The sequence below is a fragment of the Rhodomicrobium sp. Az07 genome (assembly GCF_018619475.1).
Taxonomy (GTDB): Bacteria; Pseudomonadota; Alphaproteobacteria; order Rhizobiales; family Rhodomicrobiaceae; genus Rhodomicrobium.
Map to the genome: position 1 here is coordinate 57070 of NZ_JAHFZG010000005.1, position 57671 is coordinate 114740.

A 57671-nucleotide genomic window follows, 5' to 3' on the forward strand; every position below is an offset into this window, starting at 1 on the left:
CGTCGAGATCATCAAGCACGACGTGCGCCGCCTCGACCGCCTCATTACCGACATTTCCGACGCATCGCGGCTCGACGCGGAACTCGCGCGCGAAATGGCGAAGCCCGTCGATCTGGCCAAGCTTCTGCAAATGCTGTGCGAAATTCAACGCGAGGTCCGGCGTGAAAGCGGCATCGGCATCATGCTCAACGTCGAGGGATGCGCCACGGAAGAAGACTTCGCCGAGACCCAGCGGTTTATCGTCAACGGCAATGACAGCCGGTTGAGTCAGGTTATCGCGAATCTTCTCGACAATGCGATTTCCTTCTCGCCGAAGAAAGGCTCGATCTATGTCAGCGCGCGGCGGCTGCCGAAAAAGGACGAGATCGAGATCAGCGTCGAGGACGAGGGCCCCGGCGTCCGCGACGAAAACCTCGACAAGATCTTCGAGCGCTTCTACACGGACCGTCCCGAGTCTTTCGGGCAGAACTCCGGCCTCGGGCTGAACATCTCGCAGCAGATCGTGAAAGCGCATGGCGGGCGCATATGGGCGGAAAACCGGACGTCGCCAAAACCGCTCAACCCGAACAGACCGGCATGGGGCGGCGCGGCGGCGCGGACGCCCGTCCCGACGCGGGAGGAGGCATTCGCCTGCGGGGTCAGGGAACGCTATAGCTGGGGCGCGCGCTTTGTGATCCGCCTGCCCGCCTGTCGGCTCGGGTGACGCGCATGGATGGCCTCGTCGTTCACGGAACATGCGTTGCGCTGGGCGAAGCGGCGGCGCTGTTGCGCGGCCCCTCGGGCGCGGGCAAATCGGACCTCGCGCTTCGTTTCCTGTTCCTGCCCAAGTATGCGCTCGGCGCAGAGCCTCGGCTCGTCGCGGACGATGGCGCGCGCCTTCGCCGTACAGACGCGGGCATCCGCGCGACCTGCCCCGAAACCATCAAAGGGAAGATGGAGGTGCGCTCGCTCGGAATCGCCGATCTCCCGCCGTCCTTGATCGCGGCGGAGGCTCGGCTGACGCTTCTTGTCGACCTTGTGAGCCGCTGCGATCTGCCGCGCTTTCCCGATGCGGTCGAATGGGAGGATATGCTGGGCGTTCCGATACGCCGGATTGCGCTCGACCCGTTCGAATCATCCGCGCCGATGAAGCTCGCGCTTGCCCTGCAAGGACGCTTCGAGAGTGCTAGTGGATAATGCATTTGTCCCAGTTTGGAATGGATATAGAGCTTGAACGTTCAATCGATGCGCTTCAGAATATAGCGACTGGTAGAGACCGCGCGAGCCTCCGGAAAATCGATGATTGGCCTTGTCATTGTAACGCACGGCAATCTGGCAAGGGAATTTGTCGCCGCGCTTGAACACGTGGTCGGACCGCAGCAGCAGATCGCGACCATTTCCATTGCGCCAAACGACGACATGGAAGAACGCCGGAATGCGATTCTCGCCGCCGCCAGGCAGGTCGCGGGCGGTGATGGCGTCATCATCCTCACCGACATGTTCGGCGGTACGCCGTCCAACCTCGCGATCTCGGTGATGGAAGCCGGTTCTGTGGAGGTTATCGCGGGCGTGAACCTTCCGATGCTCGTCAAGCTTGCGCGCATCCGCGAAGAAGTAGCGCTTGCGGAGGCGCTCAAACAGGCGCAGGAAGCCGGTCGAAAGTATATTCACGTCGCGAGCCTTGTGCTCAACGCGCAATAAGCAGCTGGAAATCGGCCTTTCGCATGACACTGCCCAAGACCTCGGCACGGCAAGAACCGCGAACGCTCGGCGCGGACGGCATCTATCAGTGCCTCGCCGAAGTGACCATCGTGAACAAGCGCGGCCTCCACGCGCGCGCGTCTGCCGCCTTCGTAAAGGCCGCTGAGAAGTTCGACGCCGAGGTGACGGTGACGAAGGACGATCAGAGAGTGTGCGGCAGCTCGATCATGGGCCTGATGATGTTGGGGGCAGGGCCGGGTACGATCCTTTCCATCGAGACGGAGGGGTCGGAGGCCGAAGAAGCGCTCGAAGCTCTCACAGCCCTGATCGAGGCGGGCTTCCACGAGACCGACTGATCTGCTGCGAGTTGCCGGTTCCGCCAGACCGCCCGTGCCCGCCTTCAGGCCACGCGCCAGACCTTCCCGCCGTGCAGCATGAACAGGCGCGGCTCGCTTCTGTGCAGCGCGCGCAAGACAGGCGTGGAGCATGACAATCCGCCTGTATAGGTGCCGAAGGCGGGCAGGATCATCAGATCGTCGGAGATGCAGAAGCACGGGCCGGAAAAGCCCGCGCCACCCGCCTTGAGGCGCGCCTTCGGATGGTAATGACCGACAATCTCAGGCATGACCCTCTCCGTGCCGGGCTTTTGGCAGTTGCCCGGCTGATGGCGCAGGACGACGCCGTCGAGGCAGAGTTCATGCAGTCGAGCGCCTTCGCAAAAATCCGGCGCGTCCGGATCGTGGTTGCCGCCGATCCAGACCCATTCCTCAGCCAGCGCGCAAAGCGAGGCCAGCGCCGCGCGATCCGCAGCCGCCATGCGCGTGCCCGCCGCGCCATCGTGGAAGCTGTCGCCAAGGCACACAACGCAACGTGGGCGCCATGCCTCGACCGCCAGCCGGAGACGGGCCAGCGTATCGTGGCTGTCGAGCGCGGGCACGAGGCGGCCACGCGCGGCGGCGCCCGAGCCTTTTTCGAAATGCAGGTCGGAAACGATCAGCGTGGCATGGTCGGGCAGATAGGCCGCGCCGGAGCCATCGAGGATGACGCCAAGCCCCGCGAAGCGGATCGAAAGCGACGAGCGTCCTGCCCCGATCCCGTCGGCGGCCTCGCCCTCGGGGCGCACGGCGACGCCGTTTCCTCGCCTGTTCATCGGTCGGCTTCGCAATGCGGCAGCTCCCCTTGCATGGCGACTGCGCGTTGCGCCCGCGCGAACGCCACGGACTACCCCAGCATCGTCGGCGCGACCCACCAACCCGGTTGAGCGCCGGCCAGCGCCTTCGCCGCCGCCTTGGCCTTCTCCGCCGAGACGAACACGCCGAAGCAGGTCGGCCCGCTGCCGGACAGGCGCGAGAGCACGCAGCCATCGAGGGCGCGCACGGTGTCGAGCACCCGCGCGACCTCCGGCTCAAGCGCGACCGCCGGGCCTTCGAGGTCGTTGCGGCCATAGGCGAGACACTCGGCGGCGGTTTCGGGCGAAGTCCAGTCCGTCGAAACCGAGAACGGCGCGTTTTCCGCCCCCGGCTCCAGCGGCTTGGCCGCGAGCGTGCGGAACACATCGGCTGTGGAAAGCTTGATGCGCGGGTTGACGAGGATCGCGGGAAGCGGCGCGAGGCGCGGCACCGGCGTGATGCGCTCGCCCAGGCCGCACATCCACGCAGCGCGGCCGTAAAGACACACGGGCACGTCCGCGCCAATCTGCTTGCTCGCTTCGATGAACTCATGGGCTTTGCGATTTTCGCCATAGATCGCCACGAGCGCGCGGATGGTCGCGGCTGCATCCGACGACCCGCCGCCGAGGCCTGCCGCGACGGGTATATTCTTGCGCAGCCGGAAATGGCCGTGAATGTCCATTTCGAACCATTCGGCGACGGCGCGCTTGGCCTTCATGATGAGGTTGTCGCCTTCGAGAAGCGGGGCGAAGGCGCCGTCGATTTCGAGGCGGTCGTCGATATCGGGGCTGAATTCCAGCTCATCAGCCACGTCGTTCGCGAATACCACGAGACTTTCAAGCTCGTGGTAGCCGTCCGGGCGCTTGCCCTTGACGTGAAGCGTGAGGTTGACCTTGGCGCGGGCGCGCTCGCGGATCGTCACGGGCCAGGTGTCCTCATGGGCGGTGGCCTGGATGATGTCGGCTTCGGAAGAGTGAGTCATGGCAACCTTGGCTTACTCTGCGGGTGTCGATGTGCCTGAGCGGCTGTGCTCGGCGACATGGCATTTCCATGCGATCCTCGCCGAAGCGCTGACGGTCCATGTCTAGGCGGCCTCGCCGCGATTGTCGACTCCGGCGAGCGCGACGCATCGTGCCGCGTTCAGCCACGGCTCACGGATTTGCCGTGGCCAGAGGCTGCGACTCGGACACCGCTGCCGGAACGGCCTCCGGCTGCGTCCGCAACTCGGCATGAGGGCTTGCTTCGTCGGGAAGCCCGGATTCGATCTTCTTCTTGATCTTGGGAACGTCTTCCGGCTCCGGATTGAGGCTCAAGGCCTGCGTCCACTGGAACTTCGCTTCGAGCTTGCGCCCGAGCCGCCAGTAGACGTCGCCGAGATGATCGTTCAGCGTCGGGTCTTCGGGCCGAAGCTCCACCGCCTTGTCGAGATGCTTCACGGCCTGCTCGTAGTCCTTCTGGATGAAGTAGCCCCAGCCAAGACTGTCGATGATATAGCCGTCGTTCGGCTTCAGGCGCACGGCCTTCTTGATAAGCTCGAATGCCTCGGGAATGTTGATGTTCTGGTCCAGCCATGAATAGCCGAGATAATTGAGCACCGAGCCTTGCTCGGGATCGAGATCGAGCGCCTGCTTGAAATCGGCCTCGGCCTTCGCCCATTGCTTGGTGCGCTCATAGGCGATCCCGCGTTGATAGAACAGCGTCCAGTGCCGCTTTTCCGGCTCGCCGATCATCTCGATCACACGCGTATAATAGGGAATCGCGGCATCGTAGCGCTTGGCGGCGCTGCTGATGGAGGCGAGCGTCTGAAGGACGGACTCCTCCTTCGGGTGTTTTTCAGAAAGCGCCGTGAGCAGCACCGTGGCTTCGTCAGTCTTCTGCAACGCATTGAGGTAGAGCGCCTTGCGCACCTGCGCATTCATCCGAAAGGGCGATGTCTCGCGGATCGCATCGAGCACCGACACTGCCTTGCGATACTGTTCGAGATTGCCGTAGATTTCGGCGAGTTCCAGCTTGGCGATGTCCGACGCGGGGTTCAGGTACAACGCGAGGCGGAGATAGATCTGCGCGGCATCGACGCCATTGTTCGAGGCCAGCACCTGCCCGATGCCGAGGAACGTTTCGGCAAGCCCTTCGCTCACGGTCGAAACCATAAGCTTCGGCTTCTTGCCCGCCTTCAGATCCGCCGCCAGCGCCGAGCCGAGCGGCGTCTCCTCGGCTCCGCTTTCCTTCAGCACGGCGAGGGCCTGCTGCCTGTCGCCCCATACGGCGAGGTGACGCGCGTAACCCTCGGCGATGCGCATGTTTACGGGCTTCTTCTCGTAGACGGCCTTGTAGGCAGCGGCGGCCGCGGCCCTTTTCTTCGCGACATCGGCGATGAAGGCACGCTGTACGGTTTCGAAATGGGTGGCCCATGCCGCCTTGCTCGGCTCGGACAGCGTCGCGATGGCCCGGTCGGCCTGTCCCCGAGCAACCGCGACCCATGCGCGGGCGAGCTTCATCGTCGGCTCTTCGGGCGATGCGCCTTTCGCCGCGAGACGGAAATACTCGTCGGCTTTTGCGTAATTCTTGCGCTTGAACGCATTGAGGCCAAGGAAATCGTAGGCAATGGGGGCCTCGCCCGGACGCTTGATCAGCCGAAGCGCGAGGGCCTTCGCCGATTCGAACTGGCCCGAAGCCAGGTCGAGCTGAAACGCGTCGTCGAGAATATCGGAATTCGACGGGTCTTTTTGCAGCGCGCGGCGGTAATAGAGCGCCGCATTGTCGCTATCGCGGGCCGACCGCGCCACATGCCCAGCGAGATAGCTCCCGAGGAGCGAATTGCCGCCGTAGCTCTCCGAACGGGCCGGGGGCTTGGTCTCGCTCGCGGCCGCGCGCGCATCCGCCTGTCCCAATACAACCGCCACGCAAGCCGCGAGCAGCGCATGGGAGGCATTGCGTGGCGATAATATGCGGCGAACAATATCCGATGTCAGCATGTCAGATGCCTGCAATGTGGTGTCCTGCTGTCTGGGCGATGAGCGGCTGCGTCGGTTCGCGGGGCCCGTCGAACTGGCCGGCTTTGGGAACAAGTTTCTCGCTACGATCAAGACGCGATCCCACCGAGCATTCGCTTGCGATAAGGAGGTTCGCCCTCACGCCCCAAATTCGGTTCATAATGAGACGGAATAACGGCACCGCGGGCGATTCACGGCGCTATTCGTCTTTCGACGGCGGCTTATCCGCACGGGATTTTCGCAATTCCCGCCGCGTCTTGATGAGTTCGTAGACCGCGAAGGCGAGAATTCCGAGGACCAGAAGAAGCTCGGCTTCCACTCCCATGCGTTTTTCTCCCTTAAGAGTGATTCGTCACCTCCGCCATCGCTATTCGGCGGCGGGTTGTGACGCGACTGCAAGATCGCCCTGTGCGAGTATCTCGTATCTTTCAGCTTCGGCAAGGACGATATCGGCCGTTTCCTGCGGCTTTTCCTCATGGGCGAGATGGCCCATGTGGCGCAGAAGGATGACCTTGGAGCCGGGGATCATGTTGTAGACCTTGAACGCGACATGGCTCGGAACGGCCTTGTCTTCGGTGCAGGCGATAAGGGTAAGCTTCGTCTTGAGTTTGGGCAGGTCGCTCGACAGCGATTGCAGATCCCAGTTCGCCATCATGCCGAGCGCAGACGCGATGTGCGTCGAGTTTCCCAGAAGAAGTCCATACTGGACGAGCCCCTCCGCATCGATATGAGAGCCCGTCCCTTCGATCAGCCTGCGTACCGTTATCCGGTCGCGCGCCTTCCAGGCGAAGTAACCGGGCACGAACGGGTTCAGGAACAGAGCGCGCGCGATCATGGGGAAGAGTTGCGAGGCGATGCCGGGGAACGGAAGGAACGCGCCGTTCAGGCTGATGATCGCCCGCGCGCCGAGTTTGCCGTCCAGTGCCATCTGGCACAGAATGGCCGCGCCCGCTGAATGGCCGATGGCGAGGTCGGGCTTGACGTGAAGCACGTTGAGCAGGGTCGCGATCGACTGCGCCATATGCGGCAGCGTGAGCAGCGTCGACGTGCGCGGCGCTTCGGTGAAGCCATGGCCGGGAAGATCGGGCGCGACGACGCGGAAGCGCTTCGCGAGGATGGGCATGAAATGCCGCCACGAATGCGTGGAAGCACCCGTACCGTGGAGCAGAAGCACGGTCGGCCCGCTTCCCATCTCCTGCACGTGCCAGCGCAGCCCGCCGGCGGACACAAATCGACTGGTGGCACGGTTCGGCCAGTCGAGGCCGTCCCGCTCCCATTGCAACGCTGTCATCCCTTAGCAGCCATTTTCGCAGCCTTCGATATCGCGGCCGCGTTGGCGTAAGGCATCGGCACGTAGCGCGCTGCCATTTCCTGCGCAAGCTTCTCAGCCTGCGCCTGCGGCCTCGGAGAGGTATCCACCAAGATTGTGGCGATACCTTCCGCGCGCAAGCGCCGACCGGCTGTGTTCGCGTCATTTTGAGCGCGTTCGCGGCCCGGCTTGCCGTCTGCCGCGATATTGGCTTTCCCGTCGGTTAACACCACGATGAGGGGCGAGATACCCCGGCGGCGGATGTTGATCGCGAGCGCGCCCGCCGCATCGATGCCCGAGGCGAGCGGTGTGCCGCCCCCGCCGGCGAGCGCCGCGAGGCTTCTCTTGGCGCGCGTCAGCGACCGCGTCGGCGGCAGCAGGATCTCCGCGCGCGTGCCGCGAAAGGCGACGAGCGCGACCTGATCGCGGCGGATGTAGCATTCGGCGAGCAGAAGCTCGACCGCGCCCTTCGTCTCGGCGAGGCGCTGCATCGCGGCGGAGCCGGAGGCATCGACGGCGAAGATCGTCGCGGTCTGCGAGCGCGCCTTCAGCCGCTTGATGCGGAAGTCGTCGCTTCGGACCTCGATCCTGTCGATGCGGCCGGTATTGGCCGCCTTCTCAAGCATCGACTTGCGAATTTTCTGCCACGGTGCGGCGGCGCGCAGCGTTTCGAGCAGGCTCAACGGCGATCCGGGCTTGGGCATGCCGCGTCGAACGCCAGCCGGACGCCCGCGCGCGGCATTCGTGCGTTCGGCACCGGCCTTGCCCATGGGCGCGGATGGCGGCACGCGAAACGGCTTCGCGGCGGCCTTCACCAGCATTTCCTTCGGCATGGCGGCAGCGGCCGCCGCGATGATCATGTCGGTAAGCGCCTTGTCGTCGTCGGGCGCGGTCTCGTTCTCGCCGCTCTCGCCGCCGCCCTTGCCGTCTTCTTCCTTGTCGTCCTGCGGCTCCGGCGGAGGCGGCTCGGGCGGCGCCTGATCTTCCATCGGCTCCGGCATGCGCGTCGCACGGGGCGCGAGCACGAGCATCGCGGCAAGTCCTGCGTCTTCCTCATTGGCTTCGTCGCGGCCTGCGAGCGCAGCGGAGGCGCGGGCGGCGCGGACGGCGAACACGGGCGCGCGCAGCGTCTGGATGCCGAACGATACGGCTGCGGACACGAGGCCCGCGATGATCTTGTCAGGCACCGCGACATTCGGAAGGCGCGCCTGCGCCGCCTCGATCTCTTCAAGCGTCGTATCGGACAGGCAGACATCGCGCCATGTCACGTCGGTAAGGTCGATGCGAAGGCCAAGGCGCTCCAGAAGCGCGGCGGGCGGCGTTTCATCGTCGCCGGCTTCGCTTTCGTCGAGCGCGATCACGCCGAAGCGCGCCGGATGCATCATCGAAGCCGCCTCGCGCTCCACATGAACCGCGTGCGCGTCGATCACGAGGCCGAGCCGTGAGGCAAGCCCCGATTCCATGCGCTCTGCCGATGGGATGACGAGGAAGCCGCGATCCATCTCCGCGAGCAACCCGCGCTCGGCGACCGGCTTGCCATGCGCCAGCGTCGCCGCGAGGTCGAGGCCGCCGAACAGCCGCTCGTCCGCCGCGTAGAGCGGCAGCTTCCGGAACGGCGCCCAACCGGGCACGATGCTTCTCAGAAAGTCCATCCAGCTGTCGCGCACCGGCCCGTATTTCGAGGCCACGGCGATGCCGCCAAGGCCCACGGGGTCGACGGCGAACAGGGAAGCCGCCATGACGGCTTCTTCCCACAGCGAGCGTTCTTCCGCCTCGCCGCCGCCGTTCATCATGCGCTGAACGCTTTCTCAAGCGCCATGTCGACGCGCACCGACGAACCCGCCTCGTCGAGCGGATCGCGGCGCAGGCGATGGCGAAGCGCGGAAGGCGCGATGGATTTGAGGTGCTTCTGCGTTACGGTTTCGGCGCCCTCGTAGGCGGCAAGCGCGCGAGCGGCACGCATCAGCGTGAGTTCGCCGCGAAGGCCGTCGGTGCCGAGCGCGAGGCAGAGCTTTGCGGAATCTTCGAGGATCGAATCGGGCACGACGATGAGGTTGACACGCGCGCGGGCTGTGGCGACCTTGCGGCGAAGCTTGCGGTTTTCACCGCGCCACGCGGCGGCGAAGCCATGCGGATCGCGCTCGAAGCCATCACGGCGGCGAACCACCTCGATGCGCGATGCCAGATCCTGCGGCGTACGCACCTCGACCGAGAGGCCGAAGCGGTCGAGAAGCTGCGGGCGAAGCTCGCCCTCTTCCGGGTTGCCGGAACCGATCAGCACGAAGCGCGCGGGATGGCGAAGGCTCATGCCCTCGCGCTCGACGACGTTTTCGCCCGAAGCCGCCACATCAAGCAGCAGGTCCACGAGGAAGTCTTCGAGAAGGTTCACTTCGTCGATATAGAGAAATCCGCGATTGGCGCGGGCCAGAAGCCCCGTCTCGAAGGCCTTCTCGCCGCGCGTGAGCGCCTTTTCGAGGTCGAGCGCGCCAACGACGCGATCTTCCGTCGCGCCGAGCGGAAGGTCGACAACCGGCACGCGGATGAACCGCGCGACGAGCTTCTCGCCTTCGCGCAGCTTCTCGCGGCATTCCTCGCACAGGTTGGACCCGTCGGGATCGCAGTTGAAGCGGCAGTCGCGCACGGCGCGAACCGGGGGAAGCAGCGCGGCAAGTGCCCGAACCGTGGTCGACTTGCCGGTTCCGCGATCGCCGAAAGCGAGGACGCCGCCGATCGACGGATCGATAGCGGAGATGATCAAGGCGAGCTTCAGCTCGTCTTGTCCAACGATGGCGGAGAAGGGATAAACTGGGCGGGTCATTGGCGTTCTTCTAGCGCGGTCTGAATTTGCATGTCCAGTTCTGCTCCCATGAGTGCGGCAAAAGCTGTCAGCCAGAGCCAGTAGAGCAGAATTACGACGGCCCCGAACGAGCCGTAGATCCGGTCGAAGGAATTAAACGCGGACACGTACCATGAAAAGCCCGTTGATGCCGCAAGCCAGAGCGCTGTTGCCGCAAGCGAGCCGAGCGAAACCCATCGCCAATGCGCGTCTTTCCGATCCGGTCCATAGCGATACACCACCGCGAGGCTGAATGCCACGATAATGGCAAGCGCGGGCCATCGGGCGGTATGAAGGATTGCGTTGGTGAATTCCGACAGGCCGAAAAATCGGAAGATGCCCGGCACTGCGGCGACGACAACGATGTTGAAGGCGAGCACCGCAAGCGCGCCCAGCGTGAAGAGGATTGCAAGCGTGTTTGTGTGCGCAAAGCTTCGCGTTTCCGGCCGCCGGTAGACGTTGTTGAGCGCGCTCATGAGCGCATAGGCGCCAAGCCGCGCATTGATGAAGGCAAGGCCGAGCGAAATGAAGGTGGCGACTGAAAGAGACGTCGTGTTCTGTCGAACGAGCAGGCCAACCTGAGCGTTGACCGCCTCCCACGCCTCAGCAGGCAGCACGTCCTTCAGGGTGAGAAGAAAATTCTGGAGTTGTCCCGTCTCGGCAAGCAGGCCGAAAACCGCGACAAAGAACACGAGACCGGGGAAGATGGCGAGCAGCGCGTAAAACGCCACGCCCGCCGCGAGCAGGCTGATGTTGTCCGCCGCGATCGATTTCCATACGCACACGAGCACGTGCAACGGCGTGTGCCGCTTGCGCTGCCTGGCGAACGCGAGTTTGGCGGCTCTGGTCCGGATACTGAACGACACGGCGGCATACCTCAGGGAGTCGCTGAATTTCGCATTCGAGCGGTTACGAAACGATGATGCGCCCAAGCCGTGCCGTCTCGCAATCCGAAGCTTGCGCGCGCGAGCACGGACTTGACCCTGCGCCTGGCTGTTCCCATAGTCCGGCATAGTCCCGCCTCTGCCTGCCGAAAGCGCATCCCGTCGCGCCGCACGAGATGCCCAAAGCCGAAATCGTGGTTGGGCAAGCCGTAATCAGCCCGCCTCAAGCAACGACCCGGGGTCGTGACCTTTCCGCATCGAATCAAATTTCGCTTTCTGGTGACCAGAGTGATAAAGATCTTGACCCGCGCCACTGCTTTCCTCGCGATGGCGGCGTTCTGTGCCCCTTGTGAAGCAGCGGCGCAACCATGCAAGCCCCACGCTTTCGAGGGCAGGGGCTATACGCTGTGCGAGGCCGCGCTCGACCGCTTCGCGATCAGGCTGTTCTGGCAGAAGCCGGACGGCGGTCCCTACACCTATCTGAGCGCCGTGCCCAGGACGGACGAGCACGGCGGGCGGCTCGCCTTTGCGCTGAATGGCGGCATGTTCCACCCGAATTACAAGCCGGTGGGCCTGTATATCGAGAACGGGCGCGAACTCGTGCGCGCGAACACGCGGCCCGGCCCCGGCAATTTTCACCTGAAGCCGAACGGCGTCTTCTACATCGGCGAGGCTGAAGCTGGAGTGATGGAGACCGGCGCCTTCCTCAGGAAGAAACCGAAAGCGAGTTTCGCGACGCAATCCGGGCCGATGCTGGTGATCGACGGCAAGCTGCATCCGCGCATCGCAAAGGCGAAGGCTTCGGCGAAACCGCGCAACGGCGTCTGCGTTCGCAGGAACAGGACGGTCGTTTTCGCGATCTCGGACGGCGGCGTGCCGTTCGACACCTTCATGCGGTTATTCCGCGACGGCCTGAAATGCAGAAGCGCATTGTTTCTGGACGGAGGAACCGCGCCCGCGCTGTTCGTGCCCGGCGCACGCAGCGGCAATGTGTTGTTCGGGCTTGGGCCGATGATCGCGGTGTATGAGAAGGCGCGGCGGTGAATTAGATCAGCCTGCGTTTAATCGAACTCGATTTGACGCAGAAAGCTGGTCGAAAACAGAAACCTAAAGCGTCGTGCCGCGTCTGATTTGCGGCACGATGCTGTAGCCAAGGGGCGGCGACGGAAAAAAATTGGCCCCGAAAGGCCCGGCGCAACTGTCGGCGATATGATGAAAGCCGCGAGGCGTTTCCGCCTTCAAGTCGAGAGAGGGGCGCAAGAAAGGAACGAACGGCCGGCATCCGCGGACGTCGGTGCCCATTGTTGCGAAGAGGCACCGCCCGGCTCCCGAAGCAGCCAGCTTTCGCTTTCAACGCACGAACCCCCGCCTTCGCGGCGCGGGTTACGCGGCGTGCGACGCAGCCTTCTCCGTCAGCACCGCGTAAATCGCGGCACGGTCGCGGCAGGCGCGCAGCTTATCCACCGATTTCTGGTCGCGCAAAAGGCGTGAAACGCGCGCCAGCGCCTTCAGATGATCCGCTCCGGCACTTTCCGGCGCGAGCAGCAGCATGATTATGTCGACAGGTTCCTCGTCGATCGAATCGAAGTCGAGGGGCTCATCGAGGCGGGCGAAGACGCCGACGCTCGCCTTGATGTTGGTAAGCTTTCCATGCGGGATCGCGATGCCCGAGCCGACGCCGGTCGAACCGAGCCGCTCGCGCTGGATCAGGATATTGAAAATCTCGACGCTGTTAAGCCCCGTCAGATCGGCGGCGCGTTCGGACAGAGTTTTGAGCGCCTGCTTCTTGTTCGCTGCCTTAAGGGACGGGATAACGCCGTACGGCGTTATCAGGTCGCTCAGATCCATATCGTGGCCCACGCGTAATCCTCCATATGCTGCCCGCATCAAGCACCATTACGATTTCGCGCTTGTGACGCCGCCAGTGTCGATCCATCCGATATTGCCGTCGGCGCGCCGGTACACGACGTTGATTCCGCCATGCGCAGCGTTGCGAAACACAAGGAATGATCTTTCGGCGAGATCCAGTTGCATCACCGCGTCGCTGACGGAGATCGCCTTGACCTGCACCGGGCTTTCCGCGATCACCGCAGGCGCCCCTTCACCGTCATGCGTATCGTCTGCATCGGCCGCCTCGCGCTCCACATCAATGATGTAGTCGACCCCCGCGCTTTCGAACTGGTGCGCGACCGCATCGCCCTGGCCATGGTCATTAATCCGGCGCTTGTAACGGCGCAACCGTTTTTCCAGGCGCTCCATGGCGGAATCCACACTGGCGTAACCATCCACGCCGGTACCGGTCGACTGAAGGTCAAGACCGCTTTCGAGATGAATCGCGCAGTGGGAAAAGAATCCGTCGGTGTTTTTCTCGACGCTGATCTGCCCTGAAACCGAGCGGCCCGAATATTTATCAAGCGCGGACTCGACCCGATTGAGAGCGTATTCGCGGAGACTTTCTCCGAGATCGATATTTTTGCCGGTTACTTTGATTGTCATTGCAGTATTTTTGTGTTGCACCGTTCTGGATTCAGCCGCCGCTCACCCGCCATCATAATATAGGATCAGGCGAATATTGGGCAACAGGTAAAAAACTATTTCAACACTGGGAGAGCATGCACGCGTTCGCGCATATGATCGACCGGACTGAAAGTCCGGGGACATCCGCGATTTTCCGGCGCATTTTCAGCCGTGCCGTTTCGAATGTTATCGCGGGGCGAGCACCATGATCATCTGACGGCCTTCGAGCCGCGGCTCCAGTTCGACCTTGGCTATGGCCGTCGTTTCCTCTTTAACCTGCTGCAGAAGTTGCATTCCGATGTCCTGGTGCGCCATCTCGCGGCCTCGGAAACGAAGCGTCACTTTGACCTTGTCGCCTTCCTCGAAGAACTTCTTGATCGACCTCATCTTCACGTTGTAGTCGTTCGTGTCGATGTTCGGGCGAAGCTTTATTTCCTTGACCTCGACAGTTTTCTGCTTCTTGCGCGCCTCGGCGGCTTTCTTCTGCGCCTGAAACTTGTACTTGCCGAAATCCATGATCTTGGTGACGGGGATTTCCCCGTTCACTGCGATCTCGACGAGATCGAGACCGGCTTCCTGTGCTTTCGCAAGCGCGTCGCGCTTCGAAATTGTTCCGTGATTCTCACCGGCTTCGTCGATCAACTGGACGTCGCGAGCAATGATGCCTTCGTTAATGCGCGGCCCTTCTTTAACGGGGGCGCCTCTCATGGGACGGCGTATCGGACTCTCCTGTCGTTGTTTATGAAAGCGGCAATTCGGCCGTGCCCGAACCGAGCACGCGCCTATAAAATGAGGATAAAAAACCCCCTACACAAGTCAAGCGCCATATTGATGCAGAAGTATTTTGCGCGGCATTTTGCGACCGTTCAAGGGCGGTTTCAACGTGAACCGGCATTCGCAAAATTCACCGCAAGTTGCGTTCCAATGAGGCGATCGTAAACAGCAAGCGTCTGATGCTGAAGGGCCCGCTTCGAAAAAGACGAGCGTGCGCGGTCCATGGCGTGCTGGCGAAATGCGTCGAGCGTAGTGGCGTCGAGCGCAAGCGCTGTGGAAAGCGAATCGCACAAGGCTTGGGGATTGCCGGGTTCGAAAAGCCACGGTCTTTGACCGGCTGCCGGCACCGTCTCGGAGATCGCGCCCGCCCCCGCGCTGGCGAGAATGCCGGGTTCCGGCGCGATCGTCTCCGGAAGCGCGCCGATGTTCGACGCGATGACGGGGCAGCCCATCGCCTGCGATTCGATCGAAACGCGCCCGAATGCCTCCGCCTCGATCGACGGAACGACCGTCAGCCATGATGCCTTGAAAGCCGCGGGCATGTCGTCGCAATGTCCGGCGATGATCACGCGGTCCGCGAGGCCGTGCGCCTCGACGAGCGCCGCGAGTTCCGCGCGGTATGGGGTGCGGCCCTGATCGTCGCCGACGAGCACGAAAACGAGGTCTCCATCCCGGGCGCCGAGCAGTGCGGCGGCCTCGACGAGAATGCGCTGCCCCTTCCACCGGGTCAGGCGCGCGGGCATCAGCACGATTCGTTTGCCCGCCGGCACGCCCCAGGCATCGCGAAGCGCGCGGACGCGCTCGGCCGATACCCTGGCCGGGTCGAACCGCTCCAGATCGAGGCCGCGATAGATCACGCCGACACGGTTCGTGGCCTTCGGATGGCGCTCGCGCACGATACGCGCGGTGTACTCGGAATTGCAGATCACGGCGTCGCCCCGCCCCATGACGCCATTATAGAACGCCTTGACGCGCCCTTTCTGATTATAGATGCCGTGATAGGTGGTGACGAAGGTGCGCTTCGCCCGCCGCGCCGCGATCCACGCGCTCCACGCGGGCGCGCGGCTGCGGGCATGGACGAGGCTGACACCCCGCTCGCGGATGATCCTTGCGATTCGTATTGAGTTGGCGAGGATGACGGCCGGGTTTTTCGTTGCGGCGGACATGCGGATGAGTTCCCCGCCGACGGCCGCAAGCTCGTCTTCGAGACGCCCGCCTTCGGATATCACGAGCGCCTTGCCGCCGCCAAGCGTCACAGCTTCCGCAATCTCTATGGCGGTACGCTCCGCGCCGCCCGTCGAAAGCTCGGGGACAACCTGGAGAATGACTGGCCAAGGGCTTCGTTTGAGCATCATCGCCCCCAAATTTCACATTATGTGGCGAAGGTCGCGGACGAAGGGCGAACGGACCTCACTGTTTTGCTCGGTCTCATGGGAGAAGCATAAGATGAACAGCCAAAAACTGCAATTGCTCCCCGTTGCGACAGCGGACGGCATTATAAGCTCTATCGCGTGGCGATTTCGGAAAGCTGAAGAAAATAGGACGACATTTGTCTGGTTCTCCGGATTCCGGTCGCAGATGGATGGCGAGAAGGCGACAGCGCTCGACGCTTGGGCCGCCGCAAACGGCGTCGGCTGTCTGCGTTTCGATTATTCCGGTCATGGGCAGTCGGACGGCGCGTTCGAAGACGGCACGATCAGCCGCTGGCTCGACGAGGCCGATGCAATCCTTGGCGCGGCTGCGATTGCCGGACCCGCCGTTTTCGTCGGCTCAAGCATGGGCGGCTGGATTTCGCTGCTGCTCGCGCGGCGCCTCGCTGAGACCGGTCGCGCCACGCCCGCCGCGCTCGTGCTGATCGCGCCCGCCTGGAACATGACGCGGCTCATGCTGGACCGCTTCCCGGCGGAAGCCAAGGCCGCGCTCGAACGCGACGGCGTTTTCCTGCGCCCCTCCACCTACGGAGCCGAGCCCTATTCGATCACGAAGACGCTGGTCGACGATGGCGAGCGCCATCTTTTCGGCGAAACCGTTAGCGTGGCCGCACCCGTGCGCATCGTCCACGGCCAGCGGGATGCGGACATACCGTGGCGGCACTCGCTGACGCTGATCGAGCGCATTTCCGCGTCAGACGTGCGGTTGACCCTCGTAAAGGACGCCGAACACCGCCTTTCGCGCCCGCAGGATCTCGCGCTCCTGTTCGCGACGCTCGCGGAATTCATCTGAGAGGGAGCCGTCATTCCCATGCGAGTGCGCGCAGCCCCTCGCGATACGTCGGATAGCGCAACAGCACGCCAAGCTCGCGCTTGATCTTGGCATTATGCACGCGCTTGTTGCCTTCATAGAAGCTGCGCGCCATCGGCGATAGATCCGCCTCCTCGTAAGGAATGAGCGGTTGCTTCGGCACGTCGATCAGGTCCGCCGCATAGGCCAGCACATCGGGGTTCGGGGCCGGTTCGTCGTCGGTCACGTTGAAAATGTGGACGCCGCCAAGCCGGTCGCGCCTGATCGCGGCGATCACCGTCTGCGCGATGTCTTCGACATGGATGCGGTTGAAAACCTGCCCGGCCTTGTGTATCCAGCGCGCCTCGCCCGAGCGGATGCGGTCGATGGGGCTGCGGCCGGGGCCGTAAATTCCCGCCAGCCGGAAGATGTCGAGCGCGATGCCTTTTTCTTTCGCGAGCGCGGTCCATTCGATTTCGGCCTCTGCGCGCGCCGAACGCCTGCCGCCGGACGCGGCTACGGGCGTCTCCTCGTCCACCCACCTTCCGCCATGATCGCCATAAACGCCGATTGTCGAGAGATAGCCGACCCAGTGAAGGTCTGGCGCCTCCAGCAGCGCATCGCGATAAGCGAGAAGGGCCGGATCGCCCGCCGCTTCCGGCGGCACCGAAACAAGACAGTGGGACGCGGTCTGAAGCCCGGCCGCGACGGCATCGGCGTCGCTGAACAGGATCGGCGTGACCCCCGGTCGTGCTACTTTTTCCAGCTTTTCGAGCGAGCGAACCGTGCCCGTCACCGGCCATCCGCCGTCGGCGAGATGGTCGGCGGTTGCAAGCGCGGAATATCCTAGTCCGAAAACGAAAAGGCTGCTCATGGTATCCGCTCCCATTCCTCGCGCGCGATGATGTCTTTTTCTTCTGAACTATATCTTTCTTTCAGTTTCGATTTAAGCTCAAGCCCGCCTAATTGCGTCACGGCCCAGACGGCCATGCTACGCACGAGCGGCGAGTCGTCGCAGATGAGCCGCAGCGCGTCGTCAAGCAGTGCGGCGTCGCCGGAATTGCCCGTCGCGATGAGCGCGTTCCTCACGAATCGGTCGCGCTTGATGCGCTTGATCGGCGAGCCCGCGAAGCGCGCGCGGAAGGCCGCATCGTCGAGGCGCAGAAGCTCGTGAAGCGGCGGATTGTCAGCCGCGTCGCGTGCGTGGAAGCGCAACTCGCTCGCGGCTTGCGCGAACTTGTTCCACGGGCACGCCGCAAGGCAATCGTCGCAGCCATAGATGCGGTTGCCGATGGCCTCGCGAAATTCCGGCGCGATCTGGCCCTTGTGCTCGATGGTGAGATAGGAAATGCAGCGGCGCGCGTCGATGCGGTGCGGCTCGGGAAAGGCGCGCGTCGGGCAGGCGTCGAGGCACGCGCGGCAGGTGCCGCAGCGGTCGCGCTCGGGTGCGTCGGGCGCAAGCCTGGCGGTCGTGAAGATCGCGCCGAGGAAGAACCAGGAGCCGAGATCGCGCGAGACGAGATTCGTATGCTTGCCTTGCCAGCCGAGACCCGCCGCCTGCGCAAGCGGCTTCTCCATCACGGGTGCGGTATCGACGAATACCTTCACGTCCGCGCCCGCCATGGCCGCGAAATCGCGCGCGACCGCCTTGAGCTTCGCCTTGATGACGTCGTGATAATCCGCGCCCTTTGCATAGACCGAGACGGCGCCACGCGAAGCATCATCGCGCGCAGTGCGCGGATCGGCGTCCGGGCCATAACTCAGTGTCACGAGAATCACGGAGCGCACCTCGGGCCACAGCACGCGCGGATCGGCGCGCTTGTCCGCGTTCGCTTCGAGCCAGCCCATATCGCCGTGAAAATCCGCCGCGAGGAAGCCCATAAGCCCCTCGCCTGCCCGGCCAATAGAGGAAGGGTCCGCGATGCCGACCGTGTCGAACCCCTCCGCCAACGCGCGCGCCTTTACGACGCCGGAGAGATTGTCTCCGGCCACCACCGTTCTCGCGGGTTCAGAAGTCGAGATCCGCATAAGTCTCCGGAGGGCTGAAGCCCGGTATGCGATCGGCGAGGATGGATCGGAACGACGGCCGCGATTTCAGGCGCTGATACCACGCCTTCGCCTCCGGAAACTCCGTCCAGGGGATCTCGGACAGATAGTCCATCACCGAAAGCTGCGCCGCCGCCGCGATATCGGCGAAGCTGACATGATCGCCGCCGAGCCATTTCCGCTGATCGCTCAAAAAGCTGACATAGGAGAGATGATAGCGCAAATTGGAGCGGCAAGCGCGGATGGCCGAAAGATCCGGCGCGAGGCGCCCCCGCGCCATCGGCTTGTAGAGCTTCTCGTCGAGCAGACTCTGGCTCACCTCGGCGTCGAATTTCGTGAGGAACCAGTCGGCCACGCGCCGCGCCTCTGCGCGCTCCGTCGGCAGTCCCGGCCAGATCTGCGCCCGCGCCGCCGCACCGCTTTCGCGCGGGGGCGTCTCCGCAAGATACTCTACCACCGGATACACACCGCAAATTGCCCGCGCATCGAGCATCAGAACGGGTAGCGTGCCCGCCGGATTGATGTTGAGGAAGTCCCGCGCGACCGCCCACGGTTTTATTTCCGAAAGATCGGCCTCGATGCCGCACTCGAACAGCGCCACCCTTATCGCGCGGGAAGCCGGGCAAAGCGGAAAATGCAGCAGCGTCGTCGGCATGGGCGGCGGCGGAGCTAAAACGCGGCGGCGCGGCCGGTGGAGAACTCGCCCCTCGGCCGGTAGCGGTGAAGATAAGGCGGCACGATCACCTCGATGCTTTTCGGCTCGGTGACGCCGAGACCTTCGAGCGTGCGCTGGTCGCGGATCGCCTCGGCTCCGACCACATTATCCTTTTGCAGCAGCCGCACCTGATCCAGCGTGATCGGCGCGCCCGGAAGCGCCTGAACGAAGAAGGCCTGAATCTTCGCCGCCCAGAACGGCACCGGCAGAAGCACGCGGGGACGCTGCGTCCACTCACAGACCTTCTGAAGAATTTCGCGGAAAGTGTAGATCCGCGGCCCGCCAAGCTCGTAAATGGCGCCTTCGGTCGCACGCCCCTCGACGGCCGCCGTCACCGCGCGGGCGACATCGCCGACATAGACCGGCTGGAAGCGCGTGTTGCCGCCGATAAGGGGCAGCACAGGCGACAGGGCCGCGAGTCTGGCAAAGCGATTGAAGAACTGGTCTTCCGGCCCGAACACAAGCGACGGACGCAGGATCACGGTTTGCGGGAACGCGGCAAGCGCGCGCGCCTCGCCCTCCCCTTTCGTGCGGGCATAAGCCGAACGCGAGAGCCGATCCGCTCCGATAGCCGAGACCTGGACGAAGCGCTTTGCGCCCTCCGCGCGCGCCGCCTTCGCGATAAGTTCGGGCGCATCCGCGTGCACCGCCTTGAAGCGCTGGCGGCCGGACGGCGCGAGGATGCCGACAAGGTTGACGACCGCGTCGGCGCCTCTCACGGCCTCGGCGACGGACGTCTCGTCGCGGACGTTGGCGCTGACAAGCGCGATCTGGCCGACCGATCCGAGCGGCTGGAGATACGGCGCGAGTTCCGGGCGTCGCACCGCAACCTTGATGCGGAACCCCGCCTTCGCCAACGCCTGCACCACATATCGGCCGAGAAAGCCGGAGCCGCCGAAAACGGTGACCACGGTCGAATTTCCATTTGCAAGTGCCATGCGAAACCCTGTGGAGATCGAAGCGCGCGTAAGGGGAAGGGAATTTACTATAACGCATAACGCGCCTTCTCCCGAATGAAAAGCTGCGATGGTCAACAGAGCGTTCGGACGCGATTGACAAAGCGGACAACGCCCTCTACGTACTACCCCCACAGCCCAGATGGCGGAATTGGTAGACGCACTAGTTTCAGGTACTAGCGCTGCAAGGCGTGGAGGTTCGAGTCCTCTTCTGGGCACCACTTTGTTCGTAAGTCATTGATTTTTCCCAGATTCTTTATGGTGAGACAGCGGGTGAGACACATTTTCTAACTTCTCTGCCATTGATTTCATCTTCTCCGCGGCGCTTCGGGCCATTCTCTTTTGCTCGGCCATCCGCGTATAGACGCGCGCCATCGCAGGGGACCTGGGTGAACCTGAAGCTTGGCGAACCCTTCGAAGACCGCGAGACAACGCCGCTCATGCCGGAAACATTGCAGGCTCGCGCCGAGGATTGGGGCGAGCTGCTACCCGATGGCGCGGCCATCATCACGGCGGGCGTGGACGTGCAGGACACGTGGCTTGCGGTCGAGATCGTCGCCTGGGGCGCTGGTGAAGAAAGCTGGTCGCTCGCCTATGAGACGATCCACGGCGACACGTCCCGCGCCGAGCCATGGGAAGCCCTCGAGGCGATCCTGTCGCGGCGCTGGCGGCATTGCCGCGCGGTTTCCGATCTGCCGATTGCCGCAACCGCCATCGATTCGGGCGGCCATCGCACCGACTGGGTGATGAACTTTTCCGCGCAACGCCTCAATCGGCGCGTCTGGGCCATCAAAGGGCGCGGCGGCGATGGCGTCAGGCCATGGCCAAAACGCCCGCCGAAGGCAAAACGCGCCTCGATCGCGCCCGTTCACATCGTCGGCGTGAACGCAGTCAAGGCGACGCTCTACTCGCGCCTTCGGATGACGGAGACTGCCGGGCCGGGCGTGTGCCACTTCCCCGAGGCGCGGGACGCGCTGTGGTATCAGGAACTCGTCGCCGAGCGAGCCGTGAGGAAGTGGGTTGGCGGCGCTCCCCCGCATCGAATGGACCAAGGGTGCGCATACGCGCAATGAAGGCCTGGATTGCCGCGTCTACGCTACGGCGGCGCTGCACGGCCTCTATGCGGCAGGCTTCGATCTGAACGAGGCGGCGAGGCGCATGGCGGACGCGCCGATCCGAAAGGCCGCGCCAGAGGAACAGCGCACGGCCGTGCTCACCGCGCCGAAGACGATCCGCTCGAAGTGGATGAACGCATAAAAAAAGCCCCGCCGGGCTGGAATCACCTTTGGCAGGGCCTGCCGCTTTCGCGGTCTTGAGGCTCAACGGTTTCCCGCGAGCAGACGCTGAAATATGTAGCGCTTTCATCGCGATTCTTCAAGCTCGATCCCGAGGCCCGCCAGAATGCCGGGTTTAACCGCCTCAAAAGTGGCCTGTGAAAGCCTCGGCGTCAGGTATTTGCGCTTGCCGTTGGCATCCCGCCCGGTCCTGAACAAATCCAGCCGCTCGAAGGCGACGGTCGCGATCATATCGCACTTTGCCCAGCAAATGGGGAAGTCGAACGGCGCGGGCAACGGTTGCTCAAGCTCGATCTTCACGACATAAGCCACCTCGTGTGCGGGCTGCGTGGTAGACAGCGGCACCACGGCGCAAAGTCCATCGCGGTAGGGAAGGCGCGGAGAAACGACGATTGCGGGCCGCCGCTTGATCATCTCCGGTGCGCAAAATCCACCCTTGGAATAGTCGAAGCCCGAAGTTCAAAGCACATCCCTTTTCGAATTCGCGAAAGGGCGCGGCGGCGAATATCCGGCGGTGTTCGCGTCGCAAGACCCCATGCACCACGCCATTCACGCGGCGTCGCTGGCGCATGTCCTCGGTATGGCGTGCCTCTACGCCCATGGGGACGAAACCAGCACCACGAAAGGCGACATCGAGGGCTTTCCTCTGCACGGCGGCCGTGATCCAAGCCCACGCGCTGGCGAAGGCCATCGCGAGCATCGAGGTGCCGCAATGGCCCGGCGGAAATTGAATGACCCGCAGTTTGCTGCGTTCCGCCTCGCACCTTTTCTGTAAAGCCTCCGTGGGCTATATTGCTGCCAATGAAGAAAGGTCTTGTCCTTCAAAGATTGCGCGATCAGGAGGCCGAGCTGCGCGAGTTCGGCGTAAGAAGCCTGTCCGTGTTCGGATCGGTGGCGCGGGGCGATGAGAACGACGACTCCGACATCGACGTTGCCGTGACGTTCGACCCTGCGCGAACACCGCGTGGGCTGGCGTATTTCGGGCTTCTGGAGCGCTTGCAGGGGCGGCTTGCAGAGACATTGGGGCGCGATGTCGATCTCGTGCCCGAACCGACCACGAGACCATCGCTGCAGAACGAGATCGACCGTGACCGCGTCGTCGCATTCTAAGACAACACGAAACCTCGCTCAGGTCGTCGAGAACATCGACGTCATCGAGGCCTATGTCGCAGGTCTCGAAGAGAGCGCTTTCCTAGCCGACGCAAAAGACGAGAGACGCCGTCGAGCGCTGTCTGCAACGGCTTATCGAAGCCCTTGACCGAATCCGCAAGCGCGGCGACCAAAACATCATCCCCGGCTTGCCATGGCCAGGGATTCAGGGCCTCGGCAACCGCCTGCGTCACGAATATGATGCCATAGACGGTGTCCAGATCTGGGCGACTGTGAGAGACGATCTCCCCGCCCTCAAAGCCTCAGCGCTGAAGGCAATAGAAGAGCTTTCATAGGGTCAGGAAAAACACAGTACAGCGAGCGGGCGCGGCGCGCGCCAGGTGCGCCTTTTGAACGGGTGATGAAGCCGCAACGCACCTGGCCTGACGCGCCCACGTGGAGAGCGGCAAATGGCGATATGTAGCCAAGGTCTTGTTTCGATCCACGCTCCCGCACGGGGAGCGACGACCGCTTCAAGGGCGATCCCGGCCCATCAAGCGTTTCGATCCACGCTCCCGCACGGGGAGCGACCGAGGCGCTCGCGTGGGTTAAGGAAGGCAGAAGTTTCGATCCACGCTCCCGCACGGGGAGCGACTCGCGCAGCTCTATTTCTCCGCCGGCTTCGTCAGCGTTTCGATCCACGCTCCCGCACGGGGAGCGACTGCCCGTCGACCCTAACGGAACCGCGCCCAACCAGTTTCGATCCACGCTCCCGCACGGGGAGCGACCTCGGAAGATAGCTTAACGCTCGCCACTTCCGTTGTTTCGATCCACGCTCCCGCACGGGGAGCGACCGCCTGCGACGAGTCGGTGGCGCTTCGCGCGGGCGGTTTCGATCCACGCTCCCGCACGGGGAGCGACACGGCCTTTCTCAAATCCAAGGGCTGGTATCGGCGTTTCGATCCACGCTCCCGCACGGGGAGCGACGCGACCGCGGCGAAGGCGTGCGCGAGGTGCAGCGGTTTCGATCCACGCTCCCGCACGGGGAGCGACGCGCCCGACCATCTGGTAGCGCTGGACGCTCTCAGTTTCGATCCACGCTCCCGCACGGGGAGCGACGTTCGAGGTCGCACCGCGCGAACCAGTTGCCGAAGTTTCGATCCACGCTCCCGCACGGGGAGCGACGGCAGGGTCTGAGAGGGTCAAGGCACGATCTCCGTTTCGATCCACGCTCCCGCACGGGGAGCGACTAGGGATGTAGCGACCTAGAGGATCAATACCCCTGTTTCGATCCACGCTCCCGCACGGGGAGCGACGCGCGTGTCGCAGCCAACGTCAAAAGCTCGCGCGGTTTCGATCCACGCTCCCGCACGGGGAGCGACGATCGCGGCCCCGAACTTGTCGGACAGGTTCGTGTTTCGATCCACGCTCCCGCACGGGGAGCGACTCCTTGCGTCCCGGCTGTCCGGCATTGGGAGCGAGTTTCGATCCACGCTCCCGCACGGGGAGCGACCGTTCCCTGTTTAACGCATTGACGTCTATTCCAAAAGCCCCCGATCAGCGCGAACCTCGGCTCAAGCAGCACAGGAGTCGAAGGTTTCCCCATCGCCCCGAAGGAATAGCTTACGATTTCAAAGAGCCTTTCTCGCGCGAACCGGCCGGGAAGCGACGATACGCTTGGGGTTCGCGCCCGATTTAAAAAAAAGACCGACGGTTTGAGCCAGCGGAGCCGATACCTCGTCAAACGATCAGCGTACCGCCGAGGTCGGCGGCGGGCTTCGCGCCAACATGCTCAACCTTGTGCTGCCAGTTCGCTCCGAGATGATAATAGCGCAAGCTGTCGTACTTGGGATCGATGATGGCTTCGAGCCGCGCCTTCAGGCGAGTCCATTGTGCTGGATCGACCTCGATCTCGAAGACGGAGAACTGCACGCGCTGTCCGAAATCGCGGCAAGCCTTGGCCACCGATCTGAGGCGCGCCTTGCCGTCGCCTTCGATCGTGTTGACGTCGTAAGTCACAAGCACAAGCAAGCGCGCCTCCTATTTCCAGAACCAGGGCGGATAAGCGTCGATGTCGCCTCTCAGATGGCGGGCGAGCATTTGCGCCTGCAAATAGGGCACAAGACCAAGGGGTGCCTTTTCGTCGAGGAAAGGATGCAGGCGCTCATCCTTCTTACGTTCCTGCCACGCGGTCAGGACAACTTTACGGGCGTCGTCCTTGAGGCGGACTGCGCCGCTCTCCTCGGTCACGAAATCGCTGGCCTGAAGCTGCTGGCGGTTGATCAGCGAAAGCGCCAGCCTGTCGGCCAGCACCGGCCGCAATTCTTCCATGAGGTCGAGAGCGAGCGATGGCCGCCCCGGACGGTCTCGGTGCAGGAAGCCGACGGCCGGATCGAGACCGACTGCTTCGGCCGCAGAGCGGCAGTCATGGGTCAGAAGCGCGTACAGAAACGACAGCAAGGCGTTGATGGCATCGAGTGGCGGCCTGCGAGAGCGGCCGCGCCAACGGAGTTCAGAGGCGGAACTGAGGATCAGATCGTCGAAGACCGAGAAATAGAGATGAGCCGCTTCGCCCTCCGAGCCGCGCATCGCGTCGACGCTGTCGTCTTTCCGCTCAACGCGGGCGACGATATAGGCAAGGCGATCCACCGCGCTTTCGATGGCGGCCGTTCGTCCGACCGCGAACGCCTCCCCATGATCCCGCAGGGCACGCATCAGAACGACTCGCTGGTTGGCGATCTTGCCGACCACCAGCGAACGGACGATCTCCGCTGGCGCATCAGAGACACGATATTGAGCGCGGCGCAGAAGCACGTTGCCGCTCACTGGCCCTTCCACGCGAGCCTGAAAGCGGCCAGCACGGTCGAGAAGGACAATCGTTATCCCGGAAGCCGCGCAGGCACCGATCAGCGCAGGCGAAATGTAGATCGCGCCGAAGAGCACCAACGAAGATAGCATGTGGAAGGGCACCCGCGCCCGTTCCGCGCCGTCCACCTCGGCCACGAGGTTCTCGCCATCCTTGCGAAGGCTTGCCCCCTCAGTGGTGATGTAGACGGTGTTGAGCAGCTTCTTCATCGGCTTTCTCTCCCCAGCATGCGGTCGACCGTGCGACGCCGCCAGTCGCGGACGGCGCGGCCGGCAATTTCCGGCTTGCAGAGGCCAGCGAGCGAGCAGGCGCGGCAGCGGCTTCGTTGCTGCGTCGGCAATGGGGTGAGGCGCGATGCGAACACATCTCGCAACGCCTCGATGGTGGACAGCGTCAGGTTCCTGAGTTCGTTGTCGAAGGCAACCTCCAACCGCCGCTTTGTCTCGGCATAGAAGAGCGCTCCTGCGGGCACTGGGTGCCCCGTCATGTCTTCGAGGCAAAGCGCCTGCGCGCAAAGCTGGACCTCATCGGCGCGATGCGGCTTCGGCTTGCCGCGCTTGTATTCCACCGGAAACGCGATCTCGTGATCGCCCTCCGCGCGATACTCGACGAGATCGGCGACGCCTGCGATACCGAGGCGAGGGGAGCCGATGGCAAGCGCCGTCACGCGCCGCACACCGCGAACGCGTCGACCGCCTGGCTTGTCGGCGGCGACGTGCAGGACGTGGCCTTCGGCTGTGAAGCGGTTCTCTTCCCAAAGACGTTCGAGATGGATCAGCGCCGCCTGACGAAGGCAGTAGACGGCATGCTGCAATGCGGAGAGCGGTATCGGCTCCCGCTCTTCCATCAGCGAACCGGAGCCATCGTTCTCTGTCACAGCCGCTCGATGATTTCGACACCGTCTGGCAGATTGGCGCGATCAATCTCCACCTTATAGTCGGTGAATTTGCGTGCTGGCGGCGCATTGTCGATCCTTCGATCTTCGACGTCGCGAAACTCGCCGTCGATGTTGCGGCCGATGCGGACGCGCTCGAACAAGGAATGAGCGGATGCCTTGCCGAGCGCAGTATCGTGCTTGAACACGATCAGCTTGCGGCTCGCCATCTCTCCGCGTGCTGCGGAGTGGTCATGTTCGAACATTTCGGCGAGCGCGGTGAACAGCAGTTCGAGATCGCCCTCGCCGAAGCCGGTCCGCTCGGCAAGCTTCGCCGAAATGAAGCCGTGGGCTCTATAAAGACCGTAAGGCACGATGTGCTTGCGCCCCATGGTGCGGTTGTCGGTGCGGTCGACGCTGTCGTCGCCCTCGGCCTTTTGCTTCTTTTCGGCTTCGTTCGTGGCGGCCATGCGCGTGATGGAGATTTCCTGCGCGATGATAGGCTCAATGGACTGGGCGAAGGCGATTTGCACCGGGCCGCGCACCTGCCCGCAGTTGATGCCGGTCGACATGACGGCGCCGAAGGTCCGAACGTCGAAGAAGTTGGCGCACATCCACTTCGTGAGCGCGTGCGCCTCATCGTCGGTCCTGGGATTGAGCTTGGCGGCCTTGTCGGTCTTCGGGTCGTCCTTGTATGGAGCCACCGCCTTGTAGGCTTTGCGGTGCTGCTCGTTCAAGATCGAGCTTTCCTGCACATAGATATGTCGACCTTCCTCGCCCCGATGGGCGAGTTCGACATAATTGCGGATCTTGCGCTTCAGGCTGACGTCGGACACGAGCCCGAAATTGGTCTCCGGGTCGATGCGCGGCAGGTTCCCCGCATCGGGGTCGCCATTCGGGTTGCCGCGAGTAACATCGAACAACAGGACGAAATCGTAGCGATTAGCGATGGCGGTCATTGGGCGGTCTCCTCGACGGGCGTACCGTTCTTGGTGGATTTGAAGAATTCGTTGCGCTGGTGGTAGTAGCCGAGGCCGAACAAGGCCTGATCTTCAGCGCTGAAGGCGACAGGAAACGGGTCATTGTCCGGGGACATCTGTTCCTGGATCTCAGAAAGAAGCTTTTCGAGTTGCACCCTCCGGCCCGGAGACTGCTTGCCCAATTTCGATAGGTGATGCTTGGAATTGCTGGCGAGAAGTCCGAAAACCTTACGCGGTTGTGCGGACGCCGAACCATAGAATTTGTCGGTAATGGTGGCGTTCACCTTGCCCCCCAGCGCGTCCGCCTGGATGCGCTCGTAGACGGCGAACAGGCGGCCAAGCTGATAGCCTTTGCTTGGATAATCGGGCGTGAGAGCCACCGGCGTATCCTTCCTGTTGTTATTGCGGATGAGAAGCGCCTTCAGGATAGCGACCCTTTGCGCGTTGACGTCCTTGTCGGCGCGAAGGCGCATCAGCACGGTCGCGAGCAGCGTCTGCGGATAGCGGGTGCCGCCGAGGATCGCGCGCATCCATTCGCCAGCGAGGTTGGGCGGCACGTTCTCGCGCTTCTTGAGCACGGCGGTTTCGGCCAGATATTTCCAGAGCGCCGGATAGCCGTCGCGGGGCGGCGGTTCGATCCGCAGGTCGGCCAGGAAGCGCTGATAGTTCGCTGCGATGGCGCCGAAATCATCCTCGAAGTAGAAGCGGATGGAGAGGCGCGCGGCGTTGGGCGCCAGCGCGAGGATGTAAAAGCGCACGCCTTCGGCCAGTTCCGGCGCGACGTCTCTGAGCGGCTCACCGTTGCGGATCTGCTTCAGCCTCGCGCCGACGATCTTCGCCTGCGTTCCTTCATCGACGCCGAGCGGTTCGTCGCTGTCATCCCAGAAACCGGCAAAAATGTTCTCAGCAGCGGCGGCCTTGTTCGCGTCGGACGCGTCGGCCCAGAAGACGACGGACGCATCGCCGATCTGGATGCGGTGCCCGCTGTCCTTTTCGAGGAAGCGGTTCAGCGCGGTCGTGTAGGCGAATGTAGCTGTTTCGGAGACGGGAGCGTTGTCGCCCTGCTCGTGGCCGTAAGAACTGAAGGCGTCGAGATTGAATGATACGATCGAAGCGCCGGACGACTGAGCGCCCCAGACGTTCTTGATCGCCGGATGCAACCTTGCTACGGGCGCTCGCACGCCGGAAATGAGGCAAACCGCTTCCGGTTTGTTGCCCTCTGATGAAAGCCGCGACCACAAGGCCTTTGCTGCCGGACGGTCGTGCAACCAAATATTCGCCCTGCGGTCGGCTTCAAGACAAAAGACCACATTCTGATCCTTCATCTCCTCTGGCCAGCCGAATTCATCGAACCGGCGCGGGGACCATGTCTTCAAGAAAATGATGAGAGCCTTGAGACCTGCATCGGTCGCACTTTCAAGGTCTCGGAGATGGCGCTCGACAAAGGCGGCATGTTCGCGCGTTGGAGATTTTCCCTCGGCGGCAGTGACGCCCAGCACATAGGCGGTCTTGTCCCAAAGGAAGTTGGCGGCAACGCCCGAGGTCCGCTTGATCGCCTGGGGAACGAACATTTGGCGCGGCGTCCGCTTTTTGTCGTTTTGGCGGAGGTCGACTGGCGGGCAAGCCACCGTGCCATCCTCGTTGAGCGAGATAAGAAAGCCGATCTTCTCGGACGAAAATCCGAAAGGCGGCGCGTCGGGCAGCCGCTGGTAAGCTTTTGCAAGCGAGGCGAGAATGCTCATCGGCGCACCTCCGGCGAGTTCGGATGCGGCACCGTCATCACACCGTCCCGAAGCTCGGCGCGGAAGAACAGCGACGGGCGACCGGGGGCGTCGTGGTCGATGTCGAACAGCATGAAGCCGAGGTCGCGCGGCGTGGCGCCGAAACCAAGCGCCGGGAGACGGTCATCCGGGTGAGGCGTTGGCGGCGGCGCATCCGGTGACAGAAGCTCAAAGCGGGCGTCGAATTCACGCGTGCCGAGACAGGGCTGGTGGAAGCACTGGCCGCGCTCGGCCCGGCGGTTGAAGATGTCGAGGTGCTTGCCCTCATTGTCGTCGAGGCCGACGCGCTCGGTCAGTTCGAAATGCGCCGCGATCACATAGGCGACGTCGACAAGCACGGTGGCGGCGCGCTGCTGGCGATCCTCGTCCACTACAATCTGCAAGTCGCCCAGATCGCCGCGGTTCATCGCCTGTTTGATCTTGCCAGCCGGCGCCTTGTGGCCCACCTCGTTGCGCCGGATCGACTGAAAGCGGATCGGCTTCAGCACGCGGATCTCGTCGACGATCCAGCGGATTGCGGGCTTCCAGTGAATGGCTTCGAGGATGCCGCGCGCAGCAGATGGCGTCATCACGTCATAGGAAACGCGCTCCACCTTCATCTCGGGGCGCGTAAAACAGGCGCGTTCACCGGATACTAATAGTCGGATACCGTAGGGCATGTGGGCTCGCCTCCCCTAGATAAACGTCTGGTCATCTCCGAGAAGACTGCAATCCTCCCAGATCAACCCGGTTTCCTTCGTGTAGAGATGCGGCGCCTGGAGCACCGCGAACTGGTCGCCACGAATGCCCTCCGCCTTGAGCGCCACGTGCCTGTTCGACATCAGCAGCGCGCGCGCCTGCGGTGGCACCTGCACAATGTAGCCTTGGAGTTGCCGGGCGAGTTTACCCGAAGGGATGGCCGCATTGGCGAGATCGGCGACCGCCTTTTTGGCTACCTCGTCGCCCGGCACGATCACCGGCAAGAGACCGCTTTCGATCATGCGGAAAGCCTCGCCGACCGTGCGATACTGGAAATACGTTCCGTTGCGATCGATCTTGAACTCTTTGAGAATCTTCTTGCCGTCGAGCCTGTCGCCCATGCGCCAGAACACCTCTTCGAAGTAGTCCTGAATGGCGGCGAGCGAAAACAGATCGCCGTGCTTGTCCTTCACGCGCCCGAAATCGCCGATGAGCCCCTCGATCTCGCCCGGAACCGAATAGCCCACGGCCTCGAACACAGTGACGACGCTGGCATCCGGATCGCGACGGCCTTCACGGTTGCAGCGACCAGCCGCCTGCGCGATCTGGTCCAGCCCTGCTTCGGCGCGGAAAACGCGAGGAAAATCGACGTCGACCCCGGCTTCCACCAGGGAAGTAGCGATCAGCCGACATGAAAGGTCGTTCTCCAGTCGCGCGCGGACATCTTTCAGGATTTCGCGCCGATGCACCGCATAGTGCCGCGTGGTGAGATGCAGAACGCCTTCGAGCCCGGCCGCGATGGCATCGCGATAGAGGTCGAGCGCGTGGGCGCGGCTGTTGACGATGACGAGCGCCTGTTGCTCACTCCCAAGCGCATCCACAAGCGCGGCGTTGTCCATCGGCCCCGCGAAATCGAGCCGCGTTCGCCGGAGTTCGCGAGCGAGGCCAGCCGGGTCCGGCGCAAGCTCGCGGCCCTCTAGCGGCGGGCCGGGGAAGCCCTCGCGCGCGCCAAGCGCGGGCTGCGTCGCCGTGCAAAGAACGATGGAGCACCCGTAATTGGCTGCCAGTTCCTCTATCGCGCGCAAGATCGGAAGCAGAAGGTGGCGTGGCAGCGTTTGCGCCTCGTCCAGCACGATCACCGACCCCGCGATATTGTGGAGCTTGCGGCAGCGCGAAGGACGCGCGGAGAACAGGCTTTCGAATAACTGCACCGTCGTGGTGACGACCACGGGGGCGGCCCAGTCTTCCATGGCGAGGCGAAGCTTGTCGCGGCTGGAGAGGTTTCTGACTTTTTCCTCGTCGATGGCGGAATGGTGCTCGAGAACGACATCGTCGCCGAAGAGATCCCGGAAAATGCCGGCTGTCTGGTCGATCACGGACGTGAAGGGGATGGCGTAGATGATGCGCCGCATGCCATGGGCGCGGGCATGGTCGAGCGCGAAGGCGAGCGAGGTCAGCGTCTTGCCGCCGCCGGTCGGCACCGTCAGCGTGAATAGGCCGGGCGTTTCGTCCACCTTGCCGCGCACATGCGCGAGAACCCGCTGGCGCAAGTGGTTGACGGGCGTGTCGCTTCCGAGCGCTGCCTTTTGAACAAGTTCGCTGTCGAGTCGCTCGATGAGCGCGTGCAGCACATCGCACAGCGCTGGCCAATCCCGATCGGCGGTCCGCCCTTCGATCCGATTGTAGTACGCCTCTGTGTTCTTGAAATCGGCGTCGACCAGGCACGAGAACAGCATGCGTCCGAGAAACGACAGTCCGAACTCGGTGGCTTCTTTGCTCTTGAAGGAAAAGGCTGGGTTGAGGTCGCCCAGAGCGATAGCCAATTCACCGCGCCATGTTGGATCGAGTTGATCGAGACTATCCCGCCGCAGCCGCCCGTTCAAAGAGGATGCGTCGCCGATCCGATCCGGTAGACCCGCGTGGTGGCCAGCGATGGCGTGGGCGATCAACTCGGCCATCGCCTTGTCGCCCGATGCAGCGTTCGTCAGGACATACGCCGCACCGGCAATAGAATGCTCGACACGGATGTCGCTTCCCTCAAGGCGGCGTTGGAAATCGGGATGGTATTTGCCGAGATCGTGCAACAGCCCCGCTATGCGGGCCGCTCGATCTCCTCCCCATGGGGCACCGAGTTGCGCAGCGAGCGCCGACACTTCCGACAAATGCTGGGCGAGGGATTGCCAGTCGCATTTGCTGGCGTCATTTGAGGAATGAGCAAAAAACATGTCGCATCGATATTATTGAAGTAGCCGCAATGATGCCAGAAGCCGTGCTCCTCCCGTGTGGTATTATTCTACATTTCCACAACTACTTAGCCATACAACTTGAATTCCGCCGAAAAAGTGCTTCACAAATAGGCCACACACCAAGGCTTCGCTAAATAAAAATATTCAATCAAATCAACTCATTATAACCTCTAGCTGCCGTTTCTTCTTCTGGGCACCATCGGAATTTAAACAATAGCAATTCCAAAGGCAGCGAATTGTCTTATTGTGAGGTAACTCGCTGTTTTTTCGGCGTTTTCTCCTCACTCTTCTGTGCACCACTTGGCTTATAAGTCATTGTTGGGAAGCAGCGCAAACGGTCGCGCTTATCCATGAAGGGCGCTGCATCGCCCGCGCTTCTCGACAAACTGCGCGAGCACAAGGCCGAAATCATCCCCTACCTAGCGCGCCGTCGATCACTCCAGCCAGCATTGCCGAATGGCGGGCCAAGGCCGCAGCCGTCGACGTAGCCGCCTCCGACACCGCGTGGCGGATGCAGAAAGACGTAACGCTCGCCTTCCAAGCCGTGGAATCGCTACGTCTCAGACCGTCACTTGAACCCAAATGCCCACGGCATCACCACGAACTGAAGGAAGCCCACGATTGTGCAAACCGCAATCGCACCGGCAATTTCGGAGATTTCATAGTAATTCCGTCAGAACCATGTCGTCGGAGCGGTTCTACGCTGCTGAATGCGCCGCCGGAGCGAGGACGGAATGATCGCACCGCCGATGAAAAGCCACGCCAGAAGAGCCATGACAGCAGAGGCTACGATGGCGGCAGCCAGGGTGATAAGTGCGAGCATCGATTGCCTCCCGCGTCGCAGTCGGGGAGGCCGCGCCTCAATCGGCGCTCTCTTGAGGCGATTCGCGTTCTGGAAGCTTGCGGGAGATTTGCGCTCGCCCGTTTCGGCGAGCGTGAGCGCGACATGCTGAAGGCGCGCGGGCGCAACCCGCTTTGATGAGACCGGCGGATTATCGCCGCGCGGCGCATCACGCGCTTGCAGTGGATTTCCCTTCACCGTGACGATACAGTGACGATATTTTGGGAAGAAGACTACGCGGTTGGCCGCCTAAGCCCTTGACCACGTTGGTGGGCGCACAAGGATTCGAACCTTGGACCCGCTGATTAAGAGTCAGCTGCTCTACCAACTGAGCTATGCGCCCGCTCCGTCGCGGTTCGTGTTCTATAATGCGTCGGCCGCCGGATGTCTACGCCTGCTTTGCGTCATTTCAAATTTCCATCACACGTGCTCGGGCTTCGTGATCGGCGCTGGCGGTTGCGTGCCAGGTCCTGGCAACGCCGTGATCGCGCGGCGCGGATCGGTGCCCTGGGGAAGCACTTCGGGCGCGAGCGCGCCAAGCGAAACGTAAATCTTCAGCAGGTCGTCCACCTTCATGTCGTGCACGGGCGTGATGGCGCTATCGGACATGAACACGAGCCCGCCCGACATCGGAATCGGCGCGGCGGGCAGGTAGACGAGCCTGCGGCGCTCCCCGGCTATGGTGAAGAGTTGCTGGCTGGCAAGCAGTGCGAGAATGTCGACGCCCTGCGCGCCTTCGCCGAAGAACCGGCACGACACCACGCTCATGCTCGACAGGTCGCCCGGCGCGCCGGTCCTGTCGGTCGCGAGCCGCACCACCCGCGACACGGGGCTGTAGATCGAGCGGATGAGCGGTACCCGCGAAAACAGGCTGTCCAGATAATTCTGGATGATGCTTTTCGCGCGTGTTTTGACGATCAGGCCGAGAAGCCAGATGCCGATAAGCGCGATGCCGATGCCAAGCCAGAACGCGAGCGTGTCCTGGCTGCCGCCGATCAGATAATTGCCGCCGCGCGTGAACAGATCGCCGAGCACGGTGCCGGGGCCGATGGCGCCGCGCACGAAATTGATGATCCACGCGACGATGAAGACCGTGAGCACGATCGGGAGAAGAAACAGCAGGCCCGCCAGAAACGAACCGATCACGCTGGTTCTCCAGACTCGGGAGATCCAGTTCAGCATGCGCGATACTCCTTCGTCCAACGGGCTTTTCATGCGGCTTCATCGGGTTCGGTGCGGCTTGAGTATACCGTGAACACATAAACCATGCGTACCGTTTGTTGGTGACAAAAATAGAGGTGCGGCCGCATTGCGCGGAAAAGCGCGGCATGAGCGAGCTTGTTTAAGCGGCGCAGCACGGGAACGCGACGAAAAGCGCGAATGCGCGGCTGTGAAAGCCGGCACCGCTTCCGTGAATGCCGACGCCTGCGTTGCGGCCTCGCTTTTGCCAGCCGATAGGTACCCGACACTTGATAATTTGCAACACGCCTTCAGCGCGATGGGCAGCTCGTGTTTTGTTTGAATGCCGCGAAGCTCGCCTCATCAACGCTCAACGCGCTATGATAGAAATGTTCACATCTGCAACGGGAAAATGAACCGCCACATCTTGCGCATTGCTTGCAATATTGGCGAACTTTCAAAGATTACCCTTCGAAGAGAACTGCAACTGGAGCATTTTCCTTCGCTCTTCCCCGCTCGCTCGAACCGGCGGAAGTTTCAAGCTTCCGGTGCGTTGATGAAAAATGTCCCGTCGCCCGCCGATTCTCGCGACGACTGAGATTATACTTCCCGACCCCGTCTCGCTCGGGTTCGCCGATTGTCGCTACGCCCCCGCGCGCACGTAGGAGCCCGGCGCGTCCTCGATGGGTGCGTAGCCATTGCCGCCCGGCTCGCGCGGAGGCACCTTGTCGCCGGAAAGCGAGCCGAGCCACTTCGCGTAGTCCGGCCACCACGAACCCGCATATTCCGTCGCGCGCGCGACGAACGCATCGACGGTCGGGATCGATTTCGGATCGCCGTCTTCAAGAATCCAGTGCTGGTATTTAGCCCGGCTGGTGGGATTGACGACGCCCGCGATGTGCCCGGACCCGGCCAGCACGAAGCGCACCGGCCCGCCGAACAGTTTCGAGCCGACGAGCACAGACTGCGCGGGCGCGATGTGATCCTCGCGCGTGGCGAGTTCATAGATTGGGATCGTCACGCGGGACAGGTCGAGGGGCACCCCGCCGAGCGACAGAAGCCCGCGCGCGAGCTTGTTGTCGCGATAGAATTCGCGCAGGTAGAAGCTGTGGTTCGCGGGCGGCATGCGCGTCGAATCGGCGTTCCAGTACAAGAGGTCGAACGGGAACGGCTGCTTGCCCAGCAGGTAGTTGTTGACGATGTAGGGCCAGATCAGGTCGCGCGGGCGGAGCATGTTGAACACGGCCGACATGCGCGCGCCGTCGAGGAAGCCGCGCTCCGCCATCACCTCGTCGAGCGCCTTCAACTGCTCGTCGTCGATGAAGACGAGAAGATCGCCCGCGTGGCTGAAATCGGTCTGCGCCGCGAGGAATGTGGCCGATGCGATGCGGTTGTCGCCGGTCGCGGCCATATAGGCGAGCGTGCTGGCGAGCAGCGTGCCGCCGACGCAATAGCCGACGGCGTTGGTGCGCGGCTCGCCGGTGATGCGGAGCACCGCGTCGGTCGCGTCGAGCACACCCTCGCGCATGTAATTCTCGAACGATTTCGAGGCGAGGCTTGCGTCCGGATTGACCCACGAGACGACGAAGACGGTGAAGCCCTGATCGACGACCCATTTGATGAACGACTTGGGCGGCGTCAGGTCGAGGATGTAATATTTGTTGATCCACGGCGGCACGATCATCAGCGGCACGCGATACACGCTCTCGGTCGACGGCGTGTACTGGATGAGTTGCATGATTTCGTTCTGGTAGACGATCTTGCCCGGCGTGACGGCCAGATTCTTGCCCACCTCGAAGGCCGACATGTCCGTCTGGCGGATGCGGAGAAGCTCGCCCGACTGGTTCAGGTCTTCGACGAGGTGCTGCATTCCTTCCGCGAGGTTTTGCCCGCCGGTCGAAACGGTGGTGCGGATCACCTCGGGATTGGTGAACGGGAAATTGGACGGCGAAAGCGCCGTCACGATCTGATTCAGGTAGAACTCGGCGCGCTTTTTGGCATGCTTGTCGACGGTGTCGGCGTTTTCGACGAGATCGCCCGCCCATTTGCCGGTAAGCAGGTAAGCCTGCTTGAGGAAATCGAAAAACGCGTTCTCCGACCACTCCTTGTCCTTGAAGCGTGGATCGCTGGGCGCGGGCTCGATCAGCGGCTTGACTTCCTCGCCAAGAAAACGCTGATAGGTGCGCCCCCAAAGATCGATGAGATCCTCGTTAAGCTTCGCCTGGGCCGAGGCAAGTTTTTGCGGATCGTTCATCCAGTATTGCGCGATCGGCGCGAAAATCTTGCCGATGTCTGCCATTCCGCCCGCGACCGTGAACGCTCCGGAGCGCTTGTCCTTGTCCTCGTAGATCTTCGCGACCGCCTGCCCGCTTGCCTCGAAGGCGCGCAACAGGTTCGTCGCGAATTGTTCCGGAGACTGAAGGCCCGGCAAAGGTCTGGACGGCGCCGGAGCGCTTGCGGCTTCTCGCTTGTCGCCTTTTTGACGCTTGTCTGACATCCGTGCGTAGCTCCCCAAACCGCAAAGTTATTCTTGCGTCCTTTTGCGCCCGTTGAATCGAGCATGGACTAATAATATAACATCCCTGCGTCGTTTGGTGAGGGGCTAAAAGCTTTTGTTCGCCGCCGCGCTTGTCCTTCCGACTAAGTGTTTACTATAGCGCCTCCGGCGCGCCTGTCCCGCATTCGCGCTCGCAGCATATCAGCCATGACTCACCGTCCGGCCGCTTAATAACGCCGCAGAAGCGCGACCAGCTTTCCCTGAATCTTGACGCGGTCGGGGCCAAAAATTCGCGTCTCGTATGCCGGATTGGCGGGTTCGAGAGCGATCGAGTGTCCGCGCTTTCGAAGCCGCTTCAAAGTGGCCTCCTCGTCGTCGATGAGCGCGACCACGATATCCCCGCTTTCCGCAGCTTGCGTCCTTTTCAGAACGACGGTGTCGCCCTCCTGAATCCCGGCGTCGACCATTGAATCGCCGCGCACTTCAAGCGCGAAGTGATCGCCCGTCGAAAGGTACTCCGGCGGCATGACGAGAACGTGGCTGTGGTCTTCGATGGCGGATCGGGGTACGCCTGCCGCGATGCGCCCCATCACGGGAACCGATATGCCGCCGTCGTCACGGTCGCGAATGAAGGGAGCCTGCGGCCCCTCCTCGAAGGATGAGCGCCGTGCGCCTTCGATCACCGTCGGCATGAAGCCCCGCCTTCGATCCGCTTCGAACCCGGCTCGTCGCTCCGGCATCTTCATCACCTCGAGCGCGCGTGCCCGGTGTGGAAGCCTTCGGATGAAGCCCCGCTCTTCCAGCGCCATGATCAGGCGATGAATACCTGACTTGGATTTCAGATTCAGCGCCTCCTTCATCTCGTCGAAAGACGGCGGCACGCCGGTCGCCTCGATGCGCTCGTTGATATAGAGGAGGAGTTGCTTTTGCTTCGGTGTCAGCATGGGCGGTCCGGTTGTGGCAGGGACTTGTACAAACCAAGAACATCAATAAGCGTTCTTCTTAAGTTCCGCAAGGGAAAAGGGCACGTTTGCATCCTGCCCTGCACAGATGAGAATCCGTAGACACAGGAGATTTCGTATTGGCTAATTCGCTCCCGCCGCCCCTAATTTTTCGTGACAGGAACGAATGCCAGCCTGCCGGGGTGCGGTCCTTCAGTCGCGCTCTCGCCCTGATGGGTGCCAAAAACGCCGTAGTTGAAGCCCACCGTCTTGAGCGTGCGGAGACATCTCGCTTGCGAAACCCGTAAACGAAGGGTATCCGGGAGGTGTGCACTTAGGTATTTTTTTATGATGATTGATTCTTCAGACGATGATTCCGCTGTCGCGCCTTCGGTGAAGCTCAAGGCCAACGTGGCGCCGCGCGTCAACCTTGCCTTTCAGGTCAACTCGATCCCGGCCATCGGCGAAATCGAGATCGCCAACCAGACCGGCCGCGATTTCTCAGACGTAGCGATTTCAATCGCGTCGGATCCCCCCTTTCTCAAGCCGACGGTTTTCCGGCTCGACGGGCTCAGGGCCGGGAGCGTGCGTTCGATCAGTCCGGTCGCGGTGGATCTCGATCCGGCCTTCCTCAATCGTCTGACAGAAGCCGCCGACGGCCTCATTCACATGACGGCGCAAGCGGGCGAGGAGCCGCTGGCGGCAATCGAAATTCCATGCCGCGCTCTCGCGCCGACCGAATGGACCGGGCTTTCGACGCCGCCCGAACTCGTCGCCGCCTTCGTCCGTCCGAACGACCCCGCTGTCGAGGTGATCCTCCGCAATGCGGCGGAGAAACTTCGACTGCATGGCAGAAACTCGGCGCTCGACGGCTACGCGGGCAACCGGAAGGGGCGTTCGTGGGAAGTGGCGGAGGCCATTTGGGCGGCCCTTGTCGATGCGAAGATCGTCTACGCGCTGCCGCCCGCGAGTTTCGAGCAGGACGGGCAGAAGATCCGCATGCCCGGCGCGATTTTTGAGCGGAAGCTCGGAACCTGTCTCGATCTGACCCTTCTTTACGCGGCCTGCCTTGAACAGGCGGGGCTCAATCCGCTCGTCGGCTTCGCGACGGGCCATGCCTATTGCGGCCTCTGGCTGACACAGGATGCCTTCTCGTCCTGCGTCGTCGACGAAGCCGAAACGATCCGCAAGCGCCTGCAATTGCAGGAAATGATCCTGATCGAGACGACGCTTCTCACCAACCATCCACCGCTGAAGTTCCGGACTGCGGTCGACAAGGCCGAGAGCTACGCGAACGAGGACGCGCCGCGCCGCTTCGAACTCGTGGTCGACATCGCCCAGGCCCGCCAACGCCGCATCCGCCCGCTCGGCATCGAGCTTGACGGGCAGCAGCCCCCCCTGCCGGTGACAGCAGAGGCAGGCGGATCGGTCGGCCTCGACGAGCCGCCGTCGTTCATGGAGGAAGCGGCCAGACCCGCCGAGCCGGAGCTGCCGCTCGACCGCGTGGAGCAATGGAAGCGGAAACTGCTCGACCTGTCGCTTCGCAACCGGCTGCTGAACTTCAAGAGCGGGAAAAGCGCCGTCGATCTTTTCTGCCCCGACGCGAGCGCGCTCGAAGACAAGCTCGCGAGCGGCGACAGGATCAAGATCCTCGCCAAAGCGGATGTAATGAGCGGCGACGATCCCCGCGATGCCGAAGTTCACCAGAGCCGCGCGGGCGAAGACGCCGCGAGGCAGCACGCGCTCGAAGCGCTTGGACGGGGCGAAATTCTTACCGCGCTTTCCGATGACGAACTTCAGGACCGGCTGACCGAAATCCACCACGCGGCGCGAAGCTCGCTCGAAGAGAGCGGCGCCAACAGCCTGCATCTCGCCATCGGCTTCTTCTCGTGGTTGCCGAGCGGGAAAGACCAGCGGTGCCGCGCGCCGCTGCTTCTCGTCCCGGTCCGGCTGGAACGCCACACAATTCGCTCCGGCTTCCGGCTCGTACGCCACGACGACGACGCCCGCATCAATCCCACGCTGCTGCAAATGCTTCGGCAGGATTTCGGCCTCGTCATGCCGGAATTCGAGCGGGATCTGCCGATGGACGCGTCGGGCCTCGACGTGGCTCATATCTGGCGGATCGCGCGCCAGCACATCAAGGACATGAAGGGGTTCGAACTGACAGAAGAGGTCACGCTGTCGAACTTCTCCTTCGCCAAATACCTGATGTGGAAAGATCTGGTCGACCGCGCCGATGTCCTGAAGCGCAACGCCGTGGTTCGCCACCTCATCGACACGCCCAAAGACACCTACGGCGATCCGCGCGACATGCCGGACGAGCGCGCGCTCGACCGGGAAATCCACCCAAGAGACCTGTTCATGCCGCTGCTCGCGGACTCGTCGCAGACCGCCGCCGTGGTCGCCGCGTCGCGCGCAAAGGATTTCGTGCTGTTCGGTCCGCCGGGAACGGGCAAGAGCCAGACGATTGCGAACATGATCGCGCAATTGCTCGGCGACGGGCGGTCCGTGCTGTTCGTCTCGCAGAAGACGACCGCGCTGGAGGTCGTGCGCAAGCGGCTGAACGACATCGGCCTCGGCTCCTTCTGCCTCGAAGTGCATTCGGCCAAGGCCCAGAAAGCCACCGTACTCGCGCAACTGAAGACGGCGTGGGAATCCCGTGCCGCCGATGCCGCGAGCGAGTGGGAAACAGAGACGGCGAACTTGAAGGCGCTCCGTGATCGGCTTAACGAGGTCGTCGTCGCGTTGCATCGCCGCCATGGCAATGGCCAGTCCGTCCACAAGGCTCTGGGCCGCGTCATTGCGCAACGCGACTTCGCGCCGAAGCTCAAGCTCTCGTTCCCCTCCCCCGATCAGCACGACGAAGCGGATATGCGCGCCTTGCGCAATCTCTGCCGCAGCCTGCGAACAGCCGTGCAGGCGCTTGGCTCCGCGCCCGCGAACCACCCGCTGAAGGAAATCGGGCACGAGGCTTGGTCGCCGGTGTGGCGCGGCGAGCTGGAGGCGGCTTGCGCTGCGTTCCGCAAAGCCGTGGTCGATCTGTCTATCGCGGGCGCCGTGCTCGCGAAGAACTTCGGCACGGCCGATACGGGTGACCCGCATCGCCTTTATTCGATGATCGTCCTCGCCGCGCTTGCCTTCAAGCCCGAAGCTCAGGACGCCGCCGCGCTCATCGGGAAGGACATCCGCGCGCTGAAGCCGGTCTTCGAAGCGTGGCGCACGGACCGCGCCGCCGTAGATGCCGCACAGGCGCGGCTCGCCAACCGTTACCGTGACGCCGTGTTCAGCCTCGATCTCGGACGGCTTATGCAGGATTGGCGCGATGCGGTCGCGGCCTTTTACCCTGTACGAAACGGTCGCAAGAAGCGTGTCTGGGATGCGTTTGCGCCGCTCACCGATGGCGACACTCCGGCGGATGTCGGCGCCGAGATCGTCGGGCTGATGGAGGTCAGGGAAGCGCGCACCAGAGCGATGCGCCACGACGCAACGCTCGCCGCGCTGGGGCCCATGTGGCAAGGGCTCGAAACCGACCCCGCGCGCGTCGAAGCCGCCTTCGCGTGGCTCGGCCAGGTCACCGACGCCGCCGCTTCCCTCGCCGATGCGGAGCGGGACAAGGCGGGCTGGCTTGCCTTTCTCGCCGCGCTGATCCTCGACCGGCCCGACTTCATGCGCGAAGGCGGCCCGTTCGCGACGGCCGCTGGAAAGACGCTGACCGCCTACAAGGCATTTCAGGCGGCACGCAAGGAGCTTGTCCGCCTCGCGCAGCTCTCCGACGATTATTTCGGTCTGCCGCGCTCGAATCGCTGGCTGCGTGACGCTGCCAACCTTGCCGAAGTATGGGAGACGAACAGTCCGAAAAGCCAGCGCTGGTGTGACTGGCTCCGCCATGCGGCCGCCGCGCGCGCTCGCGGCTTGTCGCCGCTGATCGACGCGCTCGATGCGGGCATCATCGGCGCATCGGACATCGAAGCCGCCTTCGAGGCCGCCTATGCGCGCTGGTGGGTCGAGCAGACCGTGCATCGCGATGCGCTGCTTCGCGGCTTCGTCTCGGACCAGCATGAAGACGCCATCGCGCGTTTCGTGGAACTCGACAGGAAGGTTGCGCAGCTCGCGCGCCATGTGGTGGCCGCGCGCCTGTCGGGCGCGGTGCCCGCCCGCAACGCCTTCGGACAAGACCCCGAGTTCGGCGTCCTCTCGCGGGAGATCGAAAAGCGGGCGCGGCACATGCCGCTTCGCCGCCTGTTCTCGCAACTGCCGAACGCGCTGACGGCGCTGACGCCGTGCGTGATGATGAGCCCGCTGTCCGTCGCGCAGTTTCTGCCCGCCGACTCCCAGCCCTTCGATATCGTGATCTTCGACGAGGCGTCGCAGATCCCCGTGTGGGATGCCATCGGCGCCATCGCGCGCGGTAAACAGGTGGTCGTCGCGGGCGATCCGAAGCAATTGCCGCCGACCTCGTTCTTTGATCGCGGGGGCATCGCCACGGAAGATGCAAGCGAGGTGGAAGACCTCGAAAGCATTCTCGACGAGTGTCTTGCCGCGAACATTCCGAGCAAGCGGCTTGCCTGGCATTATCGCAGCCGCCACGAAAGCCTCATCTCGTTCTCGAACGAGAAATATTACGACGGCAGTCTCGTCACTTTTCCGTCTCCCGTGACCGAGGATCGCGCCGTGCGCTTCATGCATGTGCCGGACGGCGTCTACGAGCGTGGCTCCGGCCGCGTCAACCGCGCGGAAGCACGCGCGGTGGTGGGCGACGTTGTGCGCCGCCTTGGCGACCCGGCTTTCGCCGCCGCCGGAAGCTCGCTCGGCATCGTGACATTCAACGGCGAACAGCAACGGCTGATCGAAACCCTGCTCGATCAGGAGCGCCGCGCGAAGCCGGAACTCGAACGCTTTTTCGGCACCGAATGGGCCGAGCCGGTGTTCGTGAAGAACCTCGAAAACGTGCAGGGCGACGAGCGCGACGTCATCCTGTTTTCCATTGCCTACGGCCCCGATCAGGCCGGCAAGGTGTCGGTTCAGATCAGCACGCTCAACAAGGATGGCGGAACGCGGCGGCTGAACGTTGCCATCACGCGCGCGCGCTCGGAACTCGTGGTGTTTTCGACGCTGAGGCCGGACCAGATCGACCTGTCCCGCACGAAGGCGGCAGGCATTCGCGATTTCAAGCATTTCCTCGAATATGCGGAGCGCGGGCCGCGCGCGCTCGCCGCCGCTTCCGAGCCTCTGGGCGATACGGAGTCGCCGTTCGAGGACGCGGTGAAGAAGGCGCTCGAAGAGAAGGGCTGGCAGGTGCATCCGCAGGTCGGCGTCTCCGGCTTCCGGGTCGATCTCGGCGTCGTGCATCCCGATGCGCCGGGCCGTTATCTCGCGGGCGTGGAATGCGACGGCGCGACCTATCATCGCTCCGCCACCGCGCGCGACCGCGACCGTCTCCGCGAGGGTGTGCTTCGCAATCTGGGCTGGCGCATCCTGCGCGTGTGGTCGACCGACTGGTGGGTCGATCCCGACAGCGCTTTCGCACATCTGCATGCGCGGCTTTCCGAGCACCTTGAAGACGACCGGACGGCCGAGGCGGCGAGTTCGCGGGAGGAGGCGCCTCCGGTCGAGGCGGTGCTCGCCCTGTTGCCCGACATCCCGCAAGACGCCGCCCCTTCCCTGCCGGAGTCGGCCGCTTCACCCGACGAATTCGACGCGGTCGAAGCTGAAGACGCGCCGCCGCAATCCGCGATCCATGCCGCGCGCGCCGATGGCGAGCAATTGACGTTCCTCGCTGCCGACGCAGGTGGATACCGAGCGGCCGACCTCGCCGCAGCGGGTTTCGCACCGGATCGCGACGGTTTCTATGAGCCCTGGTATCGGCCCACGCTCCGGAAAATGGTCGCCCACGTCATCGAGGCCGAAGGCCCGGTGTTCGACGATGTCCTTGTCCGTCGCATCGCGCGCGCCCACGGCTTCGACCGTGCGGCGGGACGTATCCGCGAAACGGTGCTCGACGCCGTTGAGCCGCGCTTTCCCCGCTCCACCGAGGAAGGCCGCAAGATATTCTGGCCCGAAAATTCCGACACCTCGCAACTGCCGCGCTTCCGCGAAGGCAGCACCGAGCTGCGCGATCACTCGGATATTCCCCTCGCCGAACTCGCGGCTCTCGCGGAACGCTTCATGGCTACCGGCGCCAAGCCCGAAGAGGCGGCCTTCATGATGGCAAGGCATATGGGGCTGGCGCGTTTGCGAGAGGCTGCGCGCGAGCGCTTTCTGGCTGCTGCGGAACGCACCGCGCGCTTCCAGCGGGAACTATCGGATTGAGGGGTGAGCGAGCCGGTTTCCGGCCCTGGCCGCAATCTGTGGCAGCCAAGCGCTGCGCCCGCGCATGTTTTCGTCGCGGTGGACATTGGCAGTCGCCAAGTTATAAGTCCCCCGATGCGGCACGCTGTCCGACAATCGGCTCCGCGTGCTGACAGTCTGCATGCGTGCCGAAAGAGGGAGCGGAATGACCCGCGAAGGCAAGATCGAGACCGCGATGGTGCTGGCGGCGGGCCTCGGCACGCGCATGCGGCCGATTACCGACACGATCCCTAAGCCGCTTGTCCGCCTCGACGGCCGCCCGCTCATCGACCACGCCCTCGACCGTCTGGCGGATGCGGGGATTGCCCGCGCGGTGGTGAACGTGCACTACCTCGCCGACCAGATCGAGGCGCATGTGAAGGCCCGGCGCACGCCGGAAATCGCCGTCTCCGACGAACGCGACGCCGTGCTCGAAACCGGCGGCGGCGTGCTGAAGGCGCTGCCGCTTCTCGGGCCGCATCCCTTCTTCGTCCACAATTCTGACAGCGTATGGAGCGAGGACGCGCGCTCGAACATCGCCGCGCTGAGGGCCGCGTGGGAGCCGCATTGCATGGATGTGCTCCTCCTCCTTGCGCGTCGCGACCGGAGCCTTGGCTATGACGGGCGCGGCGATTACATGTTGGACGACGACGGCCGCCTCGCACGGCGGCCGCGTGATGGCGAGGCGGCGCACGTCTATGCGGGCGTGTCGATCCTCAATCCGGCGCTGTTCGATGGCATCGCGGACAGGGCGTTCTCCTTGAACCGAATCTTCGACAAGGCTATGGCTCAGGATCGGCTCTTCGGGGTGGAACTGGATGGAACCTGGATGCATGTCGGTACGCCTGAAGCGCTCGCGGATGCGGAGCGATTCCTGAATGACGGGCGGCGGCGCACAGCTTGAGCTTGGGTTTTCGGCCGGACGCAGCGCGCCCGTTTTTGCCTGCCCGCCACACCGCCCTTTCCTGCCCGCGCTTGCCGCCGCGATCCTCGACGGCGGGCTCTTCGGCGAGGGCGAGCCCGAACCTCACGCCATCCCCGCACTCAATGTCTATGTGCCGTCGCAAGCCGCCATCACGCCGCTGAAACTGGCGCTGCTCGACCTCAGCCCGTGCGGCGCGACCTTCCTGCCGCGCATCCGCGTGCTCGGCGACGCCGATCCGCTCGACATGTTCGCGGCCTACGCCCCCCACATGGACCCCGCTGCCGCGCTCGCCCTTCTGCGCGAAGCGCTCGACGTGCCGAAGCCTGTCGGCGATATCGAGCGGCGCGTCCATCTGAGCGCTGCGGCGATGAAAGCGGCGCGCGAAATCCGCAGCACGGGCATCGATTTCGGCGAGCAACTGTTCTCCGGCGTCACGGCGGCGAGCGCGGCGAAAATCGCGGCCGACATCGCCAGCCTTATCGATGACGCGCACCGCGAAGCCGCCGACCTCGCCAAAATCGACCGGCTCGACCGGGGCCACGCATCCGGCGGCGAGCAGATTTCGCTGCAAATCCTGCGCGCCGTGCGCAAGGCATGGGACGCGCACAAGAAACGCGGCGGACGCCTCGACCGCGAAGAACGGCGCAACCGCCTCATGGCCCTTGAAGCGACATTTATCCGCGCGAGCGACGCGCCGGTGATCGTCGCCGGTTCCACCGGCAGCGTTGCCGCGACCATGGGGCTGATGGAAGCGCTCGGCGGGCGGGCGCGCTCGGCCATCGTGCTGCACGGCCTCGACCGCGCGCTCGATGACGCATCTTGGCAGGCCGTCGGCGCGCACGCCGAGCACCCGCAGCATGGCTTGTGGCATTTGCTTTCGCGCCTGGGTGTCGGCCGCGACGGCGTGACCGAGATCGAGACGGCGCGCGCGCTGCCGAGGGGCGGGGATCCGATCCGCGCAACTTTTCTCAGCGAGGCCATGCGCCCCGCTTCGACAACGGCGCTCTGGGCGACCTATGTCGCGGCGCGAAAGGCCGAGGTCAGCCGGGACGACGGCGCGGATGCGCCCGACGTGGCGTCCGACTTGAGGCTGTCAGATGCGCCGCGCGGCACGCTCGCGCCGGGGCTGACGCTGGTCGAAGCCGACACGAGCCAGGAGGAAGCGGTCGTTATCGCGCTGATCCTTCGCGCCGCGCTCGAAGACGAAGCCGCGCATGTCGCGCTCGTCACACCCGACGACGCGCTTACGGCCCGCGTCCGCCACGCCCTCGCGGGGTGGGGAATGGCGAGCGAGCCGCCCGCCGCGCCTCGTCAAGCCTTCGCGCTGCGCGTTGCGGTCACGGCAGCGAGCTGCAAGCCGGAGGATTTCGCGGCGCTGCTGCGGCTGGGGCAAGGTGCTGATCGCGACCGCTTTCTCCGCCTCGCCGAACTGGTCGACCTTGGCGCGGCCCGGCAGATGTGGCGGCCCGCGTCGATGGACGGCATCCCGGCGGCGCTCGCCCGCGCGCAGCATGCCATCGCGAGCGGAGAAGCACGCCACCCCGCCATGCGCCGGATCGACGGCGAGGAATGGGAAGCCGCGCGTCTTCTCGCTGGAGACGTGCTCGACGCGCTGTCGCCGCTGACCGCCGCCGCCGAGCCGACATCGGAGCGCGACGGCGCGGACGCTCGCGCCCTTCCCTTCCAGCGCTGGGTGGCGGCGCATGACGAAGCGCTCGCGCGTCTCGCCGCAATCGGTCTCTCCAGCGAAGAATGTGGCGATGCGCCTGCGCTCGCCGATGCGTTCGGCATCGACGCGCCGTCCCTCGCGCTCGACATCAAGGACTACGCCGCCTTTTTCGCCGAACTCGCGCGCGCCGAACCGACGCCCGCCACAGGCAGCCCGCACCCGCGACTGTCGCTCCTAAGCCCCCTCGACGCGCGCCTCCTTTCCGCCGATGTGGTCGTGCTCGGCGGCCTAAACGAGGGCGCGTGGCCGCAGACGCCGGGACCAAGCCCGTGGCTCAACCGGCAGGATCGCGCCGCCATCGGCCTCTCGCCCGAGGAACGCCGCATCGGGCAGACCGCGCACGATTTCGCCTCGCTCGCCGCTGCTGCGCCTCGCGTCGTGCTCACCCGCGCGAAAAAGGCAAATGGCAGCCTCGCGCGTCCGAGCCGCTGGATCGCGCGTATTACGACGCTTGCGCGCGGCGCGGGTCGGCTCGCCGAGATCGACACCGGCGCGGCGTGGCTCGAACTGGCGCGCGCGCGCCGCACGCCCGCGACGGTCACGCCCATCGCCCCGCCCGAACCGCGCCCGCCGCTATCCGCGCGCCCGCGCCGCCTGTCCGTCACCGCTATCGAGACATGGTTCGCGAACCCCTATGCGATTTACGCAAGCTTCATCCTCGACCTCAAACCGCTCCGCCGCATCGGCGAAAGCCATGACGCGCGCGACAAGGGCACGCTTTATCACGCGGCGCTCAACCGCTTTTTCGAGGCGTACCCCGACCGCGTGCCGAGCGATGCCGCCGCTCGCCTCGTCGCCTGCCTCGACCGCGCGGCTGAAGAGTTCGGCTTCGACCTCGATGCCGCGCCGTTCTGGCGGCCGCGCTTTGCCCGCTTCGCCGAATGGTTCGCCGCGACGGAAGCGCAGCGGCGCGAGGGCTTGCGGCTGTTGAAGAGCGAAGTCGGCGGCAAGCTGAAGCTCTCGGCGGAGGGAGAGGCAGCGCCCTTCGAGGTGACGGCGCGCGCGGACCGCATCGACCTTTGCGAGGATGGAACCTTGCGCATCTTCGACTTCAAGACGAGCGCCAACGCCGCGACGACATCCGCGCGGCGCGGTGCGCCTCAACTCGCGCTGGAAGGCTTGCTCGCCATGGAAGGCGCGTTCGCGGGGCTTCCCGCAGGCAGCGCGCCCGAGCTTTGCTATATCGTTGCGTCGGGTGGCGAGCCGCCGGGCGAAGTCGTCACGCTGAAGATGCCCGCTGCGGAAGCCATCGCCGCCGCGAAGGCCGGGTTGCTGCTGCGCATCGCGCGCTTCGACGACGAGGCGACGCCCTACACCTACGAGACCCGAGCCATCTTCCGCGACAAGGCCGACAACGATCCGTATGCGCATCTGGCGCGCGTCAAGGAATGGTCGGCGGCGGCTGACGGCGAAAACGCGGGCGCGGAAGATGGGGGCGGCGATGAGTGACGCAGGACGCGAAGCGCGTGTCGCCGAGGCCAGCCGCAAGCAGCGCTCGGCCGCCGATCCGTCGGTTTCGGCCTGGGTGCGCGCGAATGCAGGCACCGGCAAGACGCACGTGCTCGTGCAGCGCATCCTGCGGCTCTGCCTTGCGGGCGCCGCGCCGCGCTCGATCCTGTGCCTGACCTTTACCAAAAACGCCGCCGCCGAGATGGAAGCGCGCGTGCTGAAAACCATGGGCGAATGGGCCACCGCCGATGCGGCGACGCTCGAAGCCACGCTCGCGTCGCTGCTCGGCCGGCCCGCCGAAGCTGCCGAACTGGCCGCCGCGCGCACGCTGTTCGCCACCGTGACGGATGCGCCGGGCGGCCTGCCGATCATGACGATCCATGCCTTCTGCGAGCGCCTTCTTCGCCGCTTCAGCTTCGAAGCTAACGTGTCGCCGGGGTTCACGGTGATGACCGAGGAGGAGGCGCGCGACGCGCTGGCGGCGGCGAAGGCGGTCGCCTTCTCCGAGGCGAAAAGCGGCGCGATGCGCGATGCGCTCGCCACCGCCGTCGCCCATGCGGGCGAGGATGAATTCGGCCGCGTGTTGAAGGACATGCTCGGCCATCGCCGCACGATCCACTACCTGTTGAGCGTCGGGCCGGAAGGCGACCGCATCGCCCCGGTGGAAGCGCGGCTTCGGCGGATTTTCGGGCTGAGGGCGACCGAAACGGCGGCCAGCCTCATGGATCGCGCGGCGGCAGTACTGAGCGATGAGACGATCCGCGAGATCGTCGCCCTTTTTGCCGACGGCGGGAAGACCGAAGCCGAGATCGCGGCGGGCCTGCGCCTCGCGATGGGCGCGCCGGACGCGGCGTCGAGATGCGCTTGCATCAAGAAGGCGCTCGGAACGAAGGGCGGCGAGCCGAAAAAGCGGTTGGCGACCGCGCCGACCCAGCGCCGCGCGCCCGCCCTGTGCGAGCGGCTTTCCCGCGCGCAGACCGCCTTCTTCGACCTCGACCGCAAGATCTGCGCCGCGAAGGTTGTCGCGGCAACCACGGCGCTGTTCCGGCTCGCGGCGGCGATCTTCGACGGTTACGAGGCCGAGAAGCGGGCGCGCGGCGCCGTCGATTTCGACGATCTCATCGAGAAGACGCTGGCGCTTCTCCATCGCGACGACGCGGCCGAGTGGGTGCTCTATCAGCTCGACGGCCGGATCGATCACGTCCTCGTCGACGAAGCGCAGGATACAAGCCCCGAGCAATGGGCCATCGTGGCCGCGCTGACGGCCGAATTCTTCTCCGGCGAAAGCGCGCGCGCGACCCTGCCGACGCTGTTCGCCGTGGGCGACGAGAAGCAGTCGATTTACGGCTTTCAGGGCGCGCGGCCCGAATTTCTCGCTGCTTACGGCGAGCGTTTTGAGGCGATGGCGCTCGCGACGCAGATGCCTTTCCGCAGCGTGGGCCTCGACCTCTCGTTCCGGACGCTGGCGCCCGTGCTTTCCGCCGTGGATTTCGTCTCCGAGGCGCTCGGCGATGGTTTGAGCGGCGCGCCCATGCCGCATATCGCCCATCGCGACGACGACGGCGGCGTTGTCGAGCTTTGGCAGCCCGAACGCGGCGCGCGGCAGGACAGAGGCGACGTCTGGGCGCCGGAAGACGACGCGGCCACATCCGCCAAACCGGCGGAAGCGCTCGCGGCGCGGATCGCGTCCAGGGTGCGCGGCTGGCTCGACGGCGGCGCGGCACTCGGACGCGACGGCCGCGCGATCGGGCCGGGCGACATCATGATCTTGTTGAAGAAGCGCCAGCCGATGGCGGGCCTGCTTCAGGCCGCGCTGAAACGCGAGGGCGTGCCGGTGGCGGGCGCGGATCGCATGTCGCTCGTCGACGACCTCGCGGTGATGGACCTGCTCGCGCTTGGCGATGCGTTGCTCCAGCCCGAAGACGACCTGGCGCTCGCGGCGGCGCTGAAAAGCCCGCTGTTCGGGCTTTCGGACGACGATTTGTTCGCGCTGCGCAACCCGCGAGAGGGTTCGCTTTGGGCCGCGCTGGAGCAATTCCGGGAAAAGTCGGATCCGCTTTGCGAGCGCGGCGAGGCGGGCGACTGTTTCATCGAGGCTGCGGCGCGTCTGTCGGCCTGGCGCAATCTTGCACATCGGCTTTCGCCGTTCGATTTCTACGCACGGATTGTCGATCATCCGCTGTTCAGACCGCGCGGCGCCGACGTGCCGGGTACCGCGCCTGATGGCCGAGCCGCGTTCGCCGCAAGGCTCGGTGCGCAATGCTTCGAGGCGCTGGACGAGCTTTTGAACCTCGCCGAAACCTTCAGCGCGGCGGGGCGAGGCGGGCTGGCGGAATTTCTCGCTTTCGTGCGGCAGGGCGCGGCGGAGGTGAAACGCGAGACGGATCAGGCGGCACGCGACGTGCGGATCATGACGGTGCATGGCGCGAAGGGCCTCGAAGCGCCGGTCGTCATCCTTGCCGACGCGTGCAGCGCGAAAGCCGGACGGCAGCCGCCCGTGCTGCTTCTGGAGGATCGCCATGACGGCGTTCGTGTGCCGGTGTGGACGATCAAGGGGGCGGGCGCGCTGCCGCCGGTCGCCGACGAAAAGGACGAGCGTGCCGAAGCGGCGCGACGCGAATCCGCGAGGCTTCTTTATGTCGCCATGACGCGGGCGCGCGACAGGCTCTACATCGCGGGTTCTCATACGGGCGAGAACTTGCCCGAAGGGTGCTGGTTCGATACGGTGAAAGCGGCGATTGACCAGCATGCGGTTGAGGGCATCGACGGCGACGGGCGTCTTCTCTGGCGCTTCGGTTCGGAGAGGGGCGGCGTCGGCGTCAAGGAGCGCTCTCGCGAGCCGCAGCCCGTCGTCTTGCCCGCATGGGCCGTGATTTCTGCGCCAGTGGGGCAGTCCCGCGTGCTGCTGTCGGCATCGGCGCTGGAAGCTTTTCACGTCCCACCCGATGGCAACGCGAGTCCTTCGCCGAACGAGCCGAGCCCCTATGACGGCGTTTCGCGCGACGTGGCGCAAAAAACCGGGACTCTCATTCACCGGCTCCTCGAAATCCTGCCCGCGCTGCCGGAAGACCGGCACGGCGAGGCCGCGCGCCTCGTGGCATCGGCGTTTCGCGATGCGCTTCCGGGCGACACTATCGAAAGGGCGCTTGCGAGCGTTCAGAAATTACTTGCGACGCCTCACCTCCGCGCGGCGGGTAGGCGCGTGCTATCGGAGGCCGGGATCGCCGTCGCGGCGACGCGCGACGAGCGACGCGCCGCAATTCTCGGCCAGTGCGACCGTGTCTCGCTTGGCGCGGATGGCGTCGACATTCTCGACTACAAGTCAGGCGCGCACTCGCCAGGCGACCCGCTGCCCGCTGCCTATGTGGCGCAACTCGCCGCCTATCGCCTTGCGCTCGGCCATCTGTACCCGCACACCGATATCCGCGCGGCACTTCTCGACACCCGGTCGTCGTCGCTTCTTGAAGCGGACGCGCGAGCCCTCGATGCGTTCGCGCGCTCGCTCGTGCAATGAACAATAGACGTCAGAGCGACGGCGCTTCTATCCGGCGAGATCCGCAGCCCTTGTCCGGGCGACGGCGCTCGCTTCACCGACATCGAAAGCGGTCTTTCCGGTCACGCGCGCGGTAATACGCATGGCGTCGGTCAGCGTCATGAACGTTCGGCGGCTTCCTTCCTTTGCCGTGGGGAAATCGAGCCGGCAATGCGCGCCGCGGCTTTCCTTGCGCTCATGCGCGGCGGCCGCGATCAGGATTGCGCAGGCAGCCATGTTCGCGAGCCCAGGCGAAGCTGCCTGCCGCGAGATGTCGACCAGAGACGCGAGCGCCGCCTTCAGCGTTTCCGCCGTGCGCTCGACGCCGACATGGGTGGCCATCACCTCGCGAAGGCGTTTCAGAAGCCGGGCCTCGTCGGCAGGTGCAGCAGCAACCGGAACGGCGACGGTCTCGGGCGCGTCGATTTCGCCCATCGCGGGCCAGTGCTGGGCATCGGCCGCAATGTCGTCGGCGACACGAGCCGCGAACACCACCGCTTCGAGAAGCGAGTTCGAAGCGAGCCGGTTCGCGCCGTGAAAGCCCGTAGACGCGACTTCGCCGCAAGCCCATAGCCCCGTGAGCGACGTGCGACCGCGCATGTCGGTCGAAACACCGCCCATATGATAATGCGCGGCGGGCGCGATTGGGATCGGCTGTTTCGCGGGGTCGATGCCCGCCTCGGTGCAAACTTCATAAGCGGTCGGAAAGCTGCTGGCGAGGTCGAGCGCGCGCACGTCGAGGAAAGCGCCGCGTCCTGCCGCGATCTCGCGATGCACGCCACGCGCAACCACGTCGCGCGCCGCAAGCTCGCCACGCGGATCGATAGCCGACATGAAGCGCTCGCCGTCGCGGTTCACGAGGCGGCCGCCGTCGCCGCGAATGGCCTCCGAGGCCAGCGGCGCCGGATCGCGGCTCACGTCGAACGCGGTCGGATGAAACTGCACGAATTCAGGGTCGGCGATGATTGCGCCCGCCCGCGCCGCCATGGCAAGCCCGCCGCCGCGCGCCTCCGCCGGGTTGGTGGTGACGCGGAAAAGCTGGCCGATGCCGCCCGTCGCGAGCACGACGGCGCGGCCCGCGAGAAACGAGGCGCGCCCGTGGCTGCCGCTGCGGGTGGCGTAAAGCCCGACCACGCGGCCGTCTCGCTTGACGAGTTCCACCGCTTCGACATTTTCGAGCACCGAAATCGACGGCGTCTTCGCGACGGTCGCGATTAACGCCGCCATCACGGCCTTGCCCGCGCGGTCGCCATCGACGCGCACGATGCGGCGCGCGCTATGCGCGGCCTCCTGCGAGAGGCGAAGCTTCCCGTCAAGCTCCCGGTCGAACTGCACGCCATAAGCCAGAAGGTCGCGGATGCGCTCGCCTGCTTCGCTCGTGACGATTTGGGCGATCCGGGGATCGGTGAGCCCCGCCCCCGCCGCGATCGTGTCCGCCGCGTGAGCTTCCGCGTCGTCGCCCGCGCCAATGGCCGCCGCGATGCCGCCCTGCGCCCAGGCCGAAGACGACCCCTCGCCGAGCGGTTTCGGCGTCAGCACCGTTACGGGCAGCGGCGCAAGCCGAAGCGCCGTGAACAACCCGGCGAGTCCGCCGCCTACCACGAGAACGCGATCCGGCCCCGTCCGCCGCCGAAACGGCAGCAGATCGTTCGCGCGAGTTTCGATCATTTCGGGATGCTCCCCACCTGACTAGTGTAGTCGGCGCATCCTCACCGACGAGGTTGCCGAACGCGTCGGCGGCATACCGCCAACGCCTCAGACCAAAAGCGCTCCGATCTAAACAGAATCGTCGAAGCGCTCCAGCTCATTGTTTGTCGCAACTCCGGACGGTGCTCAAAGCGGCAGCTTCACCATCCGTTCAACAGCGAGTCTCGCACGGTCTGCAACCGCCGGATCGACCGTGACCTCAACCTTTTCGTGGATGAGGCTGTCGAGGATCTTCGGAAGCGAGATGCGTTTCATGTGCGGGCACAGGTTGCACGGCCGCGTGAATTCGGTCTTCGGCGCGGCATGGGCGACGTTGTCCGCCATCGAGCATTCGGTGACGAGTACGACGCGCTTCGGCTGGTGATCCGTCACCCACTTGATCATGCCCGCGGTAGAGCCGGTGTAGTCGGCTTCGGCGATCACGTCCGGCGGGCACTCCGGGTGCGCGATGATCTTCAAGCCCGGCTCCGCCTCGCGATAGAAGCGAAGTTCCGCGCCCGTGAAGCGCTCATGCACCTCGCATGCGCCCTTCCACGAGATGATCTCGACGTTCGTCTGCGTCGCCACGTAGCGCGCGAGATATTGGTCGGGGATCAGCAGCACGCGCGGCGCGCCGAGGCTTTCCACCACCTTCACCGCGTTCGCCGAGGTGCAGCAGATGTCGCATTCGGCCTTCACCGCCGCGCTCGTGTTGACGTAGGTCACAACCGGTACGCCCGGATAGGCGGCGCGAAGCGCGCGGACGTCTTCCGGCGTGATCGACGACGCGAGCGAGCACCCCGCCTTCGGGTCCGGGATGAGGATCTTCTTTTCCGGGCACATCAGCTTCGAGGTTTCGGCCATGAAGTGGACGCCGCACTGGACGATGATGTCCGCGTCGGTCTTCGCGGCTTCCTTCGCAAGCTGGAGGCTGTCGCCGAGGATGTCGCCCACGCCGTGAAAAATTTCCGGTGTCATGTAGTTGTGGGCGAGAACGACGGCGTTCTTTTCGCGCTTCAGGTCGCGGATCGCCTTGATATAGGGCGCGTGCGCGGCCCATTCGAAGGACGGAATGACGCGCTCGACCTTGGCATAGACCGGCTTCAGTTCGCGGATGGCCTCGCGGACGAAGGCGGCGTCGAAATGATGGCGCGCGGGTTCGACGTCGATGTCCGCATCGAGAGCGTAAAAAGGGTCTGCGCCCCTCTGCCGACCGATCGGCTCCAAGCCGCTGTCGAGAAATGCCATGCCGAAAGCCCTCCACCCCATCGTCCCGTCGCCGGGAGTAATGCTCCGTTTGAGCATAAGAAGGACAGGCAAAAAAGGGACCCCCTCGGTTTCCTGCCCAGCCGATCACTCGACTCGACCTTATGCTCACTCGGACTATAAGATAAGCGGGGCTTTGCGGCTTGCCAATCACTTTTTTGCGCACGACCGCCGCAATTCAGGCCGAACGGCGACGATTCGGCCGTCTTCCGGGTTCATTGAATTCCTAACACCATGTTATCCTTCCTGACTTTCCCTCGAATAAGTCCAACCTGGACCGACGCGGCGGGAGCTTTTCGCTCCGCAGCGGGCTGTGGTCAGACCAAGTCCTTGATATTCTACCATAGTCTCGTTTGACTCATCCTCCTTTGCCAAGAATACACGAGCAGGATCCGCTCCACGTGGTCGGACCAAATCGAGGGATGTGGTATGACAGTGTGGCAGCAGAATTACGATCCACTCGGCAATCTCTGGCTTTCGAGCCTGATTGCGGCAATTCCGATCATCTTCTTCTTTCTTGCGCTCACCCGATTGCGCCTGAAGGGCTATCTCGCCGCCACCATCACCCTGCTTCTCGCCATCGGTATCGCCATCGGCTTCTATCGCATGCCTGTCGAATCGGCGGCGGCGGCGGGCGTCTATGGGTTCCTTTACGGCCTCTGGCCCATCGCCTGGATCATCATCGCCGCAGTGTTTCTCTACCGCGTGTCGGTGGAAACGGGCCAGTTCGACATCATCCGCCGTTCGATCCTGCACATCACCGAAGACCAGCGGCTCCAGCTTCTGCTCGTCGGCTTCGCCTTCGGCGCGTTTCTTGAAGGCGCGGCAGGCTTCGGCGCGCCCGTCGCGATCACGGCGGCGCTGCTCGTGGGCCTCGGCTTTCGCCCGCTCTACGCGGCGGGCCTGTGTCTAATCGCCAACACCGCGCCGGTGGCGTTCGGCGCGATGGGCATCCCGATCATCGTGGCGGGACAGGTGTCGAACATCGATCCGTTCCTGATCGGTCAGATGGCCGGGCGGCAGCTTCCGCTGCTGTCGATCATCATCCCCTTCTGGCTGATCCTCATCATGGACGGTGTGAAGGGCGTGCGCGAAACGTGGCCTGCCATTCTCGTATGCGGCATCTCGTTCGCCACCGTGCAGTTCCTCACCGCGAATTTCATCGGCCCGGAACTTCCCGACATCACCGCCGCGCTCGCCGCGCTCGTTTGCCTGTCGCTGTTCCTGAAGGTGTGGCGGCCCCGGAACATCTTCCGCTTCGACGCGAAGGAAATCGCGGCGGATGGAGCGGTGCTCGTTCCCGTCCCGCACGAACCGAACCAGCGCTATACGACGGGCCAGATCGTCAAGGCGTGGTCGCCCTTCCTGATCCTGACCGCCTTCGTCACATTATGGAGCATTCCCCCGTTCAAGGCGCTGTTCGCGGCGAATGGCCCGCTCGTCACCACGATCATGTCGATTCATGTGCCGTTCCTCGACATGCTCGTCGAGAAAATCCCGCCCGTGGTGGCGCAGCCGAAGCTGCTTGAAGCGGTCTACAAATTCAACTGGCTGTCTGCGACCGGCACGGCGATCTTCCTCGCGGCCATCGCTTCGATCCTTCTTCTCGGCATGCGCCCCGGCAAGGCCGTGGCGACCTTCGGCGGCACGCTGAAAAGCCTCGCCATCCCGATCTATTCCATCGGTACCGTCCTCGCCTTCGCCTTCGTCGCGAATTTCTCAGGGCTTTCGACGACGCTTGCGCTGCTGCTCGCTCACACGGGGTCGGCGTTTACGTTCTTCTCGCCGTTCCTCGGATGGCTGGGCGTGTTCGTGACGGGTTCGGATACATCTTCGAACGCGCTGTTCGGCGCGCTTCAGGCAACCACGGCCCATCAGATCGGCGTGAGCGACGTGCTTCTCGTCGCGGTGAACACGACCGGCGGCGTCACGGGCAAGATGATCTCGCCACAGTCTATCGCCATCGCCTGCGCGGCGGTGGGGCTCGTCGGCAAGGAATCGGACCTGTTCCGCTTCACGGTGAAGCACAGCCTTGCGCTCGCGGCGCTGATCGGTGTCATCACCACCTTTCAAGCTTACGTGACGCCCTGGATGATTCCCTGATGGCCGATGCCAAACCATCTCCGGCACTGCGCGTGTCGGAGTGTGCGGAGGCCATGATCGAGACCTTCATCGAGGATCATGGCCTGCGCCCCGGCGACCGTCTTCCGTCCGAGCGCGCTCTCGCGGAAATGGCCGGAGTTTCCCGCGCCAGCCTGCGGGAGGCGGTCGGGCGCATGGCCGCGCGCAAACGCGTGACGGTTCGCAAATCCGGGATCGTGGTCGCCGGGCCGCCGGTTGCCGCGCCTGCCGCCGCCTGGGCGAAGGATACGATCAGCACACCGCTCGCGCCTCTCGTGGCCTTCAATTCAGGCTATAGCCACGACGTGCTGGAAATTCGCCAGGCGCTTGAGGGCACCGCCGCCTATTTCGCGGCGCTTCGTGCCGACGCCGACGACAAGGCCCGGATTCGCGAGGCCTTCGAGGCCATGCGCGAAAGCCACGGCGCTGGCGCTCCGATGGAAGAAGCCCGCAAGGACGCGGCTTTTCATCTCGCGATCGCCGAGGCTTCCCACAACGCCGTTCTGAGACAGGTGATGTCGAGCATGTTCGGTCTGTTGCAGGTCAGCATCTCGCAAAGTCTGGAAAAGCTCTACACCGTGCCGCAGACGTTCGACGCCCTGTCGCAGCAGCATCGTGCCCTCATCGAGACGATCGAGGCGGGCGATGCCGAGCGCGCGCGGCAGGTCTCGGACCGCCACCTCCGGTTCGTGGAATCGACCATCAAGCGCATCGACGACGATCTCGCCCGAAAAGCGCGATCCTCCGCCGCGCGGTCCACCGCCCTTCAGGACAAAGGCTGAGTTTCCTCCCCATGATCATTTCCGCGACGACAGACTATCGAGAGGCGGCACGACGTCGGCTGCCGCAATTCCTGTTCGACTATATCGACGGCGGCGCTTACGCGGAGCACACGCTGCGCCACAACGTGTCGGATCTCGCCGGCATCGCGCTACGCCAGCGCGTGCTGAAGAATGTCGCCGATCTGAGCCTCGAAACCGAGATTTTCGGCCAGAAACTCGCGATGCCCGTCACGCTCGCGCCTGTCGGGCTCACCGGCATGTACGCGCGGCGCGGCGAGGTGCAAGCGGCGCGCGCGGCGGCCTCGCGCGGCGTGCCCTTCACGCTCTCGACCGTCTCCGTCTGTCCCATCGAAGAGGTGCAGAAAAGCTCGCCCGCGCCGATCTGGTTCCAGCTTTACGTGCTGAAGGATCGCGGCTTCATGCGCAATGCGCTTGAGCGCGCGCAGGCGGCGGGCATTACGACGCTCGTGTTCACCGTGGATATG

At 64.1% G+C, this 57671-nt stretch carries 47 protein-coding genes, 2 tRNA genes, 1 pseudogene and 1 CRISPR repeat array (2 of these 51 only partly in view); of the genes and pseudogenes, 19 read left to right on the forward strand and 31 right to left on the reverse strand.

Features of this window, described 5'->3' with window-relative positions:
- From KKP04_RS05245 to KKP04_RS05260, 4 genes are all read left to right on the forward strand, one after another.
- Positions 1-703, forward strand: the final stretch of a protein-coding gene (locus KKP04_RS05245; RefSeq protein ID WP_251133922.1) for a sensor histidine kinase. 1160 nt of this gene lie to the left of the window's left edge; 703 of the gene's 1863 nt are visible here — the last part of the coding sequence; its start codon lies beyond the left edge, outside the window; it ends in the stop codon at positions 701-703.
- 5 nt (positions 704-708) lie between these two features.
- Complete coding sequence (locus tag KKP04_RS05250; RefSeq protein WP_215027688.1) at positions 709-1176, forward strand: HPr kinase/phosphorylase; 468 nt, start codon at positions 709-711, stop codon at positions 1174-1176.
- 102 nt (positions 1177-1278) lie between these two features.
- Positions 1279-1680, forward strand: coding sequence for a PTS sugar transporter subunit IIA (locus KKP04_RS05255; protein WP_215027690.1), 402 nt, complete (start codon positions 1279-1281; stop codon positions 1678-1680).
- A gap of 23 nt (positions 1681-1703) precedes the next feature.
- On the forward strand, positions 1704-2036 hold the full coding sequence (locus tag KKP04_RS05260) for an HPr family phosphocarrier protein (protein WP_251133923.1): 333 nt from the start codon (positions 1704-1706) through the stop codon (positions 2034-2036).
- 44 nt (positions 2037-2080) lie between these two features.
- On the opposite strand, the gene pdeM is transcribed toward KKP04_RS05260, so the two are convergent.
- The 8 genes from pdeM to KKP04_RS05295 all read right to left on the reverse strand — a co-directional run bounded on the left by pdeM (position 2081) and on the right by KKP04_RS05295 (position 10853).
- Positions 2081-2830: a ligase-associated DNA damage response endonuclease PdeM gene (gene pdeM, locus KKP04_RS05265; RefSeq protein WP_215027692.1), complete on the reverse strand. Its 750-nt coding sequence runs from the start codon at positions 2828-2830 to the stop codon at positions 2081-2083.
- A gap of 71 nt (positions 2831-2901) precedes the next feature.
- Positions 2902-3831 (reverse strand): 4-(cytidine 5'-diphospho)-2-C-methyl-D-erythritol kinase, encoded by a 930-nt coding sequence (locus KKP04_RS05270; RefSeq protein WP_215027693.1) that lies wholly within the window; start codon positions 3829-3831, stop codon positions 2902-2904.
- Positions 3832-4000: 169 nt separating this feature from the next.
- Entirely contained in the window at positions 4001-5824 is a 1824-nt protein-coding gene (locus KKP04_RS05275) for a tetratricopeptide repeat protein (RefSeq protein ID WP_215027695.1), read from the reverse strand.
- Positions 5825-6041: 217 nt separating this feature from the next.
- Positions 6042-6167 carry a hypothetical protein gene (locus KKP04_RS15735; RefSeq protein ID WP_256437973.1) on the reverse strand — a complete coding sequence of 42 codons (126 nt, stop codon included), beginning with the start codon at positions 6165-6167 and terminating at the stop codon, positions 6042-6044.
- Between the two features lie 42 nt (positions 6168-6209).
- Positions 6210-7133, reverse strand: coding sequence for an alpha/beta fold hydrolase BchO (gene bchO, locus KKP04_RS05280; RefSeq protein WP_215027697.1), 924 nt, complete (start codon positions 7131-7133; stop codon positions 6210-6212).
- Entirely contained in the window at positions 7130-8941 is a 1812-nt protein-coding gene (locus KKP04_RS05285; RefSeq protein WP_215027907.1) for a magnesium chelatase subunit D, read from the reverse strand. Before KKP04_RS05285 ends, bchO begins: the two co-directional genes overlap by 4 nt.
- Positions 8941-9969: a magnesium chelatase ATPase subunit I gene (gene bchI, locus KKP04_RS05290; protein WP_215027699.1), complete on the reverse strand. Its 1029-nt coding sequence runs from the start codon at positions 9967-9969 to the stop codon at positions 8941-8943. Before bchI ends, KKP04_RS05285 begins: the two co-directional genes overlap by 1 nt.
- Positions 9966-10853 (reverse strand): YihY/virulence factor BrkB family protein, encoded by an 888-nt coding sequence (locus KKP04_RS05295; RefSeq protein WP_215027701.1) that lies wholly within the window; start codon positions 10851-10853, stop codon positions 9966-9968. Before KKP04_RS05295 ends, bchI begins: the two co-directional genes overlap by 4 nt.
- A gap of 306 nt (positions 10854-11159) precedes the next feature.
- Here KKP04_RS05295 and KKP04_RS05300 point away from each other — a divergent pair, with 306 nt between their 5' ends.
- Positions 11160-11915 carry a phosphodiester glycosidase family protein gene (locus tag KKP04_RS05300; RefSeq protein WP_371818704.1) on the forward strand — a complete coding sequence of 252 codons (756 nt, stop codon included), beginning with the start codon at positions 11160-11162 and terminating at the stop codon, positions 11913-11915.
- Positions 11916-12254: 339 nt separating this feature from the next.
- Here the strand turns inward: KKP04_RS05300 and ptsN are convergent, their stop codons facing one another.
- The 4 genes from ptsN to KKP04_RS05320 all read right to left on the reverse strand — a co-directional run bounded on the left by ptsN (position 12255) and on the right by KKP04_RS05320 (position 15517).
- The gene (gene ptsN / locus KKP04_RS05305) at positions 12255-12719 is read right to left on the reverse strand and encodes a PTS IIA-like nitrogen regulatory protein PtsN (RefSeq protein ID WP_215027911.1); all 465 of its coding nucleotides are present in this window, start codon (positions 12717-12719) and stop codon (positions 12255-12257) included.
- A 48-nt stretch (positions 12720-12767) separates the two neighbouring features.
- Complete coding sequence (hpf, locus tag KKP04_RS05310) at positions 12768-13367, reverse strand: ribosome hibernation-promoting factor, HPF/YfiA family (protein WP_215027703.1); 600 nt, start codon at positions 13365-13367, stop codon at positions 12768-12770.
- A 207-nt stretch (positions 13368-13574) separates the two neighbouring features.
- The gene (gene infC, locus KKP04_RS05315) at positions 13575-14096 is read right to left on the reverse strand and encodes a translation initiation factor IF-3 (RefSeq protein ID WP_251133925.1); all 522 of its coding nucleotides are present in this window, start codon (positions 14094-14096) and stop codon (positions 13575-13577) included.
- Positions 14097-14266: 170 nt separating this feature from the next.
- Entirely contained in the window at positions 14267-15517 is a 1251-nt protein-coding gene (locus KKP04_RS05320) for a glycosyltransferase family 4 protein (protein WP_215027705.1), read from the reverse strand.
- A 91-nt stretch (positions 15518-15608) separates the two neighbouring features.
- Between KKP04_RS05320 and KKP04_RS05325 the strand changes: the two genes are divergently transcribed.
- Positions 15609-16385, forward strand: coding sequence for a carboxylesterase (locus KKP04_RS05325; protein ID WP_215027707.1), 777 nt, complete (start codon positions 15609-15611; stop codon positions 16383-16385).
- Positions 16386-16395: 10 nt separating this feature from the next.
- On the opposite strand, the gene KKP04_RS05330 is transcribed toward KKP04_RS05325, so the two are convergent.
- The 4 genes from KKP04_RS05330 to KKP04_RS05345 are packed head-to-tail and all read right to left on the reverse strand — an operon-like array spanning position 16396 to position 20081.
- A complete protein-coding gene (locus KKP04_RS05330; protein WP_215027709.1) occupies positions 16396-17256 on the reverse strand; it encodes an SDR family oxidoreductase in 861 nt (286 codons plus the stop codon).
- Complete coding sequence (gene queG / locus KKP04_RS05335; RefSeq protein ID WP_215027711.1) at positions 17253-18410, reverse strand: tRNA epoxyqueuosine(34) reductase QueG; 1158 nt, start codon at positions 18408-18410, stop codon at positions 17253-17255. The genes KKP04_RS05330 and queG overlap by 4 nt, the downstream gene beginning before the upstream one ends.
- Positions 18391-19083, reverse strand: a complete 693-nt coding sequence (locus KKP04_RS05340; RefSeq protein WP_215027713.1) for a glutathione S-transferase family protein — start codon at positions 19081-19083, stop codon at positions 18391-18393. Before KKP04_RS05340 ends, queG begins: the two co-directional genes overlap by 20 nt.
- A gap of 14 nt (positions 19084-19097) precedes the next feature.
- On the reverse strand, positions 19098-20081 hold the full coding sequence (locus tag KKP04_RS05345) for a complex I NDUFA9 subunit family protein (RefSeq protein WP_215027715.1): 984 nt from the start codon (positions 20079-20081) through the stop codon (positions 19098-19100).
- Positions 20082-20235: 154 nt separating this feature from the next.
- Between KKP04_RS05345 and KKP04_RS05350 the strand changes: the two genes are divergently transcribed.
- From KKP04_RS05350 to KKP04_RS15485, 3 genes are all read left to right on the forward strand, one after another.
- A tRNA-Leu gene (locus tag KKP04_RS05350) sits at positions 20236-20320 on the forward strand.
- Between the two features lie 168 nt (positions 20321-20488).
- On the forward strand, positions 20489-21172 hold the full coding sequence (locus tag KKP04_RS05355; protein ID WP_371818705.1) for a terminase gpA endonuclease subunit: 684 nt from the start codon (positions 20489-20491) through the stop codon (positions 21170-21172).
- Positions 21120-21356 (forward strand): phage terminase large subunit family protein, encoded by a 237-nt coding sequence (locus KKP04_RS15485; protein WP_251133926.1) that lies wholly within the window; start codon positions 21120-21122, stop codon positions 21354-21356. The genes KKP04_RS05355 and KKP04_RS15485 overlap by 53 nt, the downstream gene beginning before the upstream one ends.
- 104 nt (positions 21357-21460) lie before the next feature.
- On the opposite strand, the gene KKP04_RS05360 is transcribed toward KKP04_RS15485, so the two are convergent.
- A complete protein-coding gene (locus tag KKP04_RS05360) occupies positions 21461-21808 on the reverse strand; it encodes a type II toxin-antitoxin system PemK/MazF family toxin (RefSeq protein WP_215027718.1) in 348 nt (115 codons plus the stop codon).
- A gap of 121 nt (positions 21809-21929) precedes the next feature.
- On the opposite strand from KKP04_RS05360, the gene KKP04_RS05365 reads away from it, so the two are divergent.
- From KKP04_RS05365 to KKP04_RS15890, 3 genes and pseudogenes are all read left to right on the forward strand, one after another.
- Positions 21930-22169, forward strand: a complete 240-nt coding sequence (locus tag KKP04_RS05365) for a hypothetical protein (RefSeq protein WP_215027719.1) — start codon at positions 21930-21932, stop codon at positions 22167-22169.
- A gap of 26 nt (positions 22170-22195) precedes the next feature.
- Entirely contained in the window at positions 22196-22504 is a 309-nt protein-coding gene (locus KKP04_RS05370) for a nucleotidyltransferase family protein (protein WP_215027721.1), read from the forward strand.
- A gap of 104 nt (positions 22505-22608) precedes the next feature.
- A pseudogene (locus KKP04_RS15890) lies at positions 22609-22839 on the forward strand (DUF86 domain-containing protein); the annotation flags it as partial.
- Between the two features lie 138 nt (positions 22840-22977).
- Positions 22978-23996: a CRISPR direct-repeat array (repeat unit 32 nt; unit sequence GTTTCGATCCACGCTCCCGCACGGGGAGCGAC).
- A gap of 227 nt (positions 23997-24223) precedes the next feature.
- Here KKP04_RS15890 and cas2 read toward each other — a convergent pair.
- From cas2 to lexA, 12 genes are all read right to left on the reverse strand, one after another.
- Positions 24224-24514 (reverse strand): CRISPR-associated endonuclease Cas2, encoded by a 291-nt coding sequence (gene cas2, locus KKP04_RS05380; RefSeq protein ID WP_215027724.1) that lies wholly within the window; start codon positions 24512-24514, stop codon positions 24224-24226.
- A gap of 9 nt (positions 24515-24523) precedes the next feature.
- Positions 24524-25558 (reverse strand): type I-C CRISPR-associated endonuclease Cas1c, encoded by a 1035-nt coding sequence (gene cas1c / locus KKP04_RS05385; RefSeq protein WP_215027726.1) that lies wholly within the window; start codon positions 25556-25558, stop codon positions 24524-24526.
- Entirely contained in the window at positions 25555-26226 is a 672-nt protein-coding gene (cas4, locus tag KKP04_RS05390) for a CRISPR-associated protein Cas4 (RefSeq protein WP_371818706.1), read from the reverse strand. Before cas4 ends, cas1c begins: the two co-directional genes overlap by 4 nt.
- Complete coding sequence (gene cas7c / locus KKP04_RS05395) at positions 26223-27182, reverse strand: type I-C CRISPR-associated protein Cas7/Csd2 (RefSeq protein WP_215027728.1); 960 nt, start codon at positions 27180-27182, stop codon at positions 26223-26225. The genes cas4 and cas7c overlap by 4 nt, the downstream gene beginning before the upstream one ends.
- Complete coding sequence (gene cas8c / locus KKP04_RS05400) at positions 27179-28945, reverse strand: type I-C CRISPR-associated protein Cas8c/Csd1 (protein WP_215027730.1); 1767 nt, start codon at positions 28943-28945, stop codon at positions 27179-27181. Before cas8c ends, cas7c begins: the two co-directional genes overlap by 4 nt.
- The gene (gene cas5c / locus KKP04_RS05405; RefSeq protein ID WP_215027733.1) at positions 28942-29643 is read right to left on the reverse strand and encodes a type I-C CRISPR-associated protein Cas5c; all 702 of its coding nucleotides are present in this window, start codon (positions 29641-29643) and stop codon (positions 28942-28944) included. The genes cas8c and cas5c overlap by 4 nt, the downstream gene beginning before the upstream one ends.
- Before the next feature lie 15 nt (positions 29644-29658).
- The gene (locus tag KKP04_RS05410) at positions 29659-31887 is read right to left on the reverse strand and encodes a CRISPR-associated endonuclease Cas3'' (protein ID WP_215027735.1); all 2229 of its coding nucleotides are present in this window, start codon (positions 31885-31887) and stop codon (positions 29659-29661) included.
- Between the two features lie 694 nt (positions 31888-32581).
- Entirely contained in the window at positions 32582-32731 is a 150-nt protein-coding gene (locus tag KKP04_RS05415; RefSeq protein WP_215027736.1) for a hypothetical protein, read from the reverse strand.
- Positions 32732-33016: 285 nt separating this feature from the next.
- Positions 33017-33092, reverse strand: a tRNA-Lys gene (locus KKP04_RS05420).
- 77 nt (positions 33093-33169) lie between these two features.
- Positions 33170-33931, reverse strand: coding sequence for a DUF502 domain-containing protein (locus KKP04_RS05425; protein WP_215027738.1), 762 nt, complete (start codon positions 33929-33931; stop codon positions 33170-33172).
- 640 nt (positions 33932-34571) lie between these two features.
- A complete protein-coding gene (locus KKP04_RS05430) occupies positions 34572-36425 on the reverse strand; it encodes an alpha/beta hydrolase (RefSeq protein WP_215027740.1) in 1854 nt (617 codons plus the stop codon).
- Positions 36426-36652: 227 nt separating this feature from the next.
- Positions 36653-37369 (reverse strand): transcriptional repressor LexA, encoded by a 717-nt coding sequence (gene lexA, locus KKP04_RS05435; RefSeq protein WP_215027742.1) that lies wholly within the window; start codon positions 37367-37369, stop codon positions 36653-36655.
- 345 nt (positions 37370-37714) lie between these two features.
- Between lexA and KKP04_RS05440 the strand changes: the two genes are divergently transcribed.
- The 4 genes from KKP04_RS05440 (at position 37715) to addA (ending at position 51313) form a co-directional block, all read left to right on the forward strand.
- The gene (locus KKP04_RS05440) at positions 37715-43678 is read left to right on the forward strand and encodes a DUF3320 domain-containing protein (RefSeq protein WP_251133927.1); all 5964 of its coding nucleotides are present in this window, start codon (positions 37715-37717) and stop codon (positions 43676-43678) included.
- A gap of 184 nt (positions 43679-43862) precedes the next feature.
- Complete coding sequence (locus KKP04_RS05445) at positions 43863-44600, forward strand: nucleotidyltransferase family protein (protein ID WP_215027744.1); 738 nt, start codon at positions 43863-43865, stop codon at positions 44598-44600.
- Positions 44575-47799 (forward strand): double-strand break repair protein AddB, encoded by a 3225-nt coding sequence (gene addB, locus KKP04_RS05450; RefSeq protein ID WP_215027746.1) that lies wholly within the window; start codon positions 44575-44577, stop codon positions 47797-47799. The genes KKP04_RS05445 and addB overlap by 26 nt, the downstream gene beginning before the upstream one ends.
- Positions 47792-51313, forward strand: a complete 3522-nt coding sequence (addA, locus tag KKP04_RS05455; protein WP_215027748.1) for a double-strand break repair helicase AddA — start codon at positions 47792-47794, stop codon at positions 51311-51313. Before addB ends, addA begins: the two co-directional genes overlap by 8 nt.
- A 27-nt stretch (positions 51314-51340) precedes the next feature.
- Here addA and KKP04_RS05460 read toward each other — a convergent pair whose 3' ends face one another.
- Together KKP04_RS05460 and nadA are read right to left on the reverse strand one after the other, a co-directional pair.
- On the reverse strand, positions 51341-52999 hold the full coding sequence (locus KKP04_RS05460; RefSeq protein WP_215027750.1) for an L-aspartate oxidase: 1659 nt from the start codon (positions 52997-52999) through the stop codon (positions 51341-51343).
- A 165-nt stretch (positions 53000-53164) separates the two neighbouring features.
- Positions 53165-54265: a quinolinate synthase NadA gene (gene nadA, locus KKP04_RS05465; protein WP_215027752.1), complete on the reverse strand. Its 1101-nt coding sequence runs from the start codon at positions 54263-54265 to the stop codon at positions 53165-53167.
- A gap of 447 nt (positions 54266-54712) precedes the next feature.
- On the opposite strand from nadA, the gene lldP reads away from it, so the two are divergent.
- The 3 genes in view from lldP to lldD are tightly spaced (at most 11 nt apart) and all read left to right on the forward strand, a layout consistent with a single transcriptional unit that may run on beyond the window.
- Entirely contained in the window at positions 54713-56386 is a 1674-nt protein-coding gene (lldP, locus tag KKP04_RS05470) for an L-lactate permease (RefSeq protein WP_215027754.1), read from the forward strand.
- Entirely contained in the window at positions 56386-57186 is an 801-nt protein-coding gene (locus KKP04_RS05475) for an FCD domain-containing protein (RefSeq protein ID WP_215027756.1), read from the forward strand. Before lldP ends, KKP04_RS05475 begins: the two co-directional genes overlap by 1 nt.
- Positions 57187-57197: 11 nt before the next feature.
- Positions 57198-57671 carry the 5' end (the start) of an FMN-dependent L-lactate dehydrogenase LldD gene (gene lldD / locus KKP04_RS05480; protein ID WP_215027758.1) on the forward strand. The gene runs 666 nt beyond the window's last position, so 474 of the gene's 1140 nt are visible here — the first part of the coding sequence; it begins with the start codon at positions 57198-57200; its stop codon lies off the right edge, out of view.

Coding starts and splice junctions, on each gene's coding strand:
- KKP04_RS05250 (WP_215027688.1), top strand. CDS start 709: ATGGATGGCCTCGTCGTTCACGGAACATGCGTTGCGCTGGGCGAAGCG.
- KKP04_RS05255 (WP_215027690.1), top strand. CDS start 1,279: ATGATTGGCCTTGTCATTGTAACGCACGGCAATCTGGCAAGGGAATTT.
- KKP04_RS05260 (WP_251133923.1), top strand. CDS start 1,704: ATGACACTGCCCAAGACCTCGGCACGGCAAGAACCGCGAACGCTCGGC.
- pdeM (WP_215027692.1), bottom strand. CDS start 2,830: ATGAACAGGCGAGGAAACGGCGTCGCCGTGCGCCCCGAGGGCGAGGCC.
- KKP04_RS05270 (WP_215027693.1), bottom strand. CDS start 3,831: ATGACTCACTCTTCCGAAGCCGACATCATCCAGGCCACCGCCCATGAG.
- KKP04_RS05275 (WP_215027695.1), bottom strand. CDS start 5,824: ATGCTGACATCGGATATTGTTCGCCGCATATTATCGCCACGCAATGCC.
- KKP04_RS15735 (WP_256437973.1), bottom strand. CDS start 6,167: ATGGGAGTGGAAGCCGAGCTTCTTCTGGTCCTCGGAATTCTCGCCTTC.
- bchO (WP_215027697.1), bottom strand. CDS start 7,133: ATGACAGCGTTGCAATGGGAGCGGGACGGCCTCGACTGGCCGAACCGT.
- KKP04_RS05285 (WP_215027907.1), bottom strand. CDS start 8,941: ATGAACGGCGGCGGCGAGGCGGAAGAACGCTCGCTGTGGGAAGAAGCC.
- bchI (WP_215027699.1), bottom strand. CDS start 9,969: ATGACCCGCCCAGTTTATCCCTTCTCCGCCATCGTTGGACAAGACGAG.
- ptsN (WP_215027911.1), bottom strand. CDS start 12,719: ATGGATCTGAGCGACCTGATAACGCCGTACGGCGTTATCCCGTCCCTT.
- hpf (WP_215027703.1), bottom strand. CDS start 13,367: ATGACAATCAAAGTAACCGGCAAAAATATCGATCTCGGAGAAAGTCTC.
- infC (WP_251133925.1), bottom strand. CDS start 14,096: ATGAGAGGCGCCCCCGTTAAAGAAGGGCCGCGCATTAACGAAGGCATC.
- KKP04_RS05320 (WP_215027705.1), bottom strand. CDS start 15,517: ATGATGCTCAAACGAAGCCCTTGGCCAGTCATTCTCCAGGTTGTCCCC.
- KKP04_RS05325 (WP_215027707.1), top strand. CDS start 15,609: ATGAACAGCCAAAAACTGCAATTGCTCCCCGTTGCGACAGCGGACGGC.
- KKP04_RS05330 (WP_215027709.1), bottom strand. CDS start 17,256: ATGAGCAGCCTTTTCGTTTTCGGACTAGGATATTCCGCGCTTGCAACC.
- queG (WP_215027711.1), bottom strand. CDS start 18,410: ATGCGGATCTCGACTTCTGAACCCGCGAGAACGGTGGTGGCCGGAGAC.
- KKP04_RS05340 (WP_215027713.1), bottom strand. CDS start 19,083: ATGCCGACGACGCTGCTGCATTTTCCGCTTTGCCCGGCTTCCCGCGCG.
- KKP04_RS05345 (WP_215027715.1), bottom strand. CDS start 20,081: ATGGCACTTGCAAATGGAAATTCGACCGTGGTCACCGTTTTCGGCGGC.
- KKP04_RS05360 (WP_215027718.1), bottom strand. CDS start 21,808: ATGATCAAGCGGCGGCCCGCAATCGTCGTTTCTCCGCGCCTTCCCTAC.
- KKP04_RS05365 (WP_215027719.1), top strand. CDS start 21,930: ATGCACCACGCCATTCACGCGGCGTCGCTGGCGCATGTCCTCGGTATG.
- KKP04_RS05370 (WP_215027721.1), top strand. CDS start 22,196: ATGAAGAAAGGTCTTGTCCTTCAAAGATTGCGCGATCAGGAGGCCGAG.
- cas1c (WP_215027726.1), bottom strand. CDS start 25,558: ATGAAGAAGCTGCTCAACACCGTCTACATCACCACTGAGGGGGCAAGC.
- cas7c (WP_215027728.1), bottom strand. CDS start 27,182: ATGACCGCCATCGCTAATCGCTACGATTTCGTCCTGTTGTTCGATGTT.
- cas8c (WP_215027730.1), bottom strand. CDS start 28,945: ATGAGCATTCTCGCCTCGCTTGCAAAAGCTTACCAGCGGCTGCCCGAC.
- cas5c (WP_215027733.1), bottom strand. CDS start 29,643: ATGCCCTACGGTATCCGACTATTAGTATCCGGTGAACGCGCCTGTTTT.
- KKP04_RS05410 (WP_215027735.1), bottom strand. CDS start 31,887: ATGTTTTTTGCTCATTCCTCAAATGACGCCAGCAAATGCGACTGGCAA.
- KKP04_RS05415 (WP_215027736.1), bottom strand. CDS start 32,731: ATGCTCGCACTTATCACCCTGGCTGCCGCCATCGTAGCCTCTGCTGTC.
- KKP04_RS05425 (WP_215027738.1), bottom strand. CDS start 33,931: ATGCTGAACTGGATCTCCCGAGTCTGGAGAACCAGCGTGATCGGTTCG.
- KKP04_RS05430 (WP_215027740.1), bottom strand. CDS start 36,425: ATGTCAGACAAGCGTCAAAAAGGCGACAAGCGAGAAGCCGCAAGCGCT.
- lexA (WP_215027742.1), bottom strand. CDS start 37,369: ATGCTGACACCGAAGCAAAAGCAACTCCTCCTCTATATCAACGAGCGC.
- KKP04_RS05440 (WP_251133927.1), top strand. CDS start 37,715: ATGATGATTGATTCTTCAGACGATGATTCCGCTGTCGCGCCTTCGGTG.
- KKP04_RS05445 (WP_215027744.1), top strand. CDS start 43,863: ATGACCCGCGAAGGCAAGATCGAGACCGCGATGGTGCTGGCGGCGGGC.
- addB (WP_215027746.1), top strand. CDS start 44,575: ATGACGGGCGGCGGCGCACAGCTTGAGCTTGGGTTTTCGGCCGGACGC.
- addA (WP_215027748.1), top strand. CDS start 47,792: ATGAGTGACGCAGGACGCGAAGCGCGTGTCGCCGAGGCCAGCCGCAAG.
- KKP04_RS05460 (WP_215027750.1), bottom strand. CDS start 52,999: ATGATCGAAACTCGCGCGAACGATCTGCTGCCGTTTCGGCGGCGGACG.
- nadA (WP_215027752.1), bottom strand. CDS start 54,265: ATGGCATTTCTCGACAGCGGCTTGGAGCCGATCGGTCGGCAGAGGGGC.
- lldP (WP_215027754.1), top strand. CDS start 54,713: ATGACAGTGTGGCAGCAGAATTACGATCCACTCGGCAATCTCTGGCTT.
- KKP04_RS05475 (WP_215027756.1), top strand. CDS start 56,386: ATGGCCGATGCCAAACCATCTCCGGCACTGCGCGTGTCGGAGTGTGCG.